Consider the following 40,443-nt stretch of genomic DNA (forward strand, 5'->3'; position numbering starts at 1 on the left):
ATTGAAGCGGCTCGCTCATCGGGGCTCGGCTACATGCGCACCCTATGGCATATCGTTCTGCCGCAGGGGCTGCGCCGTATGGTGCCGCCGATTGTCAGCCAATTTATTTCATTATTGAAGGACACGTCATTGGCCGTCGTCATTGCTTTGCCGGAGCTTATGAACCAATCGAAAATCGTTATCGGGCAAAGCAGCAATTATGTCATTCCGGTTCTCCTGTTGGCCGCAGTCCTCTATTTTGGCGTTAACTTTGCTTTATCATTAATTGCGAAAAGGTTTGAGACAAAAATCGTTTAACGGTTAGGGGTCGTTAACAGGATGTTTGAGCTTAGTATAGAGATGATGCTTCTTGTCATCATAGGAGGGTTTCTTGCGGCATTCGTCGACTCTGTCGTAGGTGGAGGCGGGCTGGTCGCAGTCCCTATTCTGCTTGCAACGGGGATGCCGACGACTGTCGTGCTCGGAACGAATAAACTGGCAGGTACGATGTCTTCGTTAACGAGTACGGTTTCTTTTATGCGATCCGGGCACGTAGATGTCAAAATGGTAAAAAAACTATTCGGCCTCTCGTTAGCTGGAGCGGTCGCAGGCACATTAGTGCTGCGCTTAATCCCTTCGGATTTTTTGAAGCCGATTATCATTGTTATGCTGATTGCCATTACTGTGTATACCGTGTTTCGCAAAAACTGGGGCAGTCATTCTAACTTTCAAGGCTTGACGACGAGATCCTCCTGGCTTGCGGCCATAGCGGCGGCAGGCTTGGGGTTTTATGACGGATTTTTTGGACCCGGTACAGGTTCCTTCTTAATTTTTGCCTTTCTTATTCTCGGGTTTGATTTTGTAAGAGCCGCGGGCAATGCGAAGGTATTGAATTTCGGCAGTAACGTTGCGAGCCTTGGTACCTTTATGTTTCTGGGTCAGGTTAATTACAAGGTTGGAATTCCGATGGGTATCGCCATGGTATGCGGTTCCTTGCTAGGCTCGCGAGTGGCGATTCGAAAAGGCTCGGCATACGTCAGGCCGTTATTTATAATCGTATGCACACTGCTGATCGGCAAGCAGGTTTGGGATTTACTAAAGTAGCAGATAGATAAAACAAGGAGCTGACTTCATGCGAAGTTGGCTTTTTGCGGTATAAAAATGGTAGAAGTATCTATGAAAATAATAGCCCGTTGTTTACAATGATGGTAACCGGGGGAGGGATGACTTGCGAAAATATACGAATATCATCGGTATGCAAATGATACTGGTAGCTGCAGCTACAGCTGTAGCAGGTGAATTCAAGATAACGCCCTTTAGCGGAGAGGTGTTTCGTATTGGACTAGGCAGCAGCGCTTTTCTGCTATTCCTTCTCTTAATGCGGCAGCTGCCCTATGTGTATACGGGAATGGTTACGGGGGTTACAGTGCTCGTCTTCCGATCGATTATCGACGGATTCGTTTCATATGAGACGTTCTCGCTCTTTGCAAGTTTGCAGACTCACTTATCGGCGGCGCTCTATTACATCATTTTCGCAATAGGAATGAAGCGGGTTCAAGGCCGTTTGCCGGAGCTTCATCCGCTCCTTCTGACTGGTATCCTTTCACTTATTGATTTTATATCCAATGAATTAGAGCTGTTGACCCGCAGTATTCTATTTGATTTGCCTTATCTGTACAAGGGACAATGGATGTTGATAGGGGCCACCTCAGTGGTGAGGAGCATCTTTGCGGTTGGTATGTACAGCAGCATAATTATTAGTCAAATGCGGGTCGTTCATAACGAACAGCAAAAGCGGATGGAGCAAATGCTTAATGTCGGTTCCGGCTTGTATGGAGAAGTTTTTTATTTGAAAAAATCGATGGATACGATTGAGCAAATTACGGGCAAGAGTCATGGTTTGTACTGTAAGCTGAGTGACGCCGGAGAAAAAGAAGCAAGCCGGTCCATACTTGAAATTACGCAGCAGATTCATGAAGTAAAGAAGGACTCCCAGCGCATTTTATCCGGCTTGCTGAAGCTGTTCGACCGGGAAACGACTTCCGACATGACCATTGAAGAAATCGTAGTTTTTGTTATCAACACGAATTCCGGCTACAGTAAAATGTTAAAGAAAGAGGTCCATTTCGAAAAACGGATCGGAACCGATTACGCAACGGCCCACTACATTCCGCTATTGACCGTGCTTAATAACCTGGTCTCAAATGCAGTGGAAGCCATCGATACGAAGGGAACCGTACGGATCGAAGCTTATGAACAGGAGGGTGAGACGGTACTGGTCGTTTCCGATACGGGAACAGGCATTGCGGAGCAGAATAAGGAGGTTATTTTTGAACCGGGATTTACGACGAAATTTAATGAGGAAGGATGCGCGGCGACCGGAATCGGATTATCCCATGTTCGCGATATTGTTCATTCATCAGGCGGCAAGCTGCGTTTACATACGTCTGACCAGTCCGAAGAAACAACCTTTGTTGTCGCTTTTTCGACCAATACATTGAAATTAGGGGTGTGATGACCGATGCTTTCATTTGGTATTGTTGATGATGATGTGGTGAGCATACGGATGCTGCAAAGCATCATCGAAAAAAGCTGGCTTGGCGAGGTAGTCGTTACGGCGGAAAATGGGAGTGATGGCGAACGAGCCGTTCTCGGTGCGAATCCGGACGTCCTGCTGATTGACCTGTTGATGCCGGACCAGGATGGAATTAAGACGATAAACCATTTAAAACAACAGGGCTACAGCGGAAAGTGTGTAATGATATCGCAGATAGAGAATAAAGAAATGATTGGCAAGGCTTATCAGGCGGGTATTGAATATTATATTCATAAACCGATTAACCGGGTGGAGGTTCAAGCTGTATTATCCAAAGTGAATGAGCTGTGGAAGGTTGGCCGCTATTTAAATGAAATCAAGGACTCTATGGCAAAGCTCAGCAATCTGTATATGGATCTTGGGAGCAGCCAAAGAAAACAGACCGTTCGTGAAATCATTCAGCCTATTTTGAGGGATATGGGGATAATCGGCGAAATCGGATGCAGAGACATGATTGAAATGATGGAGCATCTTATACATCATAATAAAGCAGAGTCGCTTCCGCCCCTAAAAGAATTGTATGAGGTCGCAGCCCGTACCCATCGCGATCCCGGAAGAGAGGTCAAAGCGGTTGAGCAGCGGATTCGCCGCGCCATCATGAGTGCCTTTTCAAATCTCGCCAATATTGGCTTGGCGGACTACAGCAACCCTAAATTTGAACATTATGCTCCTCTCTATTTTGATTTTCAAGATATCCGTTTGAAGATGAAAGAGATCGATGAGAGGCTGAAGCCGGGAAAAGGAAAGGCCAATATTAAAAAGTTTCTGCAGGTGCTTTACTTAGAGGTGCTCGATAAACTACGGAGTCAGCCATTTAAATAAACAGGAAGCCCAAAGAGCATGCGTTTTGCTTTTGGATACAGTTGAAGGGGGAAGCTGAAATCAAATGAACGACATCAAAGATGGATGTTTAGGCTGCCGGCTTGCTCACAAATTGCTGGACACATACACGGTTTATGAGGATGAAAGTGTGACTTGTCTGCTTGATATTGCTCCTTTGAATGAAGGCCATGTTTTAATCCTTCCCAAAAAACATTATGTTGACGTAGATGAGATGGACGAAATAACCGCTAATGCAGTCATGAAAGCTTCAGCTGTTATTGCAAAGGCATTAAAAAAACAATTTCATCCGGATGGCATATCGGTCATTCAAAATGGCGGCAAATTTAACGAGCTTAACCATTACCATATGCATGTATTTCCCCGGTACGAGGAAGACGGCTTTGCTTGGGTTGAGCCGGTTGACGCTGCTCTTGCAAAGGATCGGCTGGCTGAAACGAAGGATAAGCTGATTAAATATTTACGTTGAGTGAAGGCCCTCCCGCATGGCAGCCCCTTTGGTTTTGACTGTCGTCTTTGAATTAAGCATTACTCATGGTAGCAAGATAATCTCCTTTGCCACTAAATTTCGGCTGCGATCTTTTTTGATATTCACTGCGTTAGTAAGGACTACTCTTACGGTCGAATCTTGCGGGAAATCCTGGATTGATAAAACATGACCGCTTTTATCAGATAGAATCGTCTTATCGGTAATCTGAACTAGGCATAGATAGCCAATATCATAGATGGCACCATTTTTGCCTTTGTTCACTTCATTTGAGCAATTAACGACAATACTGTTATCTTTAATTTCGTCGATCGTTCCTTCGAAAGATGCTGTCAACCCACATGCCACCAAAAATAAACTAACAATCACAAAAAGAACAGAAATCCGCTTCATCAAAATCGCCCCCTTTATGCAATTAAACGGAATTAGCTCGGTTTTGTTGCATTAATCTGGTTTTTGACTTCCGACAGGGGACTAATTAATAAATTAATTAATGAAGCACTTATAATTGGTAATTCTAGGAACTATGCCCTCGTGGCTAACAGTGAATCACTGTTGGCACGAGGGTGTTTTTGTTACTTGGTTGGATTAACAACGGGCGGTGTACTGCCTCCGGCTGACCGGTCTACTCATTCTTTGCATCCGCTACGGGGACTCCGAAATTCGGTGTACCATCCTTGTTCCAGGTGAAGACTTGGGCGCGCGTATGACGATTCGGATCATACAACGGATCGCCTACAATTTCTTTGTAATTGCGGGCATGGTAGACAAGCACATCTCGTTTGCCGTCTTCGGTAACCGTAAAGCTGTTGTGTCCCGGTCCGTATTGACCCGTTTTGGGGTTGCTTCGGAAGACAGGTGTTTTGGATTTGCTCCAGGAAGCCGGATTTAGCAAATTGCTCGACTCGTCAGCCGTGAGCATACCCATCGCATAGTTTTCATCCGTCGCGCTGGCGGAATAGGTGATGAAGATCTTGCCGTGCCTCTTAAGTACAGCCGATCCTTCATTAACCCAAAACCCGATGATTTCCCAAGGAAATTCCGGCTTCGACAGCATAACTTGCGGACCTTTTATTGTCCACGGATTTTCCATCTCAGCGATATACAGGTTAGAGTTACCATAGATATCCGGGTCTTTCTGCGCCCACGACAAATACCGTTTTCCGCGATGCTCGAAAGTAGTCGCGTCGATCGAGAACGACTCCCACTTCGTCTGGATACGCCCCTTCTCAACCCAGGCTCCTTCCAATGGATTCGCAGAAGTGTTCTCAAGCACGTATATGCGGTGATCGAATGGCGCATCCGTTCGCGCGGCCGCAAAGTAGATGTACCATTTCCCGTCGATATAATGGATCTCGGGCGCCCATATATGCTTGCTCATAGGACCGCTTTCCCGCTTCAACCAGACGATGGCGGGCTGCGCTTCGCCGAGTCCCTGAATCGTCTTCGCACGACGTAACTCAATCCGATCGTACTCGGGAACCGACCCGCTAAAATAATAGTACCCGTCTTTATGTTTGTACACCCATGGATCGGCGCGCTGCTTGATGAGCGGATTCTTGTATTCCCAGGTTGTTGTTACCGCCAACGTTTCGCGAACGGCACTCTTGTCCTCGACGCCGCATGCCGTCATGACGGATGCCATAAGTAGAACGTACATAAGCGACCTCACAACTATCTGCATCTTGTATATCACCTTTCACTGTCATTTTCTCTAGTTGCTCGACATCATTATTATTTTCATACAGAGGAATAATTAGACTACGGCAGAAATTAAAGCCTTAGACTGACGATGTGTCATTAAACTCCTATCCTTAGTTTACGAATTTACGGGGATCATAAGCATCTGAAGTTGTGAGTATAATTATTAATCGATTTTTTAAAGGGTGTGACAGGATGAAAGTATGGGTCGCTCATGAAAAAGATACTCTCAGAACCATCGCGGATAAAAATCATCTGCAATTAGAGGAGCTTATCACTCTCAATCCATGCATTGAAAGCCCCGATCAAAACATCGCTGGCAAACCTGTCTATCTTCCTTCCTTAAGTGATTTTACCATGAGTGATGTTGACGAAATTCCAACTTGTACCGTGTCGACTGATTACATAAATAATTGGATTCCTCTCACTTCTCTGGAAGACATGGCTAAAACCGACTATGATGTCCTTATCATCGGTACCGGTGCCGGTGGAGGAGCTGTCCTTTGGAGATTGTGTGAACAGTGGCAGAATCAGGGGAAGCGAATTGGTATCATTGAAAGGGGAGATCAGGTTCTTCAATCGCATGCCCGCAACATTTCGACAATGAACGGGGAGCGTCTTACGAAATATTTTAATTACGTTTCACGGCCATTACCAGGTTCCGCTCCAGAGTATCCGGGAGCAAGACAGCTTTTTGCGCTGGGGGGAAGAACATTATTTTGGTATACGTTTACTATGCGTATGCATTTGTCGGACTTAATGAAATGGCCCATACCCATCGATGAGCTGAAAACCTACTACAAAATCGCTGAGCAAACCATGAATGTAACAGGGGAATTTACTACAGACTCCTCGTATACGGAAATATTATTGAACCGGCTGTGGGCAAAGGGTTATGCAACAGCGGAAAAAATAATTATGGCAGCTGATCTGACGCCGCAAAGTTATGGACGCGTTCATACCGACGTTTTCTATAGTTCCATTTCCTTCATTGCCAAAGCTTTGAATATGATGACCCCGTTCGACCTGGCTGTAAATGCCCGTGCCGTTCAAATCCTGCATGATCAAGGAAAAGCAACCGGCGTTAAAGTCATGTCTCGGGACAAAAATTCGTATATCCTTAAAGCAAAAACGGTTGTGTTGTCTGCCAGTACATTTGAAACTCCGCGCTTGTTGCTTCACTCTGGAATTAAAAGCAGGGCGCTCGGGCATTACCTGACAAACCAATCTTTTATGATCGGTACAGGAACGATGAGCCGAACCGAGTTTCCGGCAGCTTTGGGGACGCTTGGAATTATGATAACTCAGACACCGGAGAAACCTTATCAGGTTCTTATGGCCGGACCAGGTGATTTTTACTGGTACCAAACTTACGAAGTAAAACCGTTAACAGCGGAAGTAGGGGCTACTTTTTTTTGCTACGGCAGGACTGAATCGCGATATGAGAACAGGATTACCCTAAATCCCAATAGATTAGATGAATATGGAGTGCCGGAAATACAGGTTCATTTTTCCTTTAACGAAGAGGACACAGCTGTTATCCGCAAGATGGAAGAAGGCATAAAGCAGATAGCCTCGTCTGCTGGAATAATATTGATTTCCAGAGACGGAAGGCCTGCGATTTGCTTGATGCCACGCGGAGACTTACATCATGATTCGGGAACATGCCGTATTGGGGATGACCCTTTAACCTCAGCGGCAGATCAAAACGGCCAGATTCGCGGAGTTTCCGGGCTATATGTAGCCGACAACAGTGCTTTACCTTCCATTGGATGTGAGAACCCCACTCTGACAACCGTTGCTCTTTCTATTCGAACGGCAGATCATATCGTCGCTAATAGTTAATCGAATACTACACTGATCTCCATCTTATTTGTTGTATTAAAAAAGAGGGGAGGATTCGAGGGAGTCAAATGCCCCTCGAATCCTCCCTCTACTTTAGCGTGCGTCCTTTAGCTTCTCATGGAACATTTCCACTTCCTCGCGGAGCCAGATCGTTCGCTCCCAGGAGTCGATGATGGCAAGCGCTTTTTGTGTGAGCTGCAGGGCTTCGGCATGATTGCCTTTGCGATGCAGCAATTGTGCCATTCCATATTGATAATAAATCAGCTCGATCTGATTGGCCTGCGGTTTGCTGTAAAATAATTGATCAAATGCGGCTTCTGCCTTTTCGTACTCGCCGCATTGAACGTAAGCTACCCCCAAATGGAAGTAGGCTTCTATCGTCTTTTCGCCGCCGTATGATTTACTGATCTCGTTTGCCTGTTCATAACAAAGGATGGCATCGCTAAACTTGCCGTTTAACAAATAAAGATCGCCCTGTAACAGCCATATGCGGTGTTTGATCAAGGGGGAGCAATATACATCGCGCGTTTCATCGAGAATTTCCGCGGCCTTCTCCCGCTGGTCTGTTTTCAAGTAAATTTTCGCTTTGAAAGCGAGTCCCAGCACCTTTAAATCACGGACCCCGGGATCGGATGGATCAAGGCTCTTCAGGATCAGATTGCCGGCTTCGATTCGCCGTATTCCTTCATCCAGTAATCCGATTTCGATCAAAGCCCAGCCAACCGTATCGATTAAAAACAATGCGCTGAGCATGTCTTTATTTAAGGATGAGGCGGCATTTGCGGCTTTGAGCCCGTATTCAATTCGTTTCGGAAGATTTACCCGGCTTAGAAAATGGCTTAGCCGCAGCATGATTTGAATCAGAAGCTCCGGCTGCCCGTCGCTTACCCACTCCATTAGCTTGGCTATATTCGGCCATTCCCGTTTTACGCTTTCAAGATCGCGTCCCAGAAGGCAATTCCAATAAGGCGCCTCCGGCTTATCCCGTTTTAGATAAGTATCTAAATAATTAATGTAGTATTGGCTCCACCGCTGTCTGGCTTCCGATTCAAACGGTTTGTTCTCGGACAAATATTGCTCTCCCCATGCGAGTACGGTCCGATGAGCCCGATAATGCAAATGCCCGTCTGCTCTTTCCGTCTCTATCAAGGCACGGCCCCGCAACTGCTCCACAGCCAAAAAAAATCGCCGTCCATCCAATCCTGCCGCGGCCTTCCAGCCGTTCTCCGAGGCTGGCCTGCCAAAGAAGCACAGCACCTGCCACAAATGTTTGGCATCCTCGCTGCAGCGGTCCCAAGTGCGTCCGAACAAATACTCGAATAAAGCCGTTAACGAATAACCGGCTTTGCCTAGGTCTGCAATTAGCTGTCCGACAGGGATATCGTCTTCCGTCATATGCGCGATGCTCAGCGCGATTGCTTTCGGATTCCCTGCGGTCGCGTCAATGAGCTGCAATCGGACTTCAACCTGATCGGCAAGCAGCTTTTCCAAATTTTCCTTCCTTCGAGGCCATTTACTTAATCGGATATGATGCTGCACCTCTGAAGCCATATATTCCAGAGCCTCCGTATGCAGCAGGCCGTCTAATTGGATCGTATAAATCTCTTTCCCTGCGAGCGCCTCGATTTGCTGCTGATTTTCCCGGGCAGTCAATAAAGCTTTGACGCCTTGCGGGAGATTGGCGATGAATTCGCTTATTTCATATTCTGCCGTATCTATGCTGTCGATAACCAGAAGGACAGGCAGCTTGTCCGAGTACGAGGATAGAGCGTTTCGAACGACAAACCATTTCTCGTTGAGCGATTTGTCCAGAAGCTCTACCCGCCCGAGCTGGTAAGCGATGGTATCGAGGAAATCGCTAAAGCTTAACCTTTTTAAGTCTGCGCTTATCCAAATCGCGCAAGCTACTGGCGGCCACTCCAAGTCGTCCGAAGCCGCTTCGCCATGCGGTTCTCCTATGCATGCGTAGGCCGATTCAAGCGCAATCGTCGTTTTCCCCATACCGCCCCAGCCTGAGATTAAACATACGGGTGACGGCGAAGTCAGCCACTGCATAATATCTGCTAATTCGTGCTTGCGGCCAACGAAGGAATCTGACCAACGAGTCGGTAAGTTATGCAATACAGCAGGTTTCCGGGGAGGGGAGATTCCATCAAACAATCTGGCTATAACCGAATCAATCTCCTTATCCGATGGTGCACCGAATTCATCATTTCGCAATAGCTTCGCTTTCGATAGGCAAGACGCGACCCATATTGGCAGAGGGGGATCAATAACCGGAATCGAAGTCGTCTGCAGCAGCCCGGTGAACCAGCCGTTATCCATCCCGCTTTTCTCAACAATGAGCCAAACGATGCCGAACAGCTTGCCGTCCTCGATCCGGCTCGGTATATATTTCACGCCCATCTGGCCCATCCAGCTCTTAACGGTGTTGGAGGAAATGCCAAGCTGATTGGCGATTTTATCTATGTAAGATTCAGAAGAGAATTGTCCCGAGGGGAGCGTTTCCCGTTTCTTTCTGATTGATTTATAGTCGGGATGCTGCTTCAATGCGGTAATACCGAGCGCCAATCGTTCGGCGAATCGTTCTTTATCCTCAAGTTCTGCCACTATTTTCGCACCTCCTGCATTTGGCATATCACTCTATTTTAGTGTAAAAATCGTATCTCTGTATATAACCCGTAGTTGTACAGTGCTGCTGTATGATTATACAGTTCAAATAGATAGATATCAAAAGTGGCCGCTGCTTATAATTGGAGTAAGAAAAACCTATAAAACCAAAATAAATCCCCTTACATTATCCATTTAGGAGGTCAAGTGGTCCGACGAATAACCATAGTAAATTTTTATGAAAAGGAATGATTAATAATGTTGAACCACAATTTAGCCGAAAAGGCGGGTGCTTCACTACACCAGAGCGAAGAGATCGCTAACAAAAAGCTAAGTGTTTGGGAAAAAGCCGCTTATGGCAGCGGTGATCTGGCGATAAACTTCTATTGGTCAACCGTTATGACCTACATGCTCTTTTTCTATACGGATGTCGTCAAAATTCCAGCTGCTATTGTCGGCACAATGTTCTTAATCGTTCGTATTTTGGATGGCTTCGTAGATCTTAGTATGGGAGTCATCATCGATCGTACTCAAACCCGTTGGGGCAAGCTTCGTCCGTTTATTTTGTTCGGCGCTCTTCCGATGGCTGTCGTTGGTGTCTTGTGTTTCTCTTCACCGGATTTCGGTATGACAGGTAAAGTTATTTATGCTTACATTACTTATATCGCCATAATGGTCATGATGTCCTTTATCGGAACGCCGTACGGCGCGTTGACATCTGCCATGACGCAAAACCCGTTGGAGCGCGTTAACTTATCTTCCTATCGAATCGTGGGCTCGATGATCGGCGGCATTATCGTTTCCGTCATGACACCCATTATTATTCAGCAATTTTGGCCTAACGATATGTCAGTAGGATACCGCAATACGATGATCATCTATTCCTTATTCGCTCTCGTTTTTTATATGATCTGCTTTGCCGGAACGAAAGAACGCGCCGCTGCGCAAGAAGCGGTCAAGCTTCCTTTCAAACAGTCCATGAAGATCATATTCACGAACAAACCGTTGATGCTGATTACTTTCATCTATTTGGTTTTTCAAGCTGCCTACGGTATCAAGGCTTCCGTATCGATTTATTATGTTAATTACAATATGAACAAAACCGAGTTCCTATCGATTTATATGCTGCTTATATTCGGGAGTAATTTGTTAGGCACATTAATAGCTCCGAAATTCACAAAGTGGTTTGAGAAAAAATACGCCATCATTGTCGGATTGACAGGGACCGTAATAAGCGGAATCGCCTTATATTTCACGGATTACTCCAACGTCCCTATGATCCTCCTTTGGACGGTCGTCGGCGGCCTGATCGGCGGAATTCCCGCAGCGGTAATATGGGGCGCGCTGCCGGACACTGTGGAATATTCGGAGTGGAAAAACGGGTATCGGACAGAAGGTCTTATTTATGGCATATTCAGCTTTGGACAGAAATTGTCTATTGCCATATCGGGCGCCCTGTCGGGTTATATTTTGCAGGTATCCGGTTATGTTCCAAATGCTATACAATCATCATCTGCTTTGAACGGCATCGCGCTGCTGCTTTGCTTATTGCCGGCCGGGCTTTGTGCAATGGGAATAATAGCTACCTTATTTTACAATCTTGATTCAAAAACGTTTTCGACTATTATTATGGAATTAAACGGGCAAAAGCATCTGCAAAGAAGCAAGAAAAATAATAACATTAAATTAGTGAAGAGGGGACTTGATCAAGATGTCGATTAATCAACTGCCACAAACGATGAAAGCAGCAGTCATGCACAATACGCGGGAAATTAAAATAGAAGAATACCCGGTTCCGCAAATCGGTCCGGACGAGGTTTTGATTAAAGTGATGGCAGTCGGGATTTGCGGATCCGATTTGCATTATTATTCCCATGGCCGAATCGGCAAGTACGTGGTCGACAAACCGTTTATTCTTGGACATGAGTGCGCAGGGGACATTGCGGCTATCGGCTCGAATGTGCAGCGGTTTCAAGTAGGCGATCGTGTAGCGGTGGAACCGGGCGTAACCTGCGGACGCTGCGACGCTTGCAAGGAAGGCCGGTATAATCTTTGTCCGGATGTTGAGTTTCTGGCGACGCCTCCGTTTGACGGCGCTTTTGTGCAGTACATTAAAATCCGCGAAGACTTCGTTTTCGCCATTCCTGATGAGCTTTCTTATGAAGAGGCTGCATTAGTTGAGCCTTTTTCAGTCGGAATACATGCGGCTAACCGTACCGGTCTGCAGCCTGGATCCACGATTGCCATTATGGGGATGGGGCCTGTCGGATTGATGGCTGTAGCAGCGGCAAAAGCTTATGGTGCAGCGACGATTATCGTGACAGATCTCGAGCCGCTGCGGCTTGAGGCGGCCAAGCAGATGGGAGCCACTCACATCATTAACATCCGCGAACAGGATCCGCTCGAGGAAATTAAGCGGATTACAAGCGGCAAAGGGGTCGATGTCGCATGGGAAACAGCCGGCAATCCGAAGGCGCTTCAATCTGCGCTTGGATCGCTGCGCCGCGGCGGCAAGCTTGCGATCGTAGGGCTGCCGGCCCAAGACGAAATCCCGTTGAATGTGCCTTTTATTGCAGATAACGAAGTCGATATTTACGGCATCTTCCGTTATGCCAATACGTATCCGAAAGGCATCAACTTCCTGTCTTCCGGCATAGTCGACGCAAACAAGCTGATCACCGACAAATTTGCGCTGGAACAAACGCAGGAAGCGATGGAGCGTGCGCTTAACCAGAAGAGTGAATGTTTGAAAATCATCATTTATCCCAACGGCTTGCTTTAATTTCGATTATTGAAGAAGGGTTGCGAGGAAACACAATGACTTTATTAGGAGCAATAGAAGGCGGCGGCACAAAGTTTGTATGCGGAATTGGAACGCCGGATGGGCAAATTGTTGAACGTACCTCTTTTCCGACAACGACGCCGGAGAGACAATGGGAAGAGCGGCTGCATTTTTCGAAAGTAAAGGAACTCATGCGATTGGGATCGGAACCTTCGGTCCAATTGATGTGAATCTGAAAAGCGAAAGCTACGGTTTTATAACGAATACACCTAAACCCTATTGGAGCGGCTTTAATGTGGTTGATTATTTGAAGCGGCATTTAGAGGTGCCGGTCGGATTTGATACGGACGTCAATGCCGCGGCTTTAGGCGAAGCGATATGGGGAGCGGCAAAAGGTCTGAACAGCTGCTTATACATGACTGTCGGAACCGGAATCGGTGCGGGTGCATGCGTAGAAGGGCAGCTTGTACATGGCCTGACCCATCCGGAAATGGGACATATTATTGTCCGCCGGCATCCAGACGATGCTTACGAGGGAGGCTGTCCGTTTCACAAAGACTGTCTGGAAGGGCTCGCCTCGGGGCCGGCGATCGAAAACCGGTGGAAAATGAAAGCCTTCAACCTGGAAGCATCTCATTTCGCTTGGGAGCTCGAAGCCTATTATTTGGCCCAAGCGCTGCTCAATTTCATTCTCATTCTTTCACCGGAGAAGATTATTATCGGCGGCGGCGTGATGAAGCAGACACAGCTGTTTCCGCTTATCCAGCAGCGATTGGACACATTATTGAATGGATATATTCAACATCCGGCTTTAGCCAAAGGCAATGCCAACTACATCGTACAGCCGTCACTTGGTGATAATGCTGGGCTTACCGGCGCTTTAGCGTTGGCTGACAGAGCTTTACAAGGCTAAGAAAACTGGGAGATAACTGTTTTTCCGAAAGGGTCTTTCTTGCTTATTTCTCAAACGGTCTTCATAATGAAGGAAACCTATACAACCGTTAAAAGAGGAATTCCGATGAAAGTAACGATTTACGATGTGGCCCGGGAGGCTGGTGTTTCGATCGCGGCGGTTTCCCAGGTTATCAACGGCAAGGGGAAAATCAGCGAGGAGCGCAGGAATGAAATAATGGAGGTCATGGCCCGGCTGAACTATCAGCCCAGCGTGATCGCATCTGCGCTAACGGGCAAGAAGACGTACACGATCGGCCTGCTCGTACCTGATATCTCAAATCCGTTTTTTGCGGAAATTGCGCGCGCCGTGGAGGACCAAAGCCATCATCTCGGCTACAGCCTGTTCATATGCAGCACGGACAACAAGAAGGAGCGCGCGGAGCGTTATCTGGCTTTGATGCAGCAGAAGCGTGTAGATGGCATGATCATCGGGACAGGGATGGCGGACGAAAGCGCTTTGGCGCATTTGATGAAGAGGTCGGTGCCTGTCGTGGCGATTGCCCGGGAGGCGAATCTCGGAACGAATACCGTCATCATCGACGATTATATCGGGGGCGGCATGGCGGCGAGTCATTTGCTGGAGAGGAATCATACCCGCGTCGCGCTGCTCACGGAAAGTGACGAGGTCAGCAGCAGCCGGGAACGAATCCGCGGATTCCGTGAGGTGTGGTCGCAAGCCGGACTGGCCCTGGAAGATAACATGATTCGGGCGTGCGGGAATGATCTGGTCCGGGACGGAAAGATTCAAGCGGGAGAGCTACTTCGCCAGCCTGACTGTCCGTCGGCTTTATTTTGCTGCAACGATCTGCTCGCCATCGGCGCGCTGCAGGCCGTGAAAGAACAAGGCCTGCGGGTTCCCCAAGACGTATCGGTCATTGGCTTTGACAACACCATTTTGGCCGAGGTGACCGATCCGCCGCTCACTACAATCGCGCAGCCGACGGAAATGATGGGCAAGCTGGCAGTTGATTCATTGGTACGAAGGCTTGAAGGGGAGCAAACGGAAGACGAACGGGTTGTGCTGCGGCCGGAGCTCGTCATTCGTCAGTCTACGGCGGGGAAGACAAATCCGTAAGAGGTATGTTTCAAGCACAGAGCATACACCTGCGCAGATCTGAATATCTGGTGAGATTTCGGTAATGGCATAAAAAAAAGACCTCTGTCGATTAGCTTTTAACTACTTCGGCAGAGGTCTTGGAATATCCAGCTAAAACAGGCAGAATAATGTGTAAGGCGATGTCATATTTATCTATATTTCATAGAAAAGGGAGAGTGATGGTTTGAAGGTTTATGTCGCCAGTGCCGGAGAAACACTCAGAACACTCTCTTTCCATTATGACGCCGTATTAGAGGAACTGATTTTGCTCAATCCAAATGTCAGGGGTCCCGATTCAGACATTGCAGGAAAGCACATAAAGCTTCCTCAACGCGCCGATTCAACCGGATACCGAATGGGTGGCACGTATTGTCCGGATGTTCCGGTTTACAAAGAGCAGTGGATTCCTTTAACCTCGCTGGAGAAGATGGAGCAGACGGACTATGATGTGCTCATTGTCGGCACCGGGGCAGGAGGCGGAGCCGTCCTCTGGAGATTATGCGAGCATTGGGGGAGGAACGGAAAACGGATCGGTATCATAGAAGCGGGCGATCTTATGCTGCCGACCAATGGACAGAATATTGCTACTATGGATCCTGAACGGTTTTTAAAATATTTTTACAGTGTAGCCAAATCACCTCCTCAATATCCCTCTCCACAAGTTGCCGCTTTAGGGGGACGAACCCTCTTTTGGACAAATGTTTGTCCACGCATGCATGCTTCCGAAACTGCTGAATGGCCCGTACCAGCTAAAGAAATGGACTATTATTATAGCCTTGCAGAGAAGGCCATGAACGTCACCTATTCCTTTACCAAAGGAAGCCCGCTCACGCAAATTCTGCTTAACCGGCTTCAAAAGAATGGGTTCCCCGAAACAACCGATGAGCCGATCGCAATCGATCTTGAACCGACAAGATTCGGAGTGGTCAATTCCAATCCGTTTTTCAGCTCGATCGTTTTTTTGGCTCGAGCTATGAACCGCTCCTTCGATTTGGCTGTGAAAGCCCTCGCCGTTCAAGTGATCACAGAAAAAAACAAAGTTATGGGCGTAAAAGTGATGTCACCGGACAAGTGCCCGTATTTTCTTAAAGCGAAAACCGTTGTGCTGTCGGCAAGTACGTTTGGGACCCCGCTTATACTGCTTAACTCGGGTATACACGGGAGCGCTGTCGGACATTATCTCACCAACCATTCCAGGCTGGTCGGCACAGGAACGGTGAAGCGCAGTCAGTTTCCGGAGATGTTGGGACCGCTTCGTATTCTAATTCCGGGCACGGAGAGCCGCCCGTATCAGGTCCAGATTTGGGGACCGGGGAACAATGCCTGGGTTCAATTTAAAGAGGAACCTTTGCAGGATAAGTGGGGAGTGAAATTTTATGGCTCCGGTAAGGTAGAATCCCGATATGACAACAGAGTCGCGCTTGACCCGGTCAAGCGGGACGAATACGGAGTGCCGGAAATACAAGTGCATTTTGCTTATAGTAAACAGGATGAAGTCATTATGAATCAAATGGCGGCAGGTATCATGGAAGCTTCAGCAGCAATGAAAACGCCTTTGAATCTAAGGGACGGCCTGCCGGATATTTGCCTGATGCCTCCCGGATTGGAAAATCACGAAATCGGAACGTGCCGCATGGGAGACGACCCCTTCACCTCGGCAACCGATCGATATGGACAAATCCACGGTGTACATGGTCTCTATGTAGCCGATAATAGCGTGATCCCTACAAGCGGGACGGCAAACCCTACACTCACGACTGTAGCCCTTGCCATTCGCACGGCGGATTATATCGTCCAACAATTGAAATAAGACAAATAATTTGGCCTAGGCATGGGAATGTTGAACCGGTTCTGAGCGACGGAGTGTATGGAAATCCCCCCTGCGAGCTGTCGGTGATGGCCGGGGCGGCGGATATTGCAGTGGAGCAAGCTACTTGAATAACATCGAAAAAAAGTGAGTGAGTTAATTGGTCAGTCGTAGAAAAAAAAGGGCCGGACAGAGAGTTTAAGTTCTCTGGCCGGTTCTTTTTTTGCATTTGCAGGAGATGTTTCGGATACGCTTTCAAGTGGAAGCGGGAGTGAAATAAAAAGATTGCCGGAGATTCGTTTATAGTGTATATTGATGTTAATTAAGCGCTTTACCTTGCTCGGTTAAGCGCTATACTAACTATTGGGGAGGCAACAAATGGATAAGATACGGTTAACGATGGCACAAGCGCTGCTGCGGTTTCTGGACAATCAATATGTATCCGTTGATGGCGTGGAAACCAAATTCGTGCAGGGCCTGATGGGCATCTTCGGCCACGGGAACGTAACGGGGATCGGCGAGGCGCTGGAGAGAAGCCCGGGAAGTCTGACGTTCATTCAAGGTAAGAACGAGCAAGGGATGGTCCATGCTGCAACCGCTTTCGCCAAGCAGAAAAACCGTCTTCAAATCTATGCTTGCACGTCCTCCATCGGGCCAGGAGCTTTAAATATGATAACGGCTGCGGCTACCGCCACAGTCAACCGGATTCCGGTTTTGCTGCTTCCTGGAGATCATTTTGCTTCGAGGCAGCCGGATCCCGTGCTGCAGCAGCTCGAAGTCGTCTCCGATTATACGATATCGGCCGTCGATGCGTTCAAGCCTGTGAGTAAATACTGGGACCGGATTGTACGCCCGGAACAGCTGATGCAGGCGGCCATTCAGGCGATGCGGGTATTGACCGATCCGGCGGAGACCGGCGCGGTCACGCTTGCGCTGCCGCAGGATGTTCAGGCAGAAGCATATGATTATCCCGTTTCCTTTTTTGAGAAAAAGGTGCATTTCATCGACCGCCGTCTACCGGCTCCGGCATCGCTGCAGCGGGCGGTCGAATTAATCAAGAAGAAGCGCAGACCGCTTATTATCGCGGGAGGCGGAGTGCTCTACTCCAGCGCGATGAAGGAGCTGGCCGCATTCGCCGAAGCATTCGGCATTCCAGTCGCTGAGACGCAGGCGGGAAAAAGCTCGCTTCCTTGGAACCATCCGTTAAATGCAGGCGCGATCGGCGTCACGGGCACGCTCGCCGCCAACCGTCTCGCCGCTGATGCCGATCTGATTATTGGCATCGGGACCCGGTATTCCGATTTTACGACCTCTTCCAAATCCGCTTTTCGCAACGAGGCGGTCCAGTTCGTTAACTTAAACGTCAGCGCTTTTGATTCGTCGAAGCTGGACGCCTTTTCTGTCACATGCGACGCGAAAGCCGGCTTACAGGCGCTTCAACAATCACTTAATGCCGCTAATTACCGCACTGGCTATGAGCCTGCTGAAATCGCCGGATTAAAGGAGCAATGGGATGCGGAGGTTGACCGTTTGTACGCAGCCGAGCATAAAGACGGGCTTGCGCAGACGAGAGCGCTCGGCGTTATCAATGAAACGCTTGGTGAATCCGACATCATCCTCTGTGCTGCAGGAAGCCTGCCGGGCGACCTGCACCGGGTCTGGCGGTCTGTGGAGCCGAAAACCTACCATATGGAATACGGGTTTTCGTGCATGGGCTACGAGATTAGCGGAGCGTTCGGAGCAGCGCTTGCGGAGCCGGATAAAAACGTCTATGCCATTCTAGGCGACGGCAGCTATTTGATGCTTCATTCGGAGCTGATCACGAGCATTCAAGAAGGCCGCAAAATTACGGTGCTTCTGCTGGACAATCATGGCTATCAGTGTATTCATAACCTGCAGCGGGGACACGGCAGCGACGGCTTTGGCAATGAGTTCCGGTTCCGCTCCGGGACGACTGGCCGGCTGACGGGCGGCTATATGCCGATCGATTTCTCGGCGCACGCGAGCAGCATGGGCGCAGCAACCTACAAAGCAAGCACGGCGGAAGAGCTGAGAGATGCGCTGCTCAAAGCAAGGAACGAGACGGGCACGACATTAATCGAAATTCCGGTCGTTCCAGGTACAAACACGGGAGGATACGAATCCTGGTGGAACGTAGGCGTCCCTGAAGTTTCAGTCAGCGAGAAGGTAGTTGCGGCACACGAGGACATGAAGCGGAATATTGACGCGGTACTATTCATCTAAACGCCAAAAAAAGAAGGAGAAATCATCGATGGGCAAATTCCCTTTCAAGCTCGGCATTCACCCGATCAACTGGGTGGGCGAGGATGTGAAGGAGCACGGCGAGAACACAACGTTCGAGCAAATCGTGAATGAAATTGAGGCGCTGGGGCTGACCGGAACCGAGATGGGGCGCAAGTATCCGGAGAGCCAAGCCGTGCTGAAGCAAGAGCTGTCGAAGCGTGGGATCAACCTCGTCTCGCAGTGGAAAACGGTATTGTTCTCCGACCCCGTATACCGGGACGCGGAGCTCGAAGCTTACCGCGAGCATGCGTGCTTTCTGAAGGAGATGGGCAGCACCGTTATTAGCACATGCGAGGGCGGGGGATCGCTGCACTTCGATGCGCGGCGCTCGCCGAATGAGAAGGAGGTGCTGCGGCTGGATGAAGCGGGCTGGAAAAGTCTGGCCGAGGGACTGAACGCAGCCGGCGCGATTGCGAAGGAATACGGTCTTAAGCTGACGTATCATCATCATGGCGGAACGGTCATCGAAAGCGCTGAGGAAATTGACCGTCTTATGGAGATGACCGACCCTGCGCTTGTCTATCTGTTGTTCGATACGGGCCATGCCTATTACGGCGGGGCTGATCCGCTTAACGTCCTGCGCAAGCATTACGAAAGAATCGCCTATATTCATTTGAAGGATATTCGCCAAGAAGTGCTGGACCGGTCGCGTGCCGAACGGGCCGATTTCATTACCTGCATCCGCAAGGGGGTGTTTACCGTTCCTGGAGACGGAAACATAGATTTTAAGCCGGTGATCGATGAGCTGGTAAACCGGGGTTACGACGGATGGGCGATGCTCGAGGGGGAGCAGGATCCGGCCGAGCATCCCGCCTGCGAATACGCCAAGCAATCATTGACTTACTTGAATTCTCTCATTACATCGTGAAGGAGGCATTAGCATGAGACATGTGACTTTTCCGGCTCATAAACCGATCGACTTTGTTGCGATCGGACGCCTGTGCATTGATTTGAACGCCAATGAAATAAATCGTCCGATGGAAGAGACGATGACCTTTACCAAATATGTGGGCGGCTCGCCGGCGAATATCGCTATCGGGATGTCGCGCCTCGGATTGAAGACAGCTTTTATCGGTAAAATCGCAAACGATCAGATGGGACGTTTTATTGAACGCTATTTGCAGCGCGAAGGCATCGATACGTCGAGCGTCGCGGTCGACGACACGGGCGCGGTAACGGGGCTTGCTTTTACCGAAATTAAAAGTCCTTCGGACTGCAGCATTCTTATGTACCGCGACAACGTTGCGGATCTGCTGCTGAGGCCGGAAGAGGTGAGCGAGGAGATTATCGCGCAGGCAAAGCTGCTGCTCATTTCCGGCACGGCGCTGGCGCAAAGCCCGTCGAGGGAAGCGGTATTCCAAGCGCTCGACTTTGCGAAGAAGCATGGGACCATTATCGCATTTGACCTTGATTACCGTCCGTATACGTGGAAATCGGCTGAAGAGACAGCCGTCAATTACAACCTGGCTGCCGAGAAGTGCGACATTCTGATTGGAACGCGGGAAGAGTTTAATCAGATGGAAATTTTTGATGCGAATGCAGAGCATGACGACCGGATCACCGCTTCCAAATGGTTTAATTACGGGGCTAAAATTGCCATTATCAAGCACGGCAAGGAAGGCTCGATCGCTTACGCGAAGGACGGGTCGGAGCACCGTGCGAAGAGCTACCCGGCCAAGGTCATCAAGACGTTCGGAGCGGGAGATTCCTACGCGGCAGGATTTCTGTACGGCATTATGCAGGGCTGGACATTAGAGAAAAGTATGGAATTCGGAAGCGCAGCAGCGTGCGTAGTCATCTCGAGCCACAGCTGTTCGGACGCCATGCCAACGACAAAGCAAGTATACGACTATATCGAACGCTGCGAACGCGGTGAAATCACAGTCTCATAAGCCGAAAGGAGAACGACAGAATGGCTAAAACATTAAAAAATTGGATCGGTGGCGTATGGGTGGATGCTGCAACCTCTGTGACTGAGCCGGTTGTTAATCCGGCGACAGAAGAGACGCTCGCGCATGTTCCTTTATCTACGCAAGAGGATGTCGACAAGGCTGCCTGTGCAGCCAAGGAAGCTTTCCAAAGCTGGAGCCGGACGCCGGTTCCGAAGCGCGCGCGCGTGCTGTTCAAATATCAGCAGCTGCTTGTCGAGCATTGGGAGGAGCTGGCGCAGCTTATTACGAAGGAGAACGGCAAGAGCTACAGCGAGGCGTACGGGGAAGTGCTTCGCGGCATCGAGTGCGTGGAGTTCGCAGCAGGCGCTCCTAATTTGATGATGGGCAAGCAGCTTCCGGATATTGCTTCTCATATAGAGTCGGGCATGTACCGGTATCCAATCGGCGTCATCGCCGGCATTACCCCGTTTAATTTTCCGATGATGGTGCCGTGCTGGATGTTCCCGCTTGCCATTGCCTGCGGCAACACCTTCATATTGAAGCCGTCGGAGCGCACGCCGCTGCTGGCAGAGCGGCTTGCCGGGCTGTTCGCGGAAGCGGGCTTGCCGGCTGGCGTACTGAACATCGTGCACGGAGCCCGCGACGTCGTTAACGGCATTTTGGAGCATAAGGATATTCAAGCGGTCTCGTTCGTCGGCTCGCAGCCGGTTGCCGAATACGTGTACAAGACGGCATCTGCGAATGGCAAACGCGTGCAGGCGCTGGCTGGAGCCAAAAATCACTCCATTGTCCTTCCGGATGCCGATCTGGATTTGACTGTCAAAGAGATCGTCAATGCGGCCTTCGGCTCGGCCGGAGAGCGCTGTATGGCTTGCTCCGTCGTCGTGGCGGTTGGAGAAGTCGCCGATACGCTCGTGAGCAAATTGACGGATGCGGCGAACCGGATTACGATCGGCAACGGCATGGAAGAGAATGTTTTCCTCGGTCCGGTCATACGCGGCGCGCACAAGGACAGAACGCTGCATTACATCGAGACGGGAGAAAACGAAGGCGCCTTGCTCGTCCGCGACGGACGCAAAGATGCGGCAATCGATGGAAAAGGCTACTTCGTTGGTCCAACTATCTTCGACAATGTCGAGTGCGGCATGAAAATTTGGGAGGATGAGATTTTCGCTCCTGTTCTGGCTATCGTGCGTGTTGCAACTTTGGAGGATGCGATCGAGCTGGCTAACCGTTCTGAATTCGCTAACGGAGCTTGCCTCTTCACGAAGAACGGCAGCAGCGTCCGGCAATTCCGCGAGACGATCGATGCCGGTATGCTCGGGATTAATCTCGGAGTACCCGCGCCGATGGCTTTCTTCCCGTTCTCGGGATGGAAAAAATCGTTCTACGGCGATCTTCATGCAAACGGAACCGATGGAGTCGAGTTTTATACGCGTAAAAAAATGGTGACAGCCCGGTGGTAACGCTCGTTACAAAGAAAGAGAAAGCGGGAGGGATATAGCAATGGCTAACAAAATAACGATCGGGATTATCGGGGCGGGCAGGATCGGCAAGATCCACGCCGACAACCTGCTCAGGCTGCCGCAGGTGGAAATTTCTGCGGTCAGCGATCTGTTTGCGGGACCGGAGCTGAAGGAATGGGCGGCCAAGCGGGAAATCGCCAAAGTAACCCAAGACAGCTCCGAAATAATAAACGATCCGGCGATCGATGCCGTCTTCATCTGTTCGTCGACCGATACGCATGTTCCGTTGATCAAGCAGGCTGCAAAGGCAGGCAAGCATGTGTTTTGCGAGAAGCCTCTCAGCATGGACATCAACCGGACGGAAGAAGCCGTTGCGGCGGCCGCGGAAGCGGGCATTAAGCTGCAGATCGGTTTCAACCGCAGGTTCGATCATAATTTTAAACGGGTGCGCGAGCATGTGCTGATCGGTACGGTCGGTAATCCGCATATTGTGAAGATTACCTCCCGTGATCCGAATCCGCCGCATGAGGATTACATCCGGGTATCCGGCGGCATCTTTATGGATATGATGATCCATGATTTCGACTTGGCCCGTTTCCTGACGGGGAGCGAGGTGACGGAGGTATACGCGCAAGGCGGCGTACTAATCGACCCTGTCTTCAGCAAGTACGGGGATGTGGATACGGCGATCGTCACGCTGCGCTTCGAGAACGGAGCAATAGGCGTCATCGACAACAGCCGGCAAGCGGCTTACGGCTATGACCAGCGTGTGGAAGTGTTCGGCTCCAAGGGCAGCGTCGCAGTTAGCAACGACCATCCGAATACAGCGGAGGTCAGCACTTCGGAAGGAATTATGAGAGACAAACCTCTCCATTTCTTCCTCGAGAGGTACAATGCGGCTTATATAGAAGAAACACAGCAATTTGTGGATAGTCTCGTGAACGGGCTTCCGCTACCTGTCACCGGTGATGATGGCGTGAAGGCAGAGCGGATCGCTTTGGCGGCAAAGCTTTCCTGCCGGCTGGGGCGCCCCGTTAAGATCAGCGAAGCTGTGGAGCTGCAGCGGCAGACGGAAGGGACGGGTAGTCATGTCTAAGTTGATCGTTAAGCCGAAGGCGAGCCCGGATCAAGACGGAATCGTACTGTCCGTCACGCCGGAATCCGCGGGCTGGAAATACGTCGGCTTCGAGGTCGCTAAGCTTGAGGCGGGACAGATGCTTAAGCGCGAAACCGGGAATCTCGAATATTGTCTGGTGCTGCTCTCCGGCATGGCGGATGTATCGACGCAGAAAGCGGAGTGGACGAATGTCGGCGGGCGGATGAGCGTATTCGAGAAGAAGCCGCCTTATTCGGTCTATGTTCCGAACGAAGACCGCTTTGAAGTGAAAGCATTAACCGAAGTCGAGCTGGCGATTTGCAGCGCCCCTGGCAGCGGGAGCTTTACGGCACGCCTAATCGCGCCTGCCGCTGGTGCGATGGAAACGCGCGGCTACGGAAATCTGGAGAGACAAATTTACAACATTCTCCCGGAGAGCGAGCCTGCGGACAGTCTGCTGGTCGTTGAGGTGTATACGCCGGAGGGCCACTGGTCCAGTTATCCGCCGCATAAGCATGACCGGGACGCCATGCCTGAGGAGTCATTGCTGGAGGAGACGTATTACTATAAAATCCAACCGGAGCAGGGCTTTGCCGTGCAGCGGGTCTATACGGACGACCGCTCGCTCGATGAGACCGTTGTCGTGAAGAACGGAGAGACTGTGCTTGTGCCGAAAGGCTATCATCCGGTATCCGCGCCGCCGGGCTACGAGGTTTATTATTTGAATGTGATGGCTGGACCAACCCGTGCGTGGAAGTTCGTCAACGACGCGGAGCATGCCTGGATCATGACGAAACCTAGCGAGAGAGTCTAGAGCTCTGCAAAAGCAGGCATTGCTGCAATGTCCGTCGGCGAAAAGGAAAAGGGCTGGATAGAGATGAGGATCTCTGTCCAGCCCTTTTTGCATATAATGGCTGTACCGGAAAATTAGCGTATAATTTTTTCGTCCAGGAGATTAGGTGGAAATTTCCTTTACCGAGAACTGAATCCTATAGATTGAGTTATAGGCAGTTTAACGTTTATAATAAAACGAGAATATTCCAAAAGAAAAGGTGTCATTCATTTATGAGTATATTAAATGTAGAACGACTAAGTCACGGCTTTGGGGATCGCGCGATCTTCAACAACGTATCCTTCCGCCTGCTAAAAGGCGAGCACATTGGACTCATCGGCGCTAACGGCGAGGGCAAGTCCACCTTCATGAACATTATTACGGGCAAGCTTCAGCCGGATGACGGCAAGGTTGAATGGTCCAAGCGCATGCGCGTCGGCTACCTCGATCAGCATGCGGTGCTCAGCAAAGGGCTAACCATGCGCGATGTCCTGAAGGGAGCTTTTCAATACCTGTTCGATATGGAACAAGAAATGAATGATATGTACGGAAAGATGGGCGATGTTACGCCGGAGGAGCTCGAGCAGATGCTTGAGGATGTCGGTACGATTCAAGATACGCTGACGAGCCAAGATTTTTACCTGATCGATGCGAAGATCGAAGAAACCGCCCGCGGTCTGGGGCTTACCGATATTGGACTGGATAAGGACGTTAACGATCTTAGCGGCGGTCAGCGGACGAAGGTATTGCTGGCGAAGCTGCTGCTCGAAAAGCCGGATATTCTGCTCCTCGACGAGCCTACGAACTACCTCGATGAGCAGCATATCGAGTGGCTGAAGCGCTACCTGCAGGAGTATGAGAATGCATTTATTCTCATTTCACACGACATTCCGTTCCTTAACAGCGTGATTAACCTGATCTATCATATGGAGAATCAGGAGTTAAACCGCTATGTTGGTGACTACGAGCATTTCCAGCAGGTTCACGAAATGAAAAAGCAGCAGCTTGAATCCGCCTTTAAGCGCCAACAGCAGGAAATTGCGGATTTGAAAGATTTTGTAGCCCGGAATAAAGCGAGCGTTGCAACGCGGAATATGGCGATGTCCAGACAAAAGAAGCTCGATAAGATGGAAGTGATCGAGCTGGCCAAGGATAAGCCGAAGCCGCAGTTTAACTTTAAGGACGGAAGAACTTCCGGCAAGCTGATATTCGAGACGAAGGAGCTCGTTATCGGTTATGACAGCCCCTTATCCGGATCGCTTGACCTCCGCATGGAACGGGGACAGAAGATTGCGCTTGTCGGCGCGAACGGAATCGGTAAAACGACGCTGCTGCGGAGCATTTTAGGCGAGATTCAGGCGCTGTCGGGCACTGTTCAACGCGGAGAGCATCTGCAAATCGGCTATTTCCAACAAGAAATGAAGGAAACGAATTACAATACCTGCATCGAGGAAGTGTGGAAGGAATTCCCTTCTTTCACACAGTTCGAAGTGCGCGCGGCACTGGCCAAATGCGGGCTCACGACCAAACATATCGAGAGCAAAATTGCCGTGCTTAGCGGCGGTGAGAAGGCTAAGGTTCGCCTCTGCAAGCTGATCAACAGCGAAACGAACCTGCTCGTGCTGGATGAGCCGACCAACCACTTGGATGTGGATGCTAAGGATGAGCTAAAGCGCGCCCTTAAGGCGTACAAAGGCAGCATCCTGATTATTTCCCACGAACCGGAATTTTATCGCGATGTCGTTACCGATACATGGAATTGCGAATCATGGACGACGAAAGTATTTTAGACGTTCATTTCAAAAAGTCTGTTTAATCGTTCGCGGTTAGACAGGCTTTTTATATACTGAAATGTTTAGGTAATTAATGAAAGTAGGTTATAACCGATGACCAATACGAATAACGAGCAGCAGATTTACCGTTTTAGCGAGGCGCCCATTTGGGAGCTGCAGCGTGCTTATTTTGAAGAGCAGGGCATCAAGGCTTGGCAGAGCGGGGAAGTGCCGCAATATATTACGAATAATCCTGTTATTGCTGGCGCCTATGCGGAAATGATATTTGGGTTTCTTCAGGATAGAGCGGGGTTAGGCTTTAGCACGGAACCGGTTACGATTCTTGAGCTTGGAGCGGGCTCGGGCCGATTAGCGCATCATGTGCTTAAGGAGCTCGGCGAGCTGAACGATTATGCAGGTACTGCGCTTCCGCCATTTCGTTATGTAATGAGTGATTTGCCTGTCAAAAATATAACCTATTGGCAGCAGCATCCGAGCTTGCAGCCCTTCGTCCTGCAGGGGGTATTGGATTTTGCCCGGTTTGATGCGGCGGAGGATACGGAACTGCAATTGACGCAGTCGGGCGTCACGATACGGACGGCCGACCTGAAGCAGCCGCTGCTCGTTATCGCGAATTATTTCTTTGACAGCATCCCGCAGGAATTGCTTTATGTGGATGAAGGCAAAATTTACGAGAGCAGAGTATCCCTGCGGTTTCCGGATGAGGCTGATGCGCCTACCGCATCGGAAATGCTGGAGAAGGCCGTCCCTGAATATCATTATCGCAGAGCCGCCGAATACGAGCAGGAGTCGTATCCATACCATGACGTTATTGAGCTGTATAAGAACAAGCTTGAGGATTCGCATATTCTCTTTCCGGCGATTGGGCTGGACTGCTTAGAGAGGCTCGGCCGGCTATCGCAGGAGGGTTTTGTTCTGCTCACGGCGGATAAAGGCGACCACCGGATAGAAAATTGGGAATTCGCAGAGCCGCCTAAGCTGATTCATCACGGGAGCTTTTCCTTAACGGCGAACTACCATGCGATACAGCATGTTTTTGGACAATTGGGTGCATTGGCCTGCTTCACCGGGCATCACTATAAAAACTTGAATGTGGGCTGCATGCTTATGCTGCAAAGCCCGGCAGGCTACGTCAATACGCGCTTAGCTTACCGCCGGTTTGTCGATCGTTTTGGACCGGATGATTTTTTTAGCATGAAGCTATGGTTTGACGAGCATTTGGAGCAAATGGCGCTATCCCAAATCCTTGCCTTTTGGCGGTTGAGCCGCTATGATGCGCAATTATTCATTCAAGGCTTCAAGCGCATTCTGCTGCTGCTTGAAGAAGGCGGCGAGGAGGAAATGGATGATCTCCGCCAAGGCATACATGCGATGTGGACAGGCTATTACAAGGTGGACGAGAAGCATGACCTGGCAAGCGACTGCGGCGAGCTGCTCTTTCAGCTGGACCTGTACGAGGATGCGCGGGTCTTCTATGAACGGTCGCTTACGGCGTACGAGGCGACTGCCGATCTGCTTTATCAGCTGGCGATCTGCTGCTATGAGACCGGTAGTGAAGCGGCTGCGTCGGATTATGCGAATCGCGTGTTGGCGCTTGAGCCTGAGCATAAGGGAGCGCTGGCGCTTTTATAGCGTGAGCGCGGGTTTCGATCCGGGGCTTGTCTCAGAGCGGATGCTGCAAGTTGAAACTTATGTTGCAAAAAGGATTGACAATGATTTTGTGATTTGTGTATTATGAGTTCATAAACACGCGTTTACGGAAGAGGCGGAACATCTATTGAAAAAGGCGGATATAAACAGTGTAGAGATTGCCCGTCTGGCCGGCGTGTCCAGAAGCACGGTTAGCAGAGTCATCAACAATTACGCCAACGTTCCGGCGGAGACGCGCGAGAAAGTGATGAAAGTCATCCAGCAGTATAATTATTTTCCCAATGTTTCTGCACAGGTGCTGGCAGGGAAACGGGCGCGCACGATCGGGCTGTTCCTCATTGCACCGGGACATGTGTCCAGCGACATTTTGACGAACATGCTTATCGTAAGTGTAATCGAAGATGCCTCCGCATACGGATACTACGTGCTGACGCATATCATTCGTGACGCAAACGATCCGGAGACGGTCAAGAACGTAAAGGAGATTTTTTTCCAGCGGCGGATTGACGGGGGCATATTCATTGGCGCTGCCAATCATGAGCCGCTCATCGAGGAGCTTGTTACCGAGGGCTTTATTGTTGGCGTCGTGGACCAGGAGCAGCCGGACACTCCGCAATCCAACCGGATTGTGGCCAATTTCAACAATGATTCCGGGATGAAGCAGGCTGTTGCTTATTTGGCGGGACTTGGCCATACGAAGATTGGCGTTATTAACGGGGATATGAAACGGCTATCCGGCCCGACGAAATATGAGGGCTACCTGAAAGCTATGCAATTATGCGGCTTACATGTTAATCCGGATTGGGTGCTGGCAGGCAGCTTTCATGAAGAAAGCGGGTATGAGGCGATCTATTCTTTTCTTCGTACGCAAGGGGAACGGCCTAAGGCAATTATTGCGGCCAACGATAGTGTAGCTTTCGGCGCGATCCGGGCTTTGAAGGAGCATGGGCTGCAGGTGCCGAAAGATATGTCGATCATCGGCTTCGATGATCATGCGCTCAGCGAGAAGCATCATCCCGCTCTGACGACCATCCGGATCGATTTCAGCGGCATGTTGGGGCAGTTGACTTCTATTCTAATCGCCAAAATCGAACGGCCAACGGAGGATGTAAAACAAATCACGCTTGATTGCAGTCTTGTGATCAGGGATTCATGCCGAAGGGTGTGAATTTTTTTAAGCCGATATAAACGCGTGTTCATGAAAAGTGTGCTGAAATAGAGACCCATTGCTTCTTTTTATGCGTGACATTGAAAACTCCCCAATTGTCTATTTTTAGTCAGAAATTAATCCCATTAAGTTTACATCTCAAATACTTTACCTCAGTTAAACTCTGATCCCCCAGCTTGTTCAATCGGGATACAGACGCTTATTGCGTTTAATCCTCCTCAAGTTCACGCGCATCCTTAAACATTAAGATTACCGCTGTTATGAATAAGACTGCGGTCATTACGCAGCATTCCGCGTAAGTCATGCCAAGACCGAACCACAGTTCGAGGACTGCGTAGAGTCCCGCCGCTGAGCCCGCGAATATGCCGATGCATGCGAATAGTAACGCGATGATTACGAACATGTGGCCACCAGCGTTTGGTTTGTACAATGTTTTTTTTTCCGGATTTAGAAATAACGAGATCAGCTTCATAATCGCCATAAGCGCGCGTGACTTGTATAGTTTTTTTCTTTTATTTGGTGACAAATTTATCTCCCCTAATATCTTGTTATATTCTTTGTCGGAACTTGGACTGGTTAAGTTAAGACCTGAAGAGATTCCATTAATGAAATTTGCATTCCCAGTTCGTTTAGTCGGGTAGGCCAAGCGAACGAATCCGGATGTCCCTAAAATTCAAATAAGGACGTGATAACAATTTCAGATGATTATTGAAGGTTTGGAGAATGAAGTAGCAATGGCGTGGAAATTCAACAGGGAACTTGAAGCAGCTGCAAAAAGAGACCATCTAAAAAGATTCGTCTACGTTGGGAAAAATAACGGAGCCTAGTTGAGCTAACTGGCAGTTAAGCGGGATACGATCCAGGTGAACGCACGTGGTATACGCAGCTGGATGCGCTATCCTAAAAGTGGATAGCTCCTGCCATATGAAGAAGGAGACTGCAAGAAAGCATCGAAAGGTAAAATAAAAAGCACCACTTGGGTGCTTTTTGCTGAGGTGATATTTCGGCACTTGGGAAATGCACTGCATCCGTAGAATTCACCTTTAGGCCCTTTCCTTAGAACCAATTACTACCACAGCGCGAGCATTTACGTTCTACCTGATGCAGCTGCAACAATCTTCTTACTATCTTCTTTATGACCAGGTCAGCGCCATAGTCCCCAACTGCTCTGGTTACTTCGACTGAATACACATGTACCCTGAGAAGGTGACCGAGATAATGTTCAAACTGCCTGCCGTCCTTTCGTCGATATCCTTTAGGCCTGATCTCTTTAAACGCGCCTGTTTGCCTCCCTGACGCGTAAATAAGACACCTATTATGTTGTCTCCTGATATTCGGCTGCCGTATTTTTCTATGGAGTGAAAGACTCATTTCTCACCCAAGCTCCACCTTCATCCGTACTCCGGTAAAACATCGTAGCGCAGCGGAGTGCTCCTCGTGCCGCTTCTTCAACAGATGAAAATCTATTTTCCGATGGATCGTGAGGATCGGTTTTGTCCGCGTGTTTATAGTAATGGCTTAGCTCATAAAAATAATGGCCGTTCTGATTTCTGAGGATATCAATTTCAATTTCTTTACCATCGATTATAACCTTTAGTGTTTGGACAATCTCGTGAACGGCTTGGATATCGGCGTGAAGATTTCCGAGTTCAGACAAATTCAACATCATGAGTGTCCTCCCAATAGCTTCCTTCACCAAAGTAATCTTTACATACGCTGTTGAGTGACTGCAACACATCGATAAATCCTTTTAAATCACATGTATGGAAGGTATCATTGATTTCACGATTTTCTTCCGTAATTGAATATACATGAATCTCAGCGCAGCCATCCCATCTAATATTTACATCAAAACGCTTATCTTCGGTTTCGAGTTCTAGCGCAGCAGTTCCGCCGTCTGCATCTCTTTTATGTTCGGTCTTTATAATCCACATTCTTTTACACCACCTTGGGCTTATGATACCCAAAAGTAGAACATTTATTGCTGTAGCAACAGTATTTGGAACCCATTTTGCAATTAAATAAGGAGACAATAACAGTAACCAAAGGAGGTATTAAGATGAACATAATGGATGGAATGGATGCGGCGAGGTTTAAATCAGCCAATCCTAATTACAAGTCAGAGAAGAAGTTAACGAAGAAAGAAAAAAAGATGCCGATGGTTTTAAGAAATCTAAATAATAAATAAGCATAAGTGGAATATGGGATCAAGTTCCATATAACAAGAACTTGGTCCCATAACACAAAAATCATCATCCCTTTTCACATTCATCGTACATTTATTCGGTTTCTATATCAGGTAAATCATCAAGACGTTCGACTTCGGCACCTGGGTCATATCTTCTTTTTGCTGAACCCTATACCCGATATTGCGGTACCAATCCTGAAAAGAGTCGTCCAATTGCTGTTCCCGGTTGATTAACGTCGGAAAGCAACTTCCGTCTCCTCCCTAAGATGTGGCTGTGCGTATCGTATTATATTAAGCTGACGGGTAACGATAGTGGAGCAAGCTGCAGCTGTGCAGATGCTCCATTTTTTCACTCAACTAACGCAGGATAATTTAATGATTTCACGAATACACCTTTAGAGGTTTATAGAATATGAAAACTGTATTTTTAGTTGAACATTCTTATGAGGTCGGGGAAGATGGAGTCTATGATGAGACAAAACTAATAGGAATCTATTCATTATTAGAAAAAGCAGAATCAGTAGTGAAAAGATACAAAACACTTCCAGGGTTTAGAGATTATTTAGATACTTTTTATATTGTTGAATATGAAGTTGACAAAGATAATTGGACAGAAGGGTTTATTAAATGGTCTGAAGCGAATGAAAAAGTGGATTAGTAGCTTATTTTCTTCGTTAAACTAACGGGTACGATAGTTGAATATGGACACCGCGGCAGCTGGCACGATCGACTGCCATATCCACGCTATTCCAGCTAATAGCTTGTCAATATTTAATTATTAATGGCCGATTCCTGGAGTGGTATATCCTTCAGCACGCTTTTTATCGAAGAAAGCTCTTCATTTCTTGTTTCTATTACTACGAATACCACATCGCACAGCTTGATACAGGGCTGTACGAAGCCCTCTGGAGCCATGTTTCGTGATTCTATTTTGGGTTGCAACAAACTTACCTGAAGCAAATACACTGGGATCAACACCAGCAAAGGCGACCAGCTTCTTTGCGTGATCGAACCGATCGGTTTTCCTAATTTCAGCCAAAATTTACTTAGACGAATACTGTTTTTGAGCGAATAACAGACATAATGTTCTGAGAAGGGATGGAATGAATAAAACTCATGAAAATGTTTTTTGTAGTCTTGGCTATTATTATTTTAATAGCGGCATTTTTTTACTTCCAAAAACGTACAAGTTCCAACAAAAATTCGGTTAGTATTGAGAGTCCAACTAAGACCAGTCCAAAAGCTAATCAATTTGACTCAAATCCTGATTTGCCAGTTCCATTTGGTTACAAATGTCAATGGTTTGCTGTTAAGACTGTTGATGCCCAAGCTGTACTAAATACAATGCAATTAAAAAACGTACAAGTTTCGAATTGGAGAACTGGAATTGAAGGGGCTGACGAAGGATACTACTTTGTATCCCCACCAATTAATGGTTGGATATTGGTCATTAATTCGATAATGCCTGATTTAAGTGGAGTGGAATCACCAAGCCCACTAACTGTAATTGACGATTTGAGTTCAAAATTTAGGGAAGCTTACTACTTTGGAACTCATCGAGTAGTTGAGTACCATGCGTGGGCAAAATCTATTAATGGTGAGTTAGTTCGCGCCTACGGATATTTAGGTGAGTCCGGAGAAACCATTATTAATCAAGGTGAGGTTAGTAAGGAAGAACTGGAGAATAATCTAATATTTACGGATTTAGAAGCCGATGAACCGAATTTACCTAATGAAGAAGATGTTCTGCTTATTGCAAAGAAGTGGACTGTAGACCCTCTGATGGAAAGTGGTAATTACCAGAAAGGGACAGGGTTTATTGGTACGTTGGAGTAAGCACATATTCGAGCGAAAGAAGTAATGGGGCACTCCTTCGGGTGCCCTTTTTCATATTTAAAGCTGCATGTGGTCTTGCTATCAGCACGAATTGTTCAGATCCTAGTGCAGCACCCAATGGTATCCGTTCGTCTCTAATAAATCCGCAGATTCATGCGAACTGCCGGTGTAGGAGGACAAGAACATATATGCATAAGGAACCGCGTTTTACGCGGTTTTTTTTGTTTTAAGGATATATGTTCATGTCCAAAGTCAAGGACAAGAACATATATTCATTGCCGGGGAGTCTGTTGTTGGACTGGTAAGAGTAGGTTAGACTGGAGACATTGCATTTGAGCATTAAGTTCCCATGGAAGAACGCAATTACTTCCATAATCTGTGGTATCGCGTGAGCGGCATGGATGGCTAACGGGTAGATAGTTCAATAAAGACACGGAGGCAGCCGACGACAATGAGACGCCACCGAAAAAGTAGGACGCCCTATAAAAGTTGATGCAAATAGACCGTTTTTTGCCTGTGAAATGGCTTTAAACGGTCTTTTGTATGTTTTCTTTTTTCTTCAGAGTAAAAATCAGCGGTGCTCAAAAAAATCTAGGACTTTTTTAGTGGCCTGCTCCAAAAGCGACCTTTTTGTTTTGAGTAGAGAGGAAAAGGCAACAGGGCGGACTACAACCGTCCTTTTTTTCATTCCACGACTACAGTAACATTTTTCCAAAAAAACTTTTCGACAAAAACTTTCACAATTCTGTTATAATTCGGTAAGCTGTTTAATTTCCCGAGGAGCAACGTTGATGATAAAAGAACTAATTGTAAACGTTTTCATAGTGCTATTGCCGGTTTTGGCTTATCAATTGGTTTTTATGGAAATTCGACCCTTGAAAAAAAGGAGCCATCAACAAATTGTGATTGGCCTTCTTACGGGAATTACGGGCATTTTGTGCATGAACTTTCCTCTGCATCTTAGTGAAAGTCTTATTCTGGTGGATATGCGGTGGATTCCTTTCACTATCGGTTTTTTGTACGGAGGCATTTTGGGGGGCGGGATTTCAGCGTCGTTGATTTTGATTTATCGGCTCTCCCTGTTGGCGGGATTTTATTCTAGTCTAGGATTTTTGATAGCCTCGTTGCTTATCGCGGTGCCTTGTATTTTTTTGGAAAATAAATACACGCAATCTGGACGTTTTCAAAAAATTAAAATCGGTGTTGGACTGATTTCTTATGCTAACTTTGTAAGTCTCTCCCTATGGTATTTTTTCTCAGAAAAAACCTTTTCCGGTTGGGGATTTTATGCGGTGTTATTTTCATTTTCCTGGTTGTCGATTGTGCTCGCTATTAACGTCATTGAAATTATCAGAGAGAATTTTTCTTTAAAAATGCGAATGCATCATTCCGAGAGGTTTGCCCTCATAAGCGAGATGGCGGCTTCCATCGCGCATGAGGTTAGAAATCCGTTGACGGTCGTCCGAGGTTTTCTTCAGCTTGGAAAGAGTTCAGCTGACCAAAAGCTTCGCAGGTACATGGAAATAGCCATTGCGGAATTGGATCGGGCCGCATCCGTGCTAAGCGATTACTTGGACTTTGCGAAACCGCAGTTAAATAATGTCGGTAAAATTAGCGTTTCAGAAAAAATGACCAGCGTTTTGAAAATCGTTTCGTCGTACGCATCAATGAACCGGGTGGAGATAATCAGCAGGATTGGCGAAAACCTGTACGTAAGCGGCGACAAAAGCAAGCTCAAGCAAGCGCTGCTCAACATTTTAAAAAACGCTATCGAAGCCATGCCTGACGGAGGGACGCTTCATGTGGAGACATTTTCGTCGGGCGGAAAAGTGAGTGTGTTTATTTCCGATTCAGGGGAAGGAATGACTTCAGAGCAACTCCAAAAACTCGGAAACCCATTCTATACGACGAAGGCACAAGGAACCGGTTTAGGGCTGATGGTGACGTTTCGCTTGCTGGAGGCTATGAACGCCACGCTGAATTTCGAGAGCGAGCCCGGAAAAGGAACGAAAGCGCATATCGTCTTTCCGGAGGCTGAATGAACTGAAGAGGAGACAGCCCGCATTCGCGGGCTTTTTTCGTTGCCAAAAAAGAAGTGGATCGGCTCCGCTTCAACTCCTCAAGGTTTCTTTGAGAGGCACATCAGCTCTTCAGCAAGGTGCATCAGCCGCATCCCGTCAACTTGAAGATTGAGAAGTCTAAGATATATAAAAATTTAGATAAACAGCGTAGTCCATTTACCCTAAACTTTCACTGAAACAATTTCATGCAGCGTTGGAGAATAAAGTACAAACCCCTATGCAATATGGATTGCGCATCCGTTATGAAAAACAACCAATTCAAAGTGTGACCATTCGTTATAAATATTTAGGCTTTACAAAAGTCAAAACCATAACAAGATGGTTTAATGATGAAAGTAAATGACCAAAAAGTTCATTACGCTAACGGGTACGATACTGGAGGAGTGCGCCTGTGGCCGCTCCTCTTTTATTATTGAGCTCCCATGGAAGAACGCAATTAATTCCATAATCTGTGGTATCGCGTGAGCGGCATGGATGGTTAACTGGCAGGATAGTTGTACTTATTCGGCGGATATATACAGCATTAATCATCAGGAAAAGGCAGCCATTAATAACGGCTGCCTTTTCGCCACTATCCAGCATGATAACTGAGAAAGCGTTTAGTGATCACTTTAATTTCCTTGGTATATATTCATTTTCAGGTCTGTCAATGTTGGTCACTTCAAGTTCTTCTGAGTTGACATTTTTTAGGTAAATCAGCACTTTGTCCTTACTACGTCCGTTTTCACTTGTGATTGTCCCTTCAATAACTATCTCAAACTTATCGTTTCGTTTAATAATATCGTAGATACGGAAATCATCAATATCCACTTTCGAATGTGGCTCTAATATCTTATTTTTGATTAAACCATTTTCAATTTTAACTTGGAGCTCCTTGATAACCAATTCTTCAAGTATTTCGTTTTTTGGTTTACCTTGTCCATTCGCCATATGAATTGGGATAAATAACAAAGTAATAACAATAATCAACAGCATAGAGAACATTCTCAAATCAACCACTCCTATAATGCAACATACGTCTTGTTTTGGTATTCCCAAGTAGTTTCACGCTTATTCAATCGCAATAAATTACATCATTAGGTTGCTGCGAATGATCAGCAGCCGCAGCCTCGTTAACGGGCAGCATAGCTGAATATAGTATGATAATCTTTTCAATAGAAATCAGTGATCTGCCGCTGCTTATTATTTTATTCCGTTTAACAAGAAAGACCATGCACGATTGTGCAGAAAAAGTCGGGAAGGGAAAAACCTTCTCTGCTATCCTTTGTGTAACGAGGGGAGGCAATATCATGGATATGCTGGCACAATTGAACAAAGCTCTGAACTATATTGAGGAGAACCTAACAAATCCTGTGGATTATCAGGAGGTTGCGAAAATAGCCTGCTGTTCGGAATACCATTTTACTCGTATGTTCTCATTCCTAGCAGGCATTACTCTGTCAGAATACATCCGCCGCAGGCGCCTGACTCTGGCAGCCCTCGAGCTAAGTCACAGTGGTATCAAGGTCATCGATGTTGCCCTGAAGTACGGATATACCTCACCAGATTCCTTTACCAGAGCTTTTCAAAGCATGCACCGGGTTACTCCCTCGGATGCCCGGTCCCATGGACAGTCCCTCAAAGCCTTCCCACGTATGACCTTTCAACTGACCATCAAAGGAGGAAATGAAATGAATTACCGCATTGAAGACAAAGAGGCTTTTCGCATTGTGGGTATCAAAAAAAGAGTGCCCATATTATTCCAAGGGATTAATCCGGAGATTGCCTCCATGTATGAAAGCTTAACGCCTGAATTGATCAGTCAGATTAAGGGGTTGTCGAATGTTCAGCCTTCGGGACTAATCAGTGCTTCAACAAATTTCAGTGAAGGGCGAATGGAAGAGAAAGGGGAGTGCGACCATTATATCGGTGCGGCCACGACGCAAGACACTCCAAACAGCATGGCACAGCTGGATGTGCCGGCGTCTACATGGGCCGTATTTGCAGCCGTTGGCCCTTTTCCGAGTGCGCTTCAGGAGGTCTGGGGACGTATCTATTCTGAATGGTTTCCATCCTCGGATTATGAATTAAGCGAAGGGCCGGAAATCCTTTGGAACGAGCACAAAGATGTTGCTTCGCCGCAATTTAAAAGTGAGATATGGATACCGATTAAGAAAAAATAAGAGAAAATGCGCTGTAGATTGTTCAACTAAAGGGGTACGATAGTGTAATCGCAACTGGCTGTCGATAATGTTGGCAGCCTGTTACGAACGGGAAGGATAGAGCGAATAATAGAACAAGCCATCCGTTATTAAGTTCCTCTCGCTTAAATACGAATCAGAACTTTTCACAGTACTTATCCGTTCACGTTCCCGCTGCTGTCGAACATTTTTTTAACATCACCAGTCCCCTTATACCTCGGGAGGGTGAGAACATATTCGCGCTGCAGCTTATTCAGCAATGCGTCCTTGTCGACACATCAAGCCGCTCTCACTGGTCCATGTCGTCATTTAACCTCGCAAGGAAAATCATAGTCGATATCAATTTCAGTTATCTGTGCGCTAGCTATTTCCTTATTTTGGGTCTGTATGGTATAGTTGAATTAACTTTAGTGAAGGAGGCTGATGCATATGTACGAGTTGAAGCTGAGCATGAACATGTCGGTCGTCGTGAATAGCATCGGTCTCTTCGGGAACTTTTAAGATCTGATTGTCTGATTTGGTGAACTAGCCAATCCATCATCCAGCAACCCCGTGAGAGACCGTTTACGGATCTTGCGGTTTTTTTATGGCCGCAGAATCATTGCGGTCTTTTTGCTGTGCAAAATTTAGGAAAAAGGGGTTATTCCATCATCGAACATTTAAATCATGAGTCCATGATTACAGCATACGGCTGGAGCCGTTATTGGGAAGATACACTTGCTACCACTGCCACTCCCTTGTCGCATAGCAAGGAGCTTGTACCTGGGAGAATTACAGCCCAATATTCTCATGTATATCGGGTCATCTCGTCAGAGGGCGATAGAATCGCCAAGGTTAGCGGGAAATTCGAGTACGCCGCTGAAGCAAGAGGTGATTTTCCGGCAGTCGGTGATTGGGTGCTCTTAGAACTGCTGAAAGGCGAGCCGGATGCGATCATTCACGCTGTGCTTCCCCGCCATTCAGCCATGACCCGGAAGCAAGCAGGGAGCATCATTGAAGAGCAGATTATAGGAGCAAATATCGATATCGTATTTCTGGCTACTGCGCTCAATCAGGATTATAACGCTCGCAAGCTTGAACGTTTCTTGATTGCCGCTTGGGAGAGTGGTGCTGCACCTGTCGTGCTGCTGACTAAAGCGGATCTTTGCGATAACACGGAAGCTCTCCTGCAAGAGGTTCAATCCATTGCACTGGGTGTCCCTGTTCACTGTATCAGCGTCCATGAACGGTTAGGCTTAGAGCAGCTTGAGGACTACCTTACGTCAGGGACAACCATCGCCGTAACGGGATCTTCCGGTGTAGGGAAGTCCACGCTATTGAACTGGCTGATTGGCAATAACGTCCAGGAGGTCCAGCATATTCGTAATCAAGATGCCCGCGGTCGCCATACGACAACTCACCGCGAGCTGTTCCTGCTTCCGTCCGGTGCTCTGCTGATCGATACTCCGGGCATGCGCGAGCTGCAGCTCTGGGATACTGTTGAAGGCTGGCATCACACCTTTGCGGATATCGAGCAGCTGGCCCGGCAGTGCCGCTATCGCGACTGCCGCCATGAAGCTGAGCTGGATTGCGCGGTTCAAATAGCACTTTCGGAGGGCCGGCTCGAGCCGCTCCGTTTTGCGAACTACCGTAAAACGGAGAAGGAGCTTGCTCACCTGGCCCGCAAGGAGCGAAATGTACATCGCAAGCGTCAGAAGGAATCTGGGCGCAGTCCGGGCAGCAAGCCGAAGCATAGAAAGAGATTCCAAGGGGAAGTTGATCTGTGAAATTTTGTTTATTTTGTTGTTGAGCCGGAGAAGTTATTATTTCACAAGAGAGATTATAGTCGGGTCTCTCTGAAAAAATTGGAGGAGTTCGATGATTAGGTTCCAAGAAATTAATAAGGATAACTGGGAAGAATGTGCTGCTTTAAAACTCAAGCAGGAACAAATTGGTTTTATCGCATCCAATCTGTATTCCATTGCTCAATCACAATTTCTAGATGGTTTTTCAAGTTTAGCCATTTATAAAAATCAAACTATGATTGGGTATACCTTCTTTGGAATTGATTCGGATGACAATAATTACTGGCTGTATCGACATATGATTGATGAAATGTATCAAGGGAATGGATATGGTCAAATAGCAGTTCAAATGGTAATTGAAGAAATAAGAACAAGAAAAGATCGTACCGATGTTCTTGTTCTTGGATACAATCCAGAGAATCAACAAGCGAAAAGATTATATTCAAAGGCAGGATTTATAGAAGAAGGACTAGCTCCTTGGGGAGAAATGATCGCTAAATACTCTTTTGTATAAGTGATTCAGTGAAGTTTAATATTTATAATTGAGGGATGGGAACTTTAGTTTAACAATGATGAGCAGTTAGCCGCGGCAGCTGCTCCTCATTGTTTATTAAGCTAAAAGGCAGATTACTTCAATAGTCAGGAAGGTACTTATGGAAACGGTAAGAATTGAAGAATATAACGACGAATGGCCATTTATATACCAAGAGGAGAAAAGAAAAATTGAGGAAGTTATGACTGATAAAGCAATTGCTATTGAACATATTGGTAGTACTTCTGTTCAGGGGCTAGGAGCAAAACCGATTATCGACTTCATGGTCGGAATAAACGAATTAAAAGAAGTTGAAGCCTTTATTGAACCCCTTGCAAAGATAGGGTATGAGCATGTTTATCACAATAAATTCCCTAACAGAAGGTTTTTCAGGAGAGGTCAATGGAGAGCAGGAACGCATCATTTACATATTTACGTTTATGGAAGCGAAGAATGGAAAAACAATATTTTGTTCAGGGATTATTTAAGANAGGAGAGGTCAATGGAGAGCAGGAACGCATCATTTACATATTTACGTTTATGGAAGCGAAGAATGGAAAAACAATATTTTGTTCAGGGATTATTTAAGAACCCATCCAGAAATGCTTAAGCAGTACAATCAATTAAAAAAAGAACTTGCAGAAAAGTATCATTATGACAGAGTTGCTTATACCAATGCCAAGCATCCATTTATTCTTGATGTAATTCAAAAGGCAAAATTGAGTGAGAAAAATAACCACCGTTGATTACGCTAAACGGGTACGATTTCTTAATGAACATAAGAAACGGGGCCGACATAATGGCTGCCGTTTTCTCAACTAACGGGCAGGATTGCGCAATARGTWATGTGTTATAATCACACCTATGAATTATACGATTACTTTTTTAGTGAGGGGAAACAACAAATGTGGAAGAGCAGTTTTATATCTGGTCTGGGACTGATT

The 40,443-nt window shown here is 47.6% G+C and carries 37 protein-coding genes and 3 pseudogenes (1 of these 40 running past the window's edge); 30 read left to right on the forward strand and 10 right to left on the reverse strand.

What is annotated here, in order from left to right:
• The 5 genes from ASG81_RS22050 to ASG81_RS22070 all read left to right on the forward strand — a co-directional run.
• Positions 1–297, forward strand: partial view of an amino acid ABC transporter permease gene (locus ASG81_RS22050; protein ID WP_056639304.1) — the 3' portion only. 354 nt of this gene lie to the left of the window's left edge; the window shows 297 of its 651 coding nt (coding positions 355–651); its start codon lies off the left edge, out of view; its stop codon occupies positions 295–297.
• A 21-nt stretch (positions 298–318) separates the two neighbouring features.
• Positions 319–1,083 (forward strand): sulfite exporter TauE/SafE family protein, encoded by a 765-nt coding sequence (locus ASG81_RS22055; protein WP_056639306.1) that lies wholly within the window; start codon positions 319–321, stop codon positions 1,081–1,083.
• A gap of 124 nt (positions 1,084–1,207) precedes the next feature.
• Positions 1,208–2,494 (forward strand): ATP-binding protein, encoded by a 1,287-nt coding sequence (locus ASG81_RS22060; RefSeq protein ID WP_235548972.1) that lies wholly within the window; start codon positions 1,208–1,210, stop codon positions 2,492–2,494.
• Between the two features lie 6 nt (positions 2,495–2,500).
• A complete protein-coding gene (locus tag ASG81_RS22065; protein WP_056639308.1) occupies positions 2,501–3,397 on the forward strand; it encodes a response regulator in 897 nt (298 codons plus the stop codon).
• A gap of 64 nt (positions 3,398–3,461) precedes the next feature.
• Positions 3,462–3,884 carry an HIT family protein gene (locus tag ASG81_RS22070; protein WP_056639310.1) on the forward strand — a complete coding sequence of 141 codons (423 nt, stop codon included), beginning with the start codon at positions 3,462–3,464 and terminating at the stop codon, positions 3,882–3,884.
• A 63-nt stretch (positions 3,885–3,947) separates the two neighbouring features.
• Here ASG81_RS22070 and ASG81_RS22075 read toward each other — a convergent pair whose 3' ends face one another.
• Both ASG81_RS22075 and ASG81_RS22080 read right to left on the reverse strand, forming a co-directional pair.
• Complete coding sequence (locus ASG81_RS22075; protein WP_056639312.1) at positions 3,948–4,295, reverse strand: hypothetical protein; 348 nt, start codon at positions 4,293–4,295, stop codon at positions 3,948–3,950.
• A gap of 232 nt (positions 4,296–4,527) precedes the next feature.
• The gene (locus ASG81_RS22080; RefSeq protein WP_200961582.1) at positions 4,528–5,535 is read right to left on the reverse strand and encodes a family 43 glycosylhydrolase; all 1,008 of its coding nucleotides are present in this window, start codon (positions 5,533–5,535) and stop codon (positions 4,528–4,530) included.
• 263 nt (positions 5,536–5,798) lie between these two features.
• Here ASG81_RS22080 and ASG81_RS22085 point away from each other — a divergent pair, with 263 nt between their 5' ends.
• A complete protein-coding gene (locus ASG81_RS22085; protein ID WP_155971770.1) occupies positions 5,799–7,448 on the forward strand; it encodes a GMC oxidoreductase in 1,650 nt (549 codons plus the stop codon).
• A 93-nt stretch (positions 7,449–7,541) separates the two neighbouring features.
• Here ASG81_RS22085 and ASG81_RS22090 read toward each other — a convergent pair whose 3' ends face one another.
• Positions 7,542–10,058 carry a tetratricopeptide repeat protein gene (locus tag ASG81_RS22090; RefSeq protein WP_056639314.1) on the reverse strand — a complete coding sequence of 839 codons (2,517 nt, stop codon included), beginning with the start codon at positions 10,056–10,058 and terminating at the stop codon, positions 7,542–7,544.
• Between the two features lie 258 nt (positions 10,059–10,316).
• On the opposite strand from ASG81_RS22090, the gene ASG81_RS22095 reads away from it, so the two are divergent.
• The 14 genes and pseudogenes from ASG81_RS22095 (at position 10,317) to ASG81_RS22160 (ending at position 28,898) form a co-directional block, all read left to right on the forward strand.
• Positions 10,317–11,780 carry an MFS transporter gene (locus ASG81_RS22095; RefSeq protein WP_081417502.1) on the forward strand — a complete coding sequence of 488 codons (1,464 nt, stop codon included), beginning with the start codon at positions 10,317–10,319 and terminating at the stop codon, positions 11,778–11,780.
• Positions 11,770–12,840: an NAD(P)-dependent alcohol dehydrogenase gene (locus ASG81_RS22100; protein ID WP_056639316.1), complete on the forward strand. Its 1,071-nt coding sequence runs from the start codon at positions 11,770–11,772 to the stop codon at positions 12,838–12,840. Before ASG81_RS22095 ends, ASG81_RS22100 begins: the two co-directional genes overlap by 11 nt.
• Before the next feature lie 35 nt (positions 12,841–12,875).
• A pseudogene (locus ASG81_RS22105) lies at positions 12,876–13,753 on the forward strand (ROK family protein).
• 105 nt (positions 13,754–13,858) lie between these two features.
• Positions 13,859–14,869, forward strand: coding sequence for a LacI family DNA-binding transcriptional regulator (locus tag ASG81_RS22110; RefSeq protein ID WP_056639424.1), 1,011 nt, complete (start codon positions 13,859–13,861; stop codon positions 14,867–14,869).
• A 205-nt stretch (positions 14,870–15,074) separates the two neighbouring features.
• A complete protein-coding gene (locus ASG81_RS22115) occupies positions 15,075–16,700 on the forward strand; it encodes a GMC oxidoreductase (protein WP_056639318.1) in 1,626 nt (541 codons plus the stop codon).
• A 375-nt stretch (positions 16,701–17,075) separates the two neighbouring features.
• Positions 17,076–18,941, forward strand: coding sequence for a 3D-(3,5/4)-trihydroxycyclohexane-1,2-dione acylhydrolase (decyclizing) (iolD, locus tag ASG81_RS22120; protein WP_056639322.1), 1,866 nt, complete (start codon positions 17,076–17,078; stop codon positions 18,939–18,941).
• Between the two features lie 28 nt (positions 18,942–18,969).
• Positions 18,970–19,869, forward strand: a complete 900-nt coding sequence (iolE, locus tag ASG81_RS22125) for a myo-inosose-2 dehydratase (RefSeq protein WP_056639324.1) — start codon at positions 18,970–18,972, stop codon at positions 19,867–19,869.
• Between the two features lie 13 nt (positions 19,870–19,882).
• Positions 19,883–20,893 carry a 5-dehydro-2-deoxygluconokinase gene (iolC, locus tag ASG81_RS22130; RefSeq protein ID WP_056639325.1) on the forward strand — a complete coding sequence of 337 codons (1,011 nt, stop codon included), beginning with the start codon at positions 19,883–19,885 and terminating at the stop codon, positions 20,891–20,893.
• A gap of 20 nt (positions 20,894–20,913) precedes the next feature.
• Complete coding sequence (locus ASG81_RS22135; RefSeq protein ID WP_056639327.1) at positions 20,914–22,359, forward strand: CoA-acylating methylmalonate-semialdehyde dehydrogenase; 1,446 nt, start codon at positions 20,914–20,916, stop codon at positions 22,357–22,359.
• A 40-nt stretch (positions 22,360–22,399) separates the two neighbouring features.
• On the forward strand, positions 22,400–23,455 hold the full coding sequence (gene iolG, locus ASG81_RS22140) for an inositol 2-dehydrogenase (RefSeq protein WP_056639329.1): 1,056 nt from the start codon (positions 22,400–22,402) through the stop codon (positions 23,453–23,455).
• The gene (gene iolB, locus ASG81_RS22145) at positions 23,448–24,269 is read left to right on the forward strand and encodes a 5-deoxy-glucuronate isomerase (RefSeq protein WP_056639332.1); all 822 of its coding nucleotides are present in this window, start codon (positions 23,448–23,450) and stop codon (positions 24,267–24,269) included. The genes iolG and iolB overlap by 8 nt, the downstream gene beginning before the upstream one ends.
• Positions 24,270–24,520: 251 nt before the next feature.
• Positions 24,521–26,077 (forward strand): ABC-F family ATP-binding cassette domain-containing protein, encoded by a 1,557-nt coding sequence (locus ASG81_RS22150; protein WP_056639334.1) that lies wholly within the window; start codon positions 24,521–24,523, stop codon positions 26,075–26,077.
• Between the two features lie 96 nt (positions 26,078–26,173).
• Positions 26,174–27,712 carry an SAM-dependent methyltransferase gene (locus tag ASG81_RS22155; RefSeq protein WP_056639336.1) on the forward strand — a complete coding sequence of 513 codons (1,539 nt, stop codon included), beginning with the start codon at positions 26,174–26,176 and terminating at the stop codon, positions 27,710–27,712.
• A gap of 145 nt (positions 27,713–27,857) precedes the next feature.
• Positions 27,858–28,898, forward strand: coding sequence for a LacI family DNA-binding transcriptional regulator (locus tag ASG81_RS22160; RefSeq protein WP_056639338.1), 1,041 nt, complete (start codon positions 27,858–27,860; stop codon positions 28,896–28,898).
• A 208-nt stretch (positions 28,899–29,106) separates the two neighbouring features.
• Here the strand turns inward: ASG81_RS22160 and ASG81_RS22165 are convergent, their stop codons facing one another.
• From ASG81_RS22165 to ASG81_RS22175, 5 genes are all read right to left on the reverse strand, one after another.
• Complete coding sequence (locus ASG81_RS22165; RefSeq protein WP_056639341.1) at positions 29,107–29,424, reverse strand: hypothetical protein; 318 nt, start codon at positions 29,422–29,424, stop codon at positions 29,107–29,109.
• Positions 29,425–29,793: 369 nt separating this feature from the next.
• On the reverse strand, positions 29,794–29,964 hold the full coding sequence (locus tag ASG81_RS33015) for a topoisomerase DNA-binding C4 zinc finger domain-containing protein (protein WP_235548974.1): 171 nt from the start codon (positions 29,962–29,964) through the stop codon (positions 29,794–29,796).
• Entirely contained in the window at positions 29,955–30,269 is a 315-nt protein-coding gene (locus ASG81_RS33020; RefSeq protein ID WP_235548975.1) for a restriction endonuclease, read from the reverse strand. Before ASG81_RS33020 ends, ASG81_RS33015 begins: the two co-directional genes overlap by 10 nt.
• The gene (locus ASG81_RS22170; RefSeq protein ID WP_235548976.1) at positions 30,250–30,567 is read right to left on the reverse strand and encodes a hypothetical protein; all 318 of its coding nucleotides are present in this window, start codon (positions 30,565–30,567) and stop codon (positions 30,250–30,252) included. Before ASG81_RS22170 ends, ASG81_RS33020 begins: the two co-directional genes overlap by 20 nt.
• Positions 30,548–30,832 carry a hypothetical protein gene (locus tag ASG81_RS22175; protein WP_056639344.1) on the reverse strand — a complete coding sequence of 95 codons (285 nt, stop codon included), beginning with the start codon at positions 30,830–30,832 and terminating at the stop codon, positions 30,548–30,550. The genes ASG81_RS22170 and ASG81_RS22175 overlap by 20 nt, the downstream gene beginning before the upstream one ends.
• Positions 30,833–30,957: 125 nt before the next feature.
• On the opposite strand from ASG81_RS22175, the gene ASG81_RS33560 reads away from it, so the two are divergent.
• Both ASG81_RS33560 and ASG81_RS22180 read left to right on the forward strand, forming a co-directional pair.
• Positions 30,958–31,086, forward strand: a complete 129-nt coding sequence (locus tag ASG81_RS33560) for a hypothetical protein (protein ID WP_268795812.1) — start codon at positions 30,958–30,960, stop codon at positions 31,084–31,086.
• A gap of 412 nt (positions 31,087–31,498) precedes the next feature.
• Positions 31,499–31,744 (forward strand): DUF7336 domain-containing protein, encoded by a 246-nt coding sequence (locus ASG81_RS22180; protein ID WP_056639346.1) that lies wholly within the window; start codon positions 31,499–31,501, stop codon positions 31,742–31,744.
• 183 nt (positions 31,745–31,927) lie between these two features.
• On the opposite strand, the pseudogene ASG81_RS30180 reads toward ASG81_RS22180, so the two are convergent.
• A pseudogene (locus ASG81_RS30180) lies at positions 31,928–32,128 on the reverse strand (IS110 family transposase); the annotation flags it as partial.
• Between the two features lie 74 nt (positions 32,129–32,202).
• Here ASG81_RS30180 and ASG81_RS22185 point away from each other — a divergent pair.
• The 3 genes and pseudogenes from ASG81_RS22185 (at position 32,203) to ASG81_RS33025 (ending at position 34,964) form a co-directional block, all read left to right on the forward strand.
• On the forward strand, positions 32,203–32,922 hold the full coding sequence (locus tag ASG81_RS22185) for a hypothetical protein (protein WP_056639348.1): 720 nt from the start codon (positions 32,203–32,205) through the stop codon (positions 32,920–32,922).
• An 860-nt stretch (positions 32,923–33,782) separates the two neighbouring features.
• Positions 33,783–34,175, forward strand: a pseudogene (locus ASG81_RS34115) (LytS/YhcK type 5TM receptor domain-containing protein); the annotation flags it as partial.
• Between the two features lie 39 nt (positions 34,176–34,214).
• Positions 34,215–34,964, forward strand: coding sequence for an ATP-binding protein (locus ASG81_RS33025; protein ID WP_235548977.1), 750 nt, complete (start codon positions 34,215–34,217; stop codon positions 34,962–34,964).
• 645 nt (positions 34,965–35,609) lie between these two features.
• Here the strand turns inward: ASG81_RS33025 and ASG81_RS22195 are convergent.
• The gene (locus ASG81_RS22195; protein WP_056639352.1) at positions 35,610–35,993 is read right to left on the reverse strand and encodes a hypothetical protein; all 384 of its coding nucleotides are present in this window, start codon (positions 35,991–35,993) and stop codon (positions 35,610–35,612) included.
• Between the two features lie 299 nt (positions 35,994–36,292).
• Here ASG81_RS22195 and ASG81_RS22200 point away from each other — a divergent pair, with 299 nt between their 5' ends.
• The 5 genes from ASG81_RS22200 (at position 36,293) to ASG81_RS31255 (ending at position 40,245) form a co-directional block, all read left to right on the forward strand.
• The gene (locus ASG81_RS22200) at positions 36,293–37,165 is read left to right on the forward strand and encodes an AraC family transcriptional regulator (RefSeq protein WP_056639354.1); all 873 of its coding nucleotides are present in this window, start codon (positions 36,293–36,295) and stop codon (positions 37,163–37,165) included.
• 692 nt (positions 37,166–37,857) lie between these two features.
• Positions 37,858–38,949 (forward strand): ribosome small subunit-dependent GTPase A, encoded by a 1,092-nt coding sequence (rsgA, locus tag ASG81_RS22205; RefSeq protein WP_056639355.1) that lies wholly within the window; start codon positions 37,858–37,860, stop codon positions 38,947–38,949.
• 91 nt (positions 38,950–39,040) lie between these two features.
• Positions 39,041–39,481: a GNAT family N-acetyltransferase gene (locus tag ASG81_RS22210; protein ID WP_056639357.1), complete on the forward strand. Its 441-nt coding sequence runs from the start codon at positions 39,041–39,043 to the stop codon at positions 39,479–39,481.
• A gap of 139 nt (positions 39,482–39,620) precedes the next feature.
• A partial coding sequence (locus ASG81_RS31250) for a GrpB family protein (protein ID WP_155971786.1) occupies positions 39,621–39,989 on the forward strand: 369 nt, incomplete at its 3' end.
• 79 nt (positions 39,990–40,068) lie between these two features.
• Positions 40,069–40,245, forward strand: coding sequence for a GrpB family protein (locus ASG81_RS31255; protein ID WP_442952945.1), 177 nt, complete (start codon positions 40,069–40,071; stop codon positions 40,243–40,245).
• The last annotated feature ends 198 nt before the right edge of the window (positions 40,246–40,443 follow it).

The sequence above is a fragment of the Paenibacillus sp. Soil522 genome (assembly GCF_001428245.1).
Taxonomy (GTDB): domain Bacteria; phylum Bacillota; class Bacilli; order Paenibacillales; family Paenibacillaceae; genus Pristimantibacillus.

Excerpts from the sequence above, each read along its gene's own strand:
- ASG81_RS22065 (WP_056639308.1), top strand. The coding sequence starts at position 2,501 with ATGCTTTCATTTGGTATTGTTGATGATGATGTGGTGAGCATACGGATG.
- ASG81_RS22180 (WP_056639346.1), top strand. The coding sequence starts at position 31,499 with ATGAAAACTGTATTTTTAGTTGAACATTCTTATGAGGTCGGGGAAGAT.
- ASG81_RS22150 (WP_056639334.1), top strand. The coding sequence starts at position 24,521 with ATGAGTATATTAAATGTAGAACGACTAAGTCACGGCTTTGGGGATCGC.
- ASG81_RS22135 (WP_056639327.1), top strand. The coding sequence starts at position 20,914 with ATGGCTAAAACATTAAAAAATTGGATCGGTGGCGTATGGGTGGATGCT.
- iolG (WP_056639329.1), top strand. The coding sequence starts at position 22,400 with ATGGCTAACAAAATAACGATCGGGATTATCGGGGCGGGCAGGATCGGC.
- ASG81_RS22095 (WP_081417502.1), top strand. The coding sequence starts at position 10,317 with ATGTTGAACCACAATTTAGCCGAAAAGGCGGGTGCTTCACTACACCAG.
- ASG81_RS33560 (WP_268795812.1), top strand. The coding sequence starts at position 30,958 with ATGAACATAATGGATGGAATGGATGCGGCGAGGTTTAAATCAGCCAAT.
- iolE (WP_056639324.1), top strand. The coding sequence starts at position 18,970 with ATGGGCAAATTCCCTTTCAAGCTCGGCATTCACCCGATCAACTGGGTG.
- ASG81_RS22070 (WP_056639310.1), top strand. The coding sequence starts at position 3,462 with ATGAACGACATCAAAGATGGATGTTTAGGCTGCCGGCTTGCTCACAAA.
- ASG81_RS22085 (WP_155971770.1), top strand. The coding sequence starts at position 5,799 with ATGAAAGTATGGGTCGCTCATGAAAAAGATACTCTCAGAACCATCGCG.
- iolB (WP_056639332.1), top strand. The coding sequence starts at position 23,448 with ATGTCTAAGTTGATCGTTAAGCCGAAGGCGAGCCCGGATCAAGACGGA.
- ASG81_RS22200 (WP_056639354.1), top strand. The coding sequence starts at position 36,293 with ATGGATATGCTGGCACAATTGAACAAAGCTCTGAACTATATTGAGGAG.
- ASG81_RS22185 (WP_056639348.1), top strand. The coding sequence starts at position 32,203 with ATGAAAATGTTTTTTGTAGTCTTGGCTATTATTATTTTAATAGCGGCA.
- ASG81_RS22055 (WP_056639306.1), top strand. The coding sequence starts at position 319 with ATGTTTGAGCTTAGTATAGAGATGATGCTTCTTGTCATCATAGGAGGG.
- rsgA (WP_056639355.1), top strand. The coding sequence starts at position 37,858 with ATGATTACAGCATACGGCTGGAGCCGTTATTGGGAAGATACACTTGCT.
- ASG81_RS22075 (WP_056639312.1), bottom strand. The coding sequence starts at position 4,295 with ATGAAGCGGATTTCTGTTCTTTTTGTGATTGTTAGTTTATTTTTGGTG.
- ASG81_RS22175 (WP_056639344.1), bottom strand. The coding sequence starts at position 30,832 with ATGTGGATTATAAAGACCGAACATAAAAGAGATGCAGACGGCGGAACT.
- ASG81_RS22110 (WP_056639424.1), top strand. The coding sequence starts at position 13,859 with ATGAAAGTAACGATTTACGATGTGGCCCGGGAGGCTGGTGTTTCGATC.
- ASG81_RS22080 (WP_200961582.1), bottom strand. The coding sequence starts at position 5,535 with ATGACGGCATGCGGCGTCGAGGACAAGAGTGCCGTTCGCGAAACGTTG.
- ASG81_RS22210 (WP_056639357.1), top strand. The coding sequence starts at position 39,041 with ATGATTAGGTTCCAAGAAATTAATAAGGATAACTGGGAAGAATGTGCT.
- iolC (WP_056639325.1), top strand. The coding sequence starts at position 19,883 with ATGAGACATGTGACTTTTCCGGCTCATAAACCGATCGACTTTGTTGCG.
- ASG81_RS22170 (WP_235548976.1), bottom strand. The coding sequence starts at position 30,567 with ATGATGTTGAATTTGTCTGAACTCGGAAATCTTCACGCCGATATCCAA.
- ASG81_RS22100 (WP_056639316.1), top strand. The coding sequence starts at position 11,770 with ATGTCGATTAATCAACTGCCACAAACGATGAAAGCAGCAGTCATGCAC.
- ASG81_RS22155 (WP_056639336.1), top strand. The coding sequence starts at position 26,174 with ATGACCAATACGAATAACGAGCAGCAGATTTACCGTTTTAGCGAGGCG.
- iolD (WP_056639322.1), top strand. The coding sequence starts at position 17,076 with ATGGATAAGATACGGTTAACGATGGCACAAGCGCTGCTGCGGTTTCTG.
- ASG81_RS33020 (WP_235548975.1), bottom strand. The coding sequence starts at position 30,269 with ATGAGTCTTTCACTCCATAGAAAAATACGGCAGCCGAATATCAGGAGA.